At 52.0% G+C, this 56705-nt stretch carries 58 protein-coding genes and 1 other RNA gene (1 of these 59 only partly in view); 41 read left to right on the forward strand and 18 right to left on the reverse strand.

The window, feature by feature from the left end:
- Together rseA and rpoE are read right to left on the reverse strand one after the other, a co-directional pair.
- A protein-coding gene (gene rseA, locus ACVLVH_RS08920) for an anti-sigma-E factor RseA (protein ID WP_101763456.1) crosses the window boundary here: on the reverse strand, nt 1-35 show its beginning. 622 nt of this gene lie to the left of the window's left edge; 35 of the gene's 657 nt are visible here — the first part of the coding sequence; the start codon lies at nt 33-35; its stop codon lies off the left edge, out of view.
- 27 nt (nt 36-62) lie between these two features.
- Nucleotides 63-641: an RNA polymerase sigma factor RpoE gene (gene rpoE, locus ACVLVH_RS08925; RefSeq protein WP_007886161.1), complete on the reverse strand. Its 579-nt coding sequence runs from the start codon at nt 639-641 to the stop codon at nt 63-65.
- Nucleotides 642-1081: 440 nt separating this feature from the next.
- Here rpoE and nadB point away from each other — a divergent pair, with 440 nt between their 5' ends.
- Entirely contained in the window at nt 1082-2719 is a 1638-nt protein-coding gene (nadB, locus tag ACVLVH_RS08930; RefSeq protein ID WP_498949213.1) for an L-aspartate oxidase, read from the forward strand.
- On the opposite strand, the gene trmN is transcribed toward nadB, so the two are convergent.
- On the reverse strand, nt 2685-3434 hold the full coding sequence (trmN, locus tag ACVLVH_RS08935; RefSeq protein ID WP_498949214.1) for a tRNA(1)(Val) (adenine(37)-N(6))-methyltransferase TrmN: 750 nt from the start codon (nt 3432-3434) through the stop codon (nt 2685-2687). The genes nadB and trmN overlap by 35 nt on opposite strands.
- 141 nt (nt 3435-3575) lie before the next feature.
- Here trmN and srmB point away from each other — a divergent pair, with 141 nt between their 5' ends.
- The gene (gene srmB / locus ACVLVH_RS08940; RefSeq protein WP_137386305.1) at nt 3576-4904 is read left to right on the forward strand and encodes an ATP-dependent RNA helicase SrmB; all 1329 of its coding nucleotides are present in this window, start codon (nt 3576-3578) and stop codon (nt 4902-4904) included.
- Nucleotides 4905-5090: 186 nt separating this feature from the next.
- Here srmB and grcA read toward each other — a convergent pair whose 3' ends face one another.
- A complete protein-coding gene (gene grcA / locus ACVLVH_RS08945; RefSeq protein WP_008101535.1) occupies nt 5091-5474 on the reverse strand; it encodes an autonomous glycyl radical cofactor GrcA in 384 nt (127 codons plus the stop codon).
- A gap of 265 nt (nt 5475-5739) precedes the next feature.
- On the opposite strand from grcA, the gene ung reads away from it, so the two are divergent.
- Nucleotides 5740-6417, forward strand: a complete 678-nt coding sequence (gene ung, locus ACVLVH_RS08950; RefSeq protein WP_008101537.1) for a uracil-DNA glycosylase — start codon at nt 5740-5742, stop codon at nt 6415-6417.
- Nucleotides 6418-6463: 46 nt separating this feature from the next.
- Here ung and grpE read toward each other — a convergent pair whose 3' ends face one another.
- On the reverse strand, nt 6464-7042 hold the full coding sequence (gene grpE, locus ACVLVH_RS08955) for a nucleotide exchange factor GrpE (protein ID WP_101763451.1): 579 nt from the start codon (nt 7040-7042) through the stop codon (nt 6464-6466).
- Between the two features lie 122 nt (nt 7043-7164).
- Between grpE and nadK the strand changes: the two genes are divergently transcribed.
- The 3 genes from nadK (at nt 7165) to bamE (ending at nt 10325) form a co-directional block, all read left to right on the forward strand.
- Entirely contained in the window at nt 7165-8043 is an 879-nt protein-coding gene (gene nadK, locus ACVLVH_RS08960; protein WP_061718023.1) for an NAD(+) kinase, read from the forward strand.
- A gap of 85 nt (nt 8044-8128) precedes the next feature.
- Nucleotides 8129-9790: a DNA repair protein RecN gene (gene recN, locus ACVLVH_RS08965; RefSeq protein ID WP_217548991.1), complete on the forward strand. Its 1662-nt coding sequence runs from the start codon at nt 8129-8131 to the stop codon at nt 9788-9790.
- 187 nt (nt 9791-9977) lie between these two features.
- Nucleotides 9978-10325, forward strand: a complete 348-nt coding sequence (bamE, locus tag ACVLVH_RS08970; RefSeq protein ID WP_498949218.1) for an outer membrane protein assembly factor BamE — start codon at nt 9978-9980, stop codon at nt 10323-10325.
- A gap of 54 nt (nt 10326-10379) precedes the next feature.
- Here the strand turns inward: bamE and ACVLVH_RS08975 are convergent, their stop codons facing one another.
- Both ACVLVH_RS08975 and ACVLVH_RS08980 read right to left on the reverse strand, forming a co-directional pair.
- Nucleotides 10380-10670, reverse strand: coding sequence for an RnfH family protein (locus ACVLVH_RS08975; RefSeq protein ID WP_110868282.1), 291 nt, complete (start codon nt 10668-10670; stop codon nt 10380-10382).
- Nucleotides 10663-11097 (reverse strand): type II toxin-antitoxin system RatA family toxin, encoded by a 435-nt coding sequence (locus ACVLVH_RS08980; RefSeq protein WP_008101549.1) that lies wholly within the window; start codon nt 11095-11097, stop codon nt 10663-10665. The genes ACVLVH_RS08975 and ACVLVH_RS08980 overlap by 8 nt, the downstream gene beginning before the upstream one ends.
- 159 nt (nt 11098-11256) lie before the next feature.
- On the opposite strand from ACVLVH_RS08980, the gene smpB reads away from it, so the two are divergent.
- The 4 genes from smpB to ACVLVH_RS09000 all read left to right on the forward strand — a co-directional run bounded on the left by smpB (nt 11257) and on the right by ACVLVH_RS09000 (nt 15740).
- Nucleotides 11257-11739 (forward strand): SsrA-binding protein SmpB, encoded by a 483-nt coding sequence (smpB, locus tag ACVLVH_RS08985; RefSeq protein WP_007886141.1) that lies wholly within the window; start codon nt 11257-11259, stop codon nt 11737-11739.
- A 44-nt stretch (nt 11740-11783) separates the two neighbouring features.
- Nucleotides 11784-12146, forward strand: a transfer-messenger RNA (tmRNA) gene (ssrA, locus tag ACVLVH_RS08990).
- Between the two features lie 204 nt (nt 12147-12350).
- Nucleotides 12351-13592 (forward strand): integrase, encoded by a 1242-nt coding sequence (locus ACVLVH_RS08995; protein ID WP_498949220.1) that lies wholly within the window; start codon nt 12351-12353, stop codon nt 13590-13592.
- Nucleotides 13593-13934: 342 nt separating this feature from the next.
- Nucleotides 13935-15740 (forward strand): DEAD/DEAH box helicase, encoded by a 1806-nt coding sequence (locus tag ACVLVH_RS09000; protein ID WP_498949222.1) that lies wholly within the window; start codon nt 13935-13937, stop codon nt 15738-15740.
- A 544-nt stretch (nt 15741-16284) separates the two neighbouring features.
- On the opposite strand, the gene ACVLVH_RS09005 is transcribed toward ACVLVH_RS09000, so the two are convergent.
- The 5 genes from ACVLVH_RS09005 to ACVLVH_RS09025 all read right to left on the reverse strand — a co-directional run bounded on the left by ACVLVH_RS09005 (nt 16285) and on the right by ACVLVH_RS09025 (nt 24854).
- The gene (locus ACVLVH_RS09005; RefSeq protein WP_498949224.1) at nt 16285-17463 is read right to left on the reverse strand and encodes a GIY-YIG nuclease family protein; all 1179 of its coding nucleotides are present in this window, start codon (nt 17461-17463) and stop codon (nt 16285-16287) included.
- Nucleotides 17456-19501: a DEAD/DEAH box helicase gene (locus ACVLVH_RS09010; protein ID WP_498949225.1), complete on the reverse strand. Its 2046-nt coding sequence runs from the start codon at nt 19499-19501 to the stop codon at nt 17456-17458. Before ACVLVH_RS09010 ends, ACVLVH_RS09005 begins: the two co-directional genes overlap by 8 nt.
- Nucleotides 19498-22284, reverse strand: a complete 2787-nt coding sequence (locus ACVLVH_RS09015) for a class I SAM-dependent DNA methyltransferase (protein WP_498949227.1) — start codon at nt 22282-22284, stop codon at nt 19498-19500. The genes ACVLVH_RS09010 and ACVLVH_RS09015 overlap by 4 nt, the downstream gene beginning before the upstream one ends.
- A 225-nt stretch (nt 22285-22509) precedes the next feature.
- Nucleotides 22510-23550: an IS630 family transposase gene (locus tag ACVLVH_RS09020; protein WP_498949228.1), complete on the reverse strand. Its 1041-nt coding sequence runs from the start codon at nt 23548-23550 to the stop codon at nt 22510-22512.
- A 407-nt stretch (nt 23551-23957) separates the two neighbouring features.
- Nucleotides 23958-24854 (reverse strand): hypothetical protein, encoded by an 897-nt coding sequence (locus ACVLVH_RS09025; protein WP_498949230.1) that lies wholly within the window; start codon nt 24852-24854, stop codon nt 23958-23960.
- A gap of 105 nt (nt 24855-24959) precedes the next feature.
- Here ACVLVH_RS09025 and ACVLVH_RS09030 point away from each other — a divergent pair, with 105 nt between their 5' ends.
- The 16 genes from ACVLVH_RS09030 (at nt 24960) to ACVLVH_RS09105 (ending at nt 35029) form a co-directional block, all read left to right on the forward strand.
- Nucleotides 24960-25205, forward strand: a complete 246-nt coding sequence (locus tag ACVLVH_RS09030; RefSeq protein WP_337026429.1) for a helix-turn-helix transcriptional regulator — start codon at nt 24960-24962, stop codon at nt 25203-25205.
- A gap of 22 nt (nt 25206-25227) precedes the next feature.
- Entirely contained in the window at nt 25228-25989 is a 762-nt protein-coding gene (locus tag ACVLVH_RS09035) for a YagM family protein (protein ID WP_498949232.1), read from the forward strand.
- Nucleotides 25990-26144: 155 nt separating this feature from the next.
- Nucleotides 26145-26693, forward strand: coding sequence for a hypothetical protein (locus tag ACVLVH_RS09040; protein ID WP_498949234.1), 549 nt, complete (start codon nt 26145-26147; stop codon nt 26691-26693).
- A gap of 238 nt (nt 26694-26931) precedes the next feature.
- On the forward strand, nt 26932-27552 hold the full coding sequence (locus ACVLVH_RS09045) for an inovirus Gp2 family protein (protein WP_498949236.1): 621 nt from the start codon (nt 26932-26934) through the stop codon (nt 27550-27552).
- A 161-nt stretch (nt 27553-27713) separates the two neighbouring features.
- Nucleotides 27714-28589, forward strand: coding sequence for a GTPase family protein (locus ACVLVH_RS09050; protein WP_314349653.1), 876 nt, complete (start codon nt 27714-27716; stop codon nt 28587-28589).
- Nucleotides 28590-28674: 85 nt separating this feature from the next.
- Nucleotides 28675-29511: a DUF932 domain-containing protein gene (locus ACVLVH_RS09055; RefSeq protein ID WP_498949237.1), complete on the forward strand. Its 837-nt coding sequence runs from the start codon at nt 28675-28677 to the stop codon at nt 29509-29511.
- A gap of 206 nt (nt 29512-29717) precedes the next feature.
- Nucleotides 29718-30434 (forward strand): WYL domain-containing protein, encoded by a 717-nt coding sequence (locus tag ACVLVH_RS09060; protein ID WP_109717502.1) that lies wholly within the window; start codon nt 29718-29720, stop codon nt 30432-30434.
- Entirely contained in the window at nt 30431-31060 is a 630-nt protein-coding gene (locus ACVLVH_RS09065) for a hypothetical protein (RefSeq protein ID WP_498949238.1), read from the forward strand. Before ACVLVH_RS09060 ends, ACVLVH_RS09065 begins: the two co-directional genes overlap by 4 nt.
- 15 nt (nt 31061-31075) lie before the next feature.
- Nucleotides 31076-31525, forward strand: a complete 450-nt coding sequence (locus ACVLVH_RS09070) for a YfjS/YafY family lipoprotein (protein ID WP_109717500.1) — start codon at nt 31076-31078, stop codon at nt 31523-31525.
- Entirely contained in the window at nt 31525-31962 is a 438-nt protein-coding gene (locus tag ACVLVH_RS09075; RefSeq protein ID WP_498949277.1) for an IrmA family protein, read from the forward strand. The genes ACVLVH_RS09070 and ACVLVH_RS09075 overlap by 1 nt, the downstream gene beginning before the upstream one ends.
- Nucleotides 31963-32088: 126 nt before the next feature.
- Nucleotides 32089-32502 (forward strand): antirestriction protein, encoded by a 414-nt coding sequence (locus ACVLVH_RS09080; protein ID WP_109717498.1) that lies wholly within the window; start codon nt 32089-32091, stop codon nt 32500-32502.
- A gap of 14 nt (nt 32503-32516) precedes the next feature.
- On the forward strand, nt 32517-32984 hold the full coding sequence (gene radC / locus ACVLVH_RS09085) for a RadC family protein (protein ID WP_109717497.1): 468 nt from the start codon (nt 32517-32519) through the stop codon (nt 32982-32984).
- Nucleotides 32985-32994: 10 nt separating this feature from the next.
- Nucleotides 32995-33321, forward strand: a complete 327-nt coding sequence (locus tag ACVLVH_RS09090; protein WP_109717496.1) for a type IV toxin-antitoxin system YeeU family antitoxin — start codon at nt 32995-32997, stop codon at nt 33319-33321.
- A 31-nt stretch (nt 33322-33352) separates the two neighbouring features.
- The gene (locus tag ACVLVH_RS09095; RefSeq protein ID WP_109717495.1) at nt 33353-33733 is read left to right on the forward strand and encodes a TA system toxin CbtA family protein; all 381 of its coding nucleotides are present in this window, start codon (nt 33353-33355) and stop codon (nt 33731-33733) included.
- On the forward strand, nt 33730-33939 hold the full coding sequence (locus ACVLVH_RS09100) for a DUF5983 family protein (protein ID WP_498949240.1): 210 nt from the start codon (nt 33730-33732) through the stop codon (nt 33937-33939). The genes ACVLVH_RS09095 and ACVLVH_RS09100 overlap by 4 nt, the downstream gene beginning before the upstream one ends.
- Nucleotides 33940-34174: 235 nt before the next feature.
- Nucleotides 34175-35029: a PA4780 family RIO1-like protein kinase gene (locus ACVLVH_RS09105; RefSeq protein ID WP_101763447.1), complete on the forward strand. Its 855-nt coding sequence runs from the start codon at nt 34175-34177 to the stop codon at nt 35027-35029.
- Here ACVLVH_RS09105 and ACVLVH_RS09110 read toward each other — a convergent pair.
- Nucleotides 34996-35163 carry a hypothetical protein gene (locus ACVLVH_RS09110; protein WP_312464322.1) on the reverse strand — a complete coding sequence of 56 codons (168 nt, stop codon included), beginning with the start codon at nt 35161-35163 and terminating at the stop codon, nt 34996-34998. The two genes, ACVLVH_RS09105 and ACVLVH_RS09110, sit on opposite strands and share 34 nt — an antisense overlap.
- A 224-nt stretch (nt 35164-35387) precedes the next feature.
- Between ACVLVH_RS09110 and ACVLVH_RS09115 the strand changes: the two genes are divergently transcribed.
- Both ACVLVH_RS09115 and ACVLVH_RS09120 read left to right on the forward strand, forming a co-directional pair.
- A complete protein-coding gene (locus ACVLVH_RS09115; RefSeq protein WP_110868297.1) occupies nt 35388-35744 on the forward strand; it encodes a KPN_00521 family repetitive protein in 357 nt (118 codons plus the stop codon).
- Between the two features lie 122 nt (nt 35745-35866).
- Nucleotides 35867-36526 (forward strand): epoxyqueuosine reductase QueH, encoded by a 660-nt coding sequence (locus tag ACVLVH_RS09120; protein ID WP_008101584.1) that lies wholly within the window; start codon nt 35867-35869, stop codon nt 36524-36526.
- A gap of 134 nt (nt 36527-36660) precedes the next feature.
- On the opposite strand, the gene mgtA is transcribed toward ACVLVH_RS09120, so the two are convergent.
- Nucleotides 36661-39384, reverse strand: a complete 2724-nt coding sequence (gene mgtA, locus ACVLVH_RS09125) for a magnesium-translocating P-type ATPase (protein ID WP_498949244.1) — start codon at nt 39382-39384, stop codon at nt 36661-36663.
- A gap of 806 nt (nt 39385-40190) precedes the next feature.
- On the opposite strand from mgtA, the gene ACVLVH_RS09130 reads away from it, so the two are divergent.
- The 6 genes from ACVLVH_RS09130 to speG are packed head-to-tail and all read left to right on the forward strand — an operon-like array spanning nt 40191 to nt 45715.
- Nucleotides 40191-41759 carry an ABC transporter substrate-binding protein gene (locus ACVLVH_RS09130; RefSeq protein WP_101763445.1) on the forward strand — a complete coding sequence of 523 codons (1569 nt, stop codon included), beginning with the start codon at nt 40191-40193 and terminating at the stop codon, nt 41757-41759.
- A complete protein-coding gene (locus tag ACVLVH_RS09135) occupies nt 41759-42811 on the forward strand; it encodes an ABC transporter permease (protein WP_498949246.1) in 1053 nt (350 codons plus the stop codon). Before ACVLVH_RS09130 ends, ACVLVH_RS09135 begins: the two co-directional genes overlap by 1 nt.
- Nucleotides 42808-43665 (forward strand): ABC transporter permease, encoded by an 858-nt coding sequence (locus ACVLVH_RS09140; protein ID WP_101763443.1) that lies wholly within the window; start codon nt 42808-42810, stop codon nt 43663-43665. Before ACVLVH_RS09135 ends, ACVLVH_RS09140 begins: the two co-directional genes overlap by 4 nt.
- Nucleotides 43655-44488 (forward strand): ABC transporter ATP-binding protein, encoded by an 834-nt coding sequence (locus tag ACVLVH_RS09145; RefSeq protein ID WP_280171996.1) that lies wholly within the window; start codon nt 43655-43657, stop codon nt 44486-44488. Before ACVLVH_RS09140 ends, ACVLVH_RS09145 begins: the two co-directional genes overlap by 11 nt.
- Nucleotides 44481-45173, forward strand: coding sequence for an ABC transporter ATP-binding protein (locus tag ACVLVH_RS09150; protein ID WP_498949249.1), 693 nt, complete (start codon nt 44481-44483; stop codon nt 45171-45173). Before ACVLVH_RS09145 ends, ACVLVH_RS09150 begins: the two co-directional genes overlap by 8 nt.
- Entirely contained in the window at nt 45170-45715 is a 546-nt protein-coding gene (speG, locus tag ACVLVH_RS09155; RefSeq protein WP_008101618.1) for a spermidine N1-acetyltransferase, read from the forward strand. Before ACVLVH_RS09150 ends, speG begins: the two co-directional genes overlap by 4 nt.
- A gap of 102 nt (nt 45716-45817) precedes the next feature.
- On the opposite strand, the gene ACVLVH_RS09160 is transcribed toward speG, so the two are convergent.
- The 4 genes from ACVLVH_RS09160 to ACVLVH_RS09175 all read right to left on the reverse strand — a co-directional run bounded on the left by ACVLVH_RS09160 (nt 45818) and on the right by ACVLVH_RS09175 (nt 49134).
- Complete coding sequence (locus ACVLVH_RS09160) at nt 45818-46237, reverse strand: hypothetical protein (protein WP_008101619.1); 420 nt, start codon at nt 46235-46237, stop codon at nt 45818-45820.
- Nucleotides 46238-46321: 84 nt separating this feature from the next.
- Nucleotides 46322-47257, reverse strand: a complete 936-nt coding sequence (gene mmuM, locus ACVLVH_RS09165; protein ID WP_498949251.1) for a homocysteine S-methyltransferase — start codon at nt 47255-47257, stop codon at nt 46322-46324.
- Nucleotides 47247-48662, reverse strand: coding sequence for an S-methylmethionine permease (gene mmuP, locus ACVLVH_RS09170; RefSeq protein ID WP_498949252.1), 1416 nt, complete (start codon nt 48660-48662; stop codon nt 47247-47249). Before mmuP ends, mmuM begins: the two co-directional genes overlap by 11 nt.
- Nucleotides 48663-48795: 133 nt before the next feature.
- Nucleotides 48796-49134, reverse strand: a complete 339-nt coding sequence (locus ACVLVH_RS09175; RefSeq protein ID WP_008101622.1) for a DUF2002 family protein — start codon at nt 49132-49134, stop codon at nt 48796-48798.
- A gap of 150 nt (nt 49135-49284) precedes the next feature.
- On the opposite strand from ACVLVH_RS09175, the gene ACVLVH_RS09180 reads away from it, so the two are divergent.
- The 7 genes from ACVLVH_RS09180 to proW all read left to right on the forward strand — a co-directional run bounded on the left by ACVLVH_RS09180 (nt 49285) and on the right by proW (nt 56656).
- Nucleotides 49285-49605, forward strand: coding sequence for a DUF883 family protein (locus ACVLVH_RS09180; RefSeq protein ID WP_008101623.1), 321 nt, complete (start codon nt 49285-49287; stop codon nt 49603-49605).
- Nucleotides 49606-50066: 461 nt separating this feature from the next.
- Nucleotides 50067-50309: a glutaredoxin-like protein NrdH gene (nrdH, locus tag ACVLVH_RS09185; RefSeq protein WP_498949255.1), complete on the forward strand. Its 243-nt coding sequence runs from the start codon at nt 50067-50069 to the stop codon at nt 50307-50309.
- Nucleotides 50310-50312: 3 nt separating this feature from the next.
- Nucleotides 50313-50717 (forward strand): class Ib ribonucleoside-diphosphate reductase assembly flavoprotein NrdI, encoded by a 405-nt coding sequence (gene nrdI / locus ACVLVH_RS09190; RefSeq protein WP_061718050.1) that lies wholly within the window; start codon nt 50313-50315, stop codon nt 50715-50717.
- Nucleotides 50696-52834: a class 1b ribonucleoside-diphosphate reductase subunit alpha gene (nrdE, locus tag ACVLVH_RS09195; RefSeq protein ID WP_498949257.1), complete on the forward strand. Its 2139-nt coding sequence runs from the start codon at nt 50696-50698 to the stop codon at nt 52832-52834. The genes nrdI and nrdE overlap by 22 nt, the downstream gene beginning before the upstream one ends.
- 8 nt (nt 52835-52842) lie before the next feature.
- Entirely contained in the window at nt 52843-53802 is a 960-nt protein-coding gene (nrdF, locus tag ACVLVH_RS09200) for a class 1b ribonucleoside-diphosphate reductase subunit beta (protein WP_110868298.1), read from the forward strand.
- 482 nt (nt 53803-54284) lie between these two features.
- Nucleotides 54285-55475 carry a glycine betaine/L-proline ABC transporter ATP-binding protein ProV gene (proV, locus tag ACVLVH_RS09205; protein ID WP_101763437.1) on the forward strand — a complete coding sequence of 397 codons (1191 nt, stop codon included), beginning with the start codon at nt 54285-54287 and terminating at the stop codon, nt 55473-55475.
- Nucleotides 55476-55477: 2 nt separating this feature from the next.
- Nucleotides 55478-56656, forward strand: coding sequence for a glycine betaine/L-proline ABC transporter permease ProW (proW, locus tag ACVLVH_RS09210; protein WP_101763436.1), 1179 nt, complete (start codon nt 55478-55480; stop codon nt 56654-56656).
- Nucleotides 56657-56705 lie beyond the last annotated feature (49 nt).

Below are 56705 nucleotides of genomic sequence, written 5' to 3' on the forward strand. Positions count from 1 at the left end.
CCATCCATTAAAGCGGAAAGTTTTTCTTTCTGCATGCCTTGGTACCCTTCCAGTAGCCGTTATCACTGACGTTGGATAAGCGGTTGAACTTTATTATCAATAGCCTCTCGTGCACGGAAGATACGCGAACGTACGGTACCGACCGGGCAATCCATGATGACGGCAATCTCTTCGTAACTCAGACCATCCAATTCCCTGAGGGTGATGGCCATACGAAGATCTTCGGGAAGCGCCTCAATGGTACGAAAGACGATTTGTTTCAGTTCTTCAGACAACATTAAGTTCTCAGGGTTCGAAATTTCTTTCAGTGCACCCGCACTTTCGAAATTTTCCGCATCGATAGCATCCACATCACTGGATGGCGGACGTCGCCCCTGAGCAACCAGATAATTTTTCGCTGTGTTTACCGCAATGCGGTACAGCCATGTATAAAAGGCGCTGTCGCCACGGAACGATTCCAGTGCGCGATACGCTTTAATAAAAGATTCCTGAACCACATCAGGCACATCGCCTGACGGAACATAGCGTGAAACCAGGCTCGCCACTTTATGCTGGTATCGAATCACCAGTAAATTAAAGGACTTTTGATCTCCCTTCTGAACCCGCTCAACGAGAACCTGATCCGTTAACTGCTCGCTCATCCGAGGTAATATCTCCCCAAAACTTTTTTATGCGTAAGTGAACTGCCAGCACATCTCATTATTCTGAGCAAGCATGCGCTTAGAGTGGCCCTTTGGCCCGAAGTTCACTACGACCAGAATTTTCCGTATCGGAACCACGACATCATTGTTGTTGATTGTCTTTCAGTGTAGCGACTTGCCACGCTGGTGGTGTCTTTTGCGGCACCGATAATCGCTGGCAGAGTACCTTATGACGCCGTCATTTTCACCTTTATTCCCTGAATTTTCAGAGTGTTTGATATAAAAAACACATTGTGCTCAATTTCAGAGTTAACTCACTGAATTCACGCTACTATCTCTACCCGCTGAATAATTTTTCCGCGCAGTTGGTTCAAAATACTTCACAGCCCCCCCATCACAGCTTATGCTCAAGCCACCTTTTGTTTAGTAAATTAAACACCATGACTTCTCTCCCGGAATATCAGTGTGATGTCCTCATCGTCGGCAGCGGTGCGGCAGGTTTATCGTTAGCGCTGCGCTTAGCGCCGCATTATCAGGTTACCGTGCTGAGTAAAGCGCAGGTGAATGAGGGCTCAACGCTGTATGCGCAGGGCGGGATTGCGGCGGTGTTTGATGAAACGGACAGCATCGAATCACACGTTGAAGACACGCTGGTTGCGGGCGCCGGCTTGTGCGACCGCGATACGGTGAGCTTTATCGCTAGCAACGCGCGTCACTGCGTGCAGTGGCTGATTGATAACGGCGTCGCCTTCGATAAAGAGCCACAGGCTGAGGGGGAAGCGCGTTACCACCTCACGCGCGAAGGCGGGCACAGCCATCGCCGCATTCTGCATAGCGCCGATGCCACTGGCCGCGCGGTGGAAACCACGCTGGTAAGCCAGGCGCTGAGCCATCCCAACATCCGCATTATTGAACGCACCAATGCGGTGGATTTGATCCTTTCCGATAAGCTTGGCCTGCCCGGCAAGCGCCGCGTAGTTGGCGCGTGGATCTGGAACCGTAAACGTGAACAGGTGGAAACCTGCCGCGCGCGCGCCGTGGTGTTAGCCACCGGCGGCGCAGCGAAAGTCTATCAGTACACCACCAATCCGGACGTGGCCTCTGGCGATGGCATTGCCATGGCGCGGCGCGCCGGTTGCCGCGTAGCGAACCTCGAATTTAATCAATTCCATCCCACCTGTTTATTCCATCCGCAGGCGCAAAACTTCCTGCTGACTGAAGCGCTGCGCGGTGAAGGTGCCTGGCTGTTGCGTCCTGACGGCACTCGCTTTATGCCTGACTTTGATAAGCGTGCCGAGCTGGCACCGCGCGATATTGTGGCGCGCGCCATTGACCATGAGATGAAACGGCTGGGCGTCGATTGCATGTATCTCGACATTAGCCACCAGCCGGAAAGCTTTGTGCGCGCGCACTTCCCGATGATTTACGAAAAATTGCTGACCTTTGGCCTCGATCTTACTAAACAGCCGATTCCGATTGTGCCAGCCGCGCATTACACCTGCGGCGGCGTGATGGTCGATCAGCAAGGCCGTACAGATGTTGACGGGCTGTATGCGATTGGCGAAGTGAGTTACACCGGCTTACATGGCGCAAACCGCATGGCGTCCAACTCCCTGCTGGAGTGCCTGGTTTACGGTTGGTCTGCGGCTGAAGATATGATCGCCCGCTTGCCGGACATCGCGGCGGTAGAACATCTGCCCGCGTGGGATGAAAGCCGCGTTGATGATGCCGATGAGCGCGTAGTGATCCAGCATAACTGGCATGAACTGCGATTGTTCATGTGGGATTACATGGGAATTGTACGTACTACTAAGCGTCTGGAGCGCGCGCTACGGCGCATTAATTTGCTGCAACAGGAGATTGACGAGTACTACGCGCACTTCCGCCTCTCTAACAATCTTCTTGAGCTGCGCAATCTGGTGCAGGTCGCCGAACTGATGGTGCGCTGTGCTCTGGAGCGCAAGGAGAGCCGAGGGTTACACTTTACCCTCGACAATCCCGATCTGCTGGATGAAGCGTTACCGACCATCCTGCAGCCCGAAGCTAGCGGAACAGGTAAAAGTCTTTCACCAGGCTGAGCCAGTCGGCTGAATAGCTTTTATCTTCATCACGAATGGCGAGACGTTCCAGCAAGGTTTCGCCGGCGGAGGGAGAAAAACCTAACACCACGCGATTCGGCGGGCGCTGCGCATAGGCGGCGACATCGTAGCGATAACGCAAATGCCAGCCATCCGCCAGCGCCAGTGAAATCAATGCTTCGCCAGCTTCAGCCGGCAGCACCACGCAAAATAGCCCTTCTCCTTCAATCAACTGGGCGGCACAACGCAGCAGCGTCAGATGGTCGAGCGTGGCGGTGCTGCGCGCGGTATCGCGCGCGACACTGCCGCTTGCCATACCGGGCGCGAAAAAAGGTGGATTACTGACGATGAGCGAGAAGCGTTTTTCACACTGTTCGCTCCAGCTGACAATATCCTGATGGTGGACGTGGATGCGATCCGCCCACGGCGAAGCCTGCATATTTTCCTGCGCCTGCTGCGCTGCGCTGGCTTCCAGTTCGACGGCATCAATCTCTACCGAATTGGGCGTACGTTGCGCCAGCATCAGCGCAATCAAGCCACTGCCGCAGCCAATATCGAGGATGCGACGCGCGCCGGCTACTGGCGCCCAGGCCCCGATTAACACGCCATCGGTGCCGACTTTCATCGCACAGCGATCGTGCGCCACGAAAAATTGCTTAAAGGTAAAACCGTCTTTTCTTAACGTCGGCCGCGCGTGCGGCTGGTCCTGAGACATACTTCACTACCATTGAATTTTTTACTGCCGGAAGTGTAACGTGGTGGCGATGGGAATTCACCTGCGCCGGTAATACCTACACAAACAGATGAAGATTATATTCGTTCTGTCTATAATCAGCGCCCCAAACTGAGGTAGACCATGACCGTAACCACATTCTCCGAACTCGAACTCGACGAAAGCCTGCTACAAGCTTTGCAGGAAAAAGGCTTCACTCGCCCTACTGTTATTCAGGCCGAGACCATTCCTGCCGCGCTGGAAGGCCGTGACGTTCTGGGTTCGGCTCCAACCGGGACGGGGAAAACTGCAGCGTTTTTGCTGCCCGCTTTACAGCATTTGCTCGATTTCCCGCGCAAGAAATCAGGCCCACCACGCATTCTGATCATCACCCCAACGCGCGAACTGGCGATGCAGGTTGCCGATCACGCGCGCGAGCTGGCTAAACACACGCATCTGGATATCGCCACCATCACCGGGGGCGTGGCGTATATGAACCATGCCGAAGTGTTCAGTGAAAACCAGGACATCGTCGTCGCGACCACCGGCCGTTTGCTGCAGTACATCAAAGAAGAGAACTTTGACTGCCGCGCCGTAGAAACGCTGATTCTCGATGAAGCTGACCGCATGCTCGATATGGGCTTTGCGCAGGACATCGAGACCATCGCCGCAGAAACCCGCTGGCGCAAACAGACGCTGCTGTTCTCGGCGACGCTGGAAGGTGAGCACATCAAAGACTTCGCCGAGCGTTTGCTCAACGAGCCTGTGTTTATTGAGGCCGACCCAAGCAAAAGCGAACGCAAAAAAATCCAGCAATGGTATTACCGCGCCGATAATTTAGAGCATAAGAACAAGCTGCTGATTCACCTGTTGAAACAGCCAGATGCCACGCGCGTCATTGTGTTTGTGCGCAAACGTGAGCGCCTGCATGAGCTGGTTACCTGGCTTCATGAAGCGGGCATCCGCACCAGCTACCTCGAAGGCGAAATGGTGCAGGTCAACCGTAACGAAGCCATCAAGCGTATGAATGATGGCCGCGTGAAGGTGATGATTGCCACCGACGTTGCTGCGCGCGGTATCGACATCGACGATATCTCGCACGTGATTAACTACGATTTGCCGCGCACCGCAGATACCTATCTGCACCGCATCGGCCGCACCGCGCGTGCGGGCCGTAAAGGTACCGCGATCTCGCTGGTTGAAGCGCACGATCACGTGCTGCTGGGCAAAATCACCCGTTACATCAACGAGCCGTTAAAAGCGCGTGTGATTGATGAGCTGCGTCCAGAAAGCCGTGCGCCAAGTGCTAAAGTGACGGGAAAACCGTCGAAAAAAGCACTTGCGAAGCGTCAAGAGCGTAAAGAGAAAGAACAAGAGAAACCGCGCGTCAAACAACGTCATCGCGATACCAAAAATGTGGGTAAACGCCGCAAGCCAAGCGGTAGCGATGCACCAAAGTCTGGTGCGGAATAAAACAGCACTCGCTGTAATTAATCGCCTCTTTTGAGGCGATTTTTTTGTTTTAAGCGTAGCGAAAACGCGCTTTCGCTATCATCCGCCCTGAAGAACCGTTCTTTTAAACTCGCCAGATAAAAAAAGCCGCGCCAATCAACATTGGCGCGGCTTGTATTGCTGTGTGTCTTTTCGTCAGCGCTGCAATTACAGACTTTCGGTGAATGTACGTGTAATCACGTCACGCTGCTGCTCTGGCGTCAGCGCGTTAAAGCGCACGGCATAGCCAGATACGCGAATGGTCAACTGCGGATATTTTTCCGGATGATTGACGGCATCTTCCAGCGTTTCGCGGCGCAGCACGTTAACGTTCAGGTGCTGACCACCTTCGATGCGCACCTGCGGTTTCTGCTCAAGTGGAATTTCACGGTAAGCGATTTCGCCGAGATCGCTGATAGCAACAACCTGATCTTCTGCGAAATCCCCTTTGGCGCACAGGCAGCGCGCTTCGGCTTTATCATCGTCCAGAAGCCAGAATGAGTTCAACAGCTGTGGATTATTTGCCTGAGTAATTTGAATACCGGTAATCATAGTAGGTCTCCAGGGCTTTACGCTGTCGCAACTGGGCAGCGAGGTTCATAAGGTTTTGGAATGCTGTGGTATATCACTGCAGGAAAAGCGCCGTTTTGACCTGTATCAATTTCGTCCAGTCACGATTACACGCTGAAAACCTAACAAATTGATTCATAACAACTTCGCTAATTAAAATTTTACGTAAATATTCAAATTATTTTTACCCTTCTGCTGTTGAGTCCGACACGTTAAGCTAGGCGCACTATTTTGCAGGGAGTCAACGATGGCTGAGAAGCTGACCTGGCACGACGTGCTGGCTGAAGAGAAAGAGAAACCTTACTTCGTGGAAACGCTGAAAGCGGTGGCCAATGAACGCGCTGCCGGCGTAACGGTGTATCCGCCGCAGAAGGATGTGTTTAATGCCTTTCGGCTGACCGAGCTGGGCGATATCAAAGTGGTGATTTTGGGGCAGGATCCCTATCACGGCCCGAATCAGGCGCATGGTCTGGCTTTTTCCGTTCTGCCCGGCGTGGCGATCCCGCCATCATTACTGAATATGTACAAAGAGCTGGAGCAAGATATGCCTGGCTTTGTGCGTCCTACGCACGGTTTTCTCGAAAGCTGGGCAACACAAGGCGTGATGCTGTTAAACACCGTGTTAACGGTGGAAGCCAGTAAGGCGCATTCGCACGCGCGCTTTGGCTGGGAAACCTTTACCGATAACGTCATCAGCGCCATCAATCAGCATCGCGAAGGGGTAATTTTCTTGCTGTGGGGTTCGCATGCGCAGAAGAAAGGCAGCATCATTGATACGCAACGTCATCATGTATTGAAAGCGCCACACCCTTCTCCGCTCTCCGCGCATCGTGGCTTTTTTGGCAGTAAACACTTCTCGCAGGCGAATGCGCTGCTCAGTCAATCGGGCCAGTCACCGATTGACTGGATGCCGGTGTTGCCTTAATAAACAAACGGCCGCATTAAGCGGCCGTTGTTATTACAGCGACAGATTAGCCTTTGGCTTTGGTCACTGCCACCATCGCCGGACGCAGCAGGCGACCATTGAGGGTGTAACCGCGCTGCATCACCATCAGCACGTGATTTGGCGCCATATCTTCTGATTCCATCATCGACATCGCCTGATGGATCTCTGGATTGAATGGCACATTGGTTTCGCCCACCACTTCCACGCCAAACTTACGCACCGCGCCCAGCAGCGACTTCAGCGTCAGCTCGATACCTTCGATCATCGAAGCCAGTTCAGCGTTCTCTTTGTCTGCCACTTCCAGCGCGCGCTCCAGGCTATCGATCACGGGCAGCAGCTCGTTGGCAAATTTCTCCAGCGCAAATTTATGCGCTTTTTCCACGTCCATTTCAGTACGGCGACGAATATTTTCGATCTCCGCCTGCGCACGCAGCTGTGCATCGCGCACGCCGGTTTGCGACACGGCTAACTCGGCTTCCAGTTGCGCGATACGCTCATCACGCGGATCCACCTCAGCGGTTGTCTCTGCGTCCACGTGCTGCTGATCCTGTTGAATTTCGTCTGAGACTTGCTCGTTTGGGGTGTTCTGTTCTTTACTACTCATGAATTTCTCCGCGTTTTGCACATTCATCTCGCTGGTTGGCTTATTATGGGGATCAGTTTGACGGTTTCAAGTAAACCCATCACATTGCCTGGCCGTTTTGGCTTATAAGGAACTCGCGCTAAATGAACAAACACTTTAACTGCATCGGGATTGTCGGCCATCCGCGCCATCCTACTGCGTTAACCACCCATGAAATGCTCTGGCGCTGGCTAACGGCAAAGGGTTATGAGGTGATTGTCGAGCAGCAAATTGCGCGCGAACTGGATTTGAAAAATGCCCAAACCGGCAGTCTTGCGGATATTGGTCAACGCGCTGATTTAGCTGTCGTGGTTGGTGGCGATGGCAACATGCTTGGTGCTGCCCGTGTGCTGGCGCGCTATGACATCAAAGTGATTGGCATCAACCGTGGCAACCTCGGTTTTCTCACCGATCTCGATCCGGACAATGCGCAACAGCAGCTGGACGATGTGCTGCAGGGCGATTACTTCGTCGAGAGCCGCTTCTTGCTGGAGGCGCAGGTGTGCAAAGAAGCGTGCTCGCCGCGCATTGGTAGCGCCATTAATGAAGTGGTGCTGCATCCCGGTAAAGTTGCGCATATGATTGAATTCGAAGTCTATATTGATGAGGTGTTTGCCTTTTCACAGCGTTCCGATGGTTTGATTATCTCCACACCGACCGGCTCCACCGCCTATTCGCTTTCGGCGGGCGGCCCTATTCTGACGCCGTCGCTGGATGCGATTACGCTGGTGCCCATGTTCCCGCATACGCTTTCTGCGCGTCCGCTGGTCATCAACAGCAGCAGCACCATCCGCCTGCGTTTTTCTTCCCTGCGCAGCGATCTCGAGATCAGTTGCGACAGCCAGATTGCCTTGCCAATTCAGGAAGGTGAAGATGTCCTGATCCGCCGTAGCGCCAATCATCTCAATCTTATCCATCCTAAAAATTACAACTATTTTAATACCTTAAGTTCAAAGTTGGGCTGGTCTAAAAAATTGTTCTGAAAATCAGCGCTGACTACTTTACTGTATAAAAAACCAGGATATACTGTACGTAAAACCATATCTGTTTTTACATACAGGTGATTCTATGCTGGCACAACTGACCATCAGTAACTTTGCTATCGTTCGTGAACTGGAGATCGATTTTCATCGTGGTATGACGGCGATCACGGGTGAAACCGGCGCAGGTAAATCTATCGCCATCGATGCGTTGGGCCTGTGTCTGGGCGGCCGCGCTGAAGCAGATATGGTGCGTCAGGGTGCCAGCCGCGCTGATATCTGCGCCCGCTTCCAGCTCAAAGCTTCGCCTTCCGCACAACGCTGGCTGGTGGAGAATCAGCTGGATGAGGGCAATGAGTGTCTGCTGCGGCGTGTGATTAGCGCGGATGGTCGTTCGCGTGGCTTTATCAACGGCACATCGGTGCCGCTGTCGCAGTTGCGTGAACTGGGCCAGTTGCTGATTCAGATTCACGGCCAGCATGCTCACCAATTGCTGCTCAAATCCGATCACCAAAAACATCTGCTGGATGCGTATGCAGCCCACGATGATTTGCTGTCTGAAATGCGCCAGCATTATCAGCGCTGGCATCAGAGTTGCCGCGCGCTGGCACAACATCAGCAGCTTTCGCAAGAGCGTGAATCCCGTCGCGAGCTACTGCAGTATCAGTTGAAAGAACTCAATGAATTTGCCCCGCAGCTGGGCGAATTTGAACAGATTGATGAAGAGTACAAACGCCTGGCGAACAGTGGCCAGTTGCTGTCCACCAGCCAGCAAGCGCTGCAAATTCTCGCCGATGGGGATGACACCAACCTGCAGAGCCTTCTTTATAGCGCTCGTCACATGCTGGGCGAACTGGTGACGCTGGATAATAAAGTCAGCGGCGTGTTCAATCTGCTGGAGGAAGCCGCGATTCAACTCAGTGAAGCCAGCGATGAACTGCGTCACTACTGCGAACGTCTGGATCTCGATCCCAATCGCCTGCATGAGCTGGAGCAACGTCTGTCACGGCAGATTGCATTGGCACGTAAGCACCACGTCGCACCTGAAACCTTGCCGGTGCTTTATCAGCAGTTGCTGGATGAAGCGGAACTGCTTTCGCAGCAAGAGAGCGATCAGGAAACTTTGCAGTCTGAAGTTGTCGCTCACCACAAAGCCGCGTTAGCCAGCGCTGAAAATCTGCATCAACTGCGTGAGCATTCCGCTCAAGAATTGAGCCAGCTGATAACGCAAAGCATGCGCACGCTGGCAATGCCGCACGGCCAGTTTGCCATTGTGCTGGAGTTCAATGCCGATCAACTCACCGCAGATGGCGCAACGCGCATTGATTTCCGCGTTACGACGAACCCAGGCCAGCCGCTTCAGCCGCTGGGCAAAGTGGCTTCCGGCGGTGAGCTGTCGCGTATCGCTCTGGCGATTCAGGTGATTACCGCACAGAAAATGGAAACACCGGCAATGATCTTCGATGAAGTAGATGTTGGCATCAGCGGCCCAACCGCCGCTGTTGTCGGTCAAATGCTGCGTCAGCTGGGCGAGTCAACACAGGTTATGTGTGTCACGCACCTGCCGCAGGTTGCCGGCTGCGGTCATCAGCACTTTTACGTCAGCAAAGAGACCGATGGTGCGATGACAGAAACGCATATGCAGCCGCTGGATAAACGCGCGCGTCTGCAAGAGTTGGCGCGTTTGCTGGGCGGCAGCGAGGTGACGCGCAACACGCTGGCCAATGCTAAAGAACTTTTAGCCGCCTGATACCGCACTTTTTTCCCGGCTGGTGGTCATATGCTTGCTCTGTAGAGGTTTCAAATAGCGAAAAGGTTTATTATCATCGGCAGTTATGTCGTCTGAGTAATAAAGCCTGCCGCAGGCAGAGTTCAGAATTTGATGGCAAAAAAATAGCCTGCTGAAAGGCGTTTGGCCCCAGAAAAGGAATGTATAGATGCGCTGTAAAACGCTGACTGCCGCGGCAGTAGTAATGTTGATGATGACCGCTGGATGTTCCATCCTTGAGCGCGTTGTGTATCGTCCGGATATCAATCAGGGGAATTACCTGGTCGCCAACGATGTGTCGAAGATTCACAACGGCATGACGCAGCAGCAGGTTGCCTATACGCTCGGTACGCCGATGATGCGCGATCCGTTTGGCAGCAACGTTTGGTATTACGTGTTCCGTCAGGAACCTGGCCATGAAGGTGTGAAACAGCAAACGCTGACGCTGACCTTTGACAGCAACGGAACGCTGACTAACATCGACAATAAGCCGAAGCTCTCAGGCAAAGAAGGCTAAGTGAACGGCAATAAAAAAGGCGCTTAAGCGCCTTTTTTCGTTTTTACGTTCCGACTATTTCTTCTCAGCTGACCGCTCTGCGCGTTGACGCCGTAACTCTTTCGGGTCGGCAATCAGCGGACGATAGATCTCAATGCGATCACCATCCTGGACGGCATCACCCAATTTTACCGGGCGGCTATAAATCCCAACCTTATTCGAGTTCAGGTCAATATCTTTACGCAGTGACAGCAACCCCGAAGCCTTGATCGCTTGCTCAACGGTTGCGCCTTCTTCAAGCGTTACGGCACGCATATACTGCTTGTCTGGCAGTGCGTAAACCACTTCCACGCTGATATCAGGCACGATAAACCTCTTTTGCGCGCTGACTGAACGCCTGCACCATGCTATTTGCCAGCTCTTTAAAGATGCGGCCGAACGCCATTTCTACCAGCATATTGGTGAACTCAAAATCGAGGTTCAACTCAACCTTGCAGGCATCATCACCTAATGAAGTGAAATGCCAGCCGCCGGTCAATTTACGAAACGGGCCATCAACCAACTGCATCAATATGCTTTGGTTGCTGATCAGCGTGTTGCGCGTGGTGAAAGTTTTACTGATGCCCGCTTTCGAGACATCAACGGCCGCGGTCATTTGATCTCCGCTGTTATCCAGCACGCGACTGCCGGTGCAGCCCGGCAGAAACTGAGGATAAGCATCCACGTCATTCACAAGACGGTACATCTGTTCAGCGCTATAAGGGACCAGCGCTGAACGGCTAATCTGGGCCATAATGGTTCCTGTTCATCACAAAACCATTGAATAATACCATTTTCAGTCACCAAACAAAAATTCACGGCTTTGCTTGCTGTGCTAAAATGGAGTGTTTTTTACCGCCCTGCAGGACAGGGGATGCGCCCATAAACTGAGTGATGTAGACTACGCCGCACTATGACAAAGAAAAAAGTTAACAAACCCGGTTCAGCCACTATTGCCCTCAATAAACGCGCACGTCATGAATACTTCATTGAAGAAGAGTTCGAGGCGGGTATGTCGTTGCAAGGATGGGAAGTCAAATCACTCCGTGCCGGTAAGGCTAACATCAGCGATAGCTACATTCTGTTGCGCGATGGTGAAGCTTACCTGTTCGGCTCTACTTTCCAGCCGCTGGCGGTTGCTTCAACGCATGTGGTGTGTGATCCCACGCGAAGCCGCAAGCTGCTGCTGAAACAACGCGAACTCGATTCGCTGTACGGTCGCGTCAACCGCGAAGGTTTTACCGTGGTTGCGCTGTCGATGTACTGGAAGAATGCCTGGGCCAAACTGAAGATCGGTGTGGCACGCGGTAAGAAAGAGCACGACAAGCGTGACGACGTGAAAGAGCGCGAATGGAAGATGGACAAAGCGCGCATTATGAAGAATTCAAAGCGTTAAGCGCTGGATTTTAGCGTCACTTGTCTGTAGTATTGAAATTTCTTGGGGCTGATTCTGGACTCGACGGGATTGTGAAGCCTTAGGAGCATGCCGAGGGGCGGTTTGCCTCGTAAAAAGCCGCAAAAAAATAGTCGCAAACGACGAAAACTACGCTTTAGCAGCTTAATAACCTGCTTTGAAGCCCTCTCTCCCTAGCTTCCGCTCTTAAGACGGGGATCAAGAGAGGTCAAACCCAAAAGAGATCGTGTGGATGCCTTGCCTGGGGTTGAAGCACTAAATCTAATCAGGCTAGTTTGTCAGTGGCGTGTCTGTCCGCAGCTGGCCGGCGAATGTAAAGACTGACTAAGCATGTAGTGCCGACGGTGTAGTAATTTCGGACGCGGGTTCAACTCCCGCCAGCTCCACCAAAATTCTCCATCGGTGATTACCAGAGTCATCCGATGAAGTCCTAAGAGCCCGCACGGCGCAAGCCCTGCGGGCTTTTTTGTGCCCTCAATTTGTCCCGCGAAGTCCGAATTCAACTAATTAAATCCGAACCTTTTAGGCACCTTGTTAGGCACCTCATAAAGCTTTATTGTTTTTGAGGTGCCTAAAACTATGGAAACCCGGCAATGGCAAGACAAACCAAACCTCTCTCCGTTAAGGAAATCGAATCTGCCAAACCCAAGGAAGCGGACTATGTGCTCTATGATGGCGATGGCCTTGAGCTACTGATCAAATCCAGCGGAAGTAAAATCTGGCAATTTCGCTACATTCGCCCTGTCACCAAGAAGCGAGCGAAAAAGAGCATTGGCTCCTACCCTTCAGTTACGCTTGCGGATGCTCGAAGCTATCGTGCAGAGTCCCGTTCTCTCTTAGCGAAACAAATCGATCCCCAAGAGCATCAGCAAGAACAACTACGCAGTTCGCTTGAAGCCAAAACCAATACTTTCCGGCTCGTAGCTGAACGTTGGTGGAATGTGAAGAAAGCCAGTGTGACAGCAGACTATGCAGAAGATATCTGGCGCTCGCTGGAGAGAGATGTTTTACCAGCGATTGGCGATATCAGTATTACAGATATTAAAGCTCATACACTGGTTCAGGCCGTTCAACCGGTTCAGGCCAGAGGAGCGCTGGAAACCGTCCGCCGCCTGTGCCAACGAATCAATGAGGTCATGATTTATGCTCAAAATACTGGCCTAATTGATGCGGTTCCTAGCGTCAATATTGGCAAAGCCTTTGAGAAGCCTCAGAAGAAGAACATGCCAAGCATTCGCCCGGATCAGTTACCTCAACTCATGCAGACTATGCGTACTGCTAACATTATCCAGTCAACACGATGTTTGTTCATGTTGCAGCTTCTTACAATCACTCGTCCAGCCGAAGCAGCTGAGGCTCGATGGGATGAAGTGGATCTGGAAGCGCGAGAATGGAAAATCCCCGCATCACGAATGAAAATGAACCGTGACCATACTGTGCCCTTGTCAGATGAAGCATTAGCTGTGCTGGAGATGATGAAGCCGTTAAGCGGGAACCGAGAATTTATCTTTCCTAGCCGTATCAAGCCCAACCAACCAATGAATAGCCAGACCGTTAACGCATCGCTAAAACGTGCAGGTTTCGGCGGAGTGCTGGTTTCGCATGGCCTGCGATCTATCGCCAGTACGGCCCTTAATGAGCAAGGCTTTCCACCAGATGTGATTGAAGCAGCACTTGCTCATGTGGACAAGAATGAGGTGCGTCGTGCTTACAACCGTAGCGATTATCTTGAGCAAAGACGACCAATGATGCAGTGGTGGGCTAATTTTGTGACGCAAGCTGACCGTGGAAGCATCATTGACTCCGGTATAAAAGGATTAAAGCTCGTTGGGTAATATTAATAAGCTGCTACGTTCAGTTGTTGGCCTATAAGTCATAGCTGATTTTTGATGAGAGCTGGGCTTTTGAAACTATGGCTTGCTGGTTAACGCAGACATGGGGGATACCATTGATGCGGAATCCCACCTCGATGCACCCCTAGCTCCAGAGGTATTGGTGGCAGGCTTCAGATACACCATTTCGTCGAAAGCGGTAGCAGCTCGCAAATTTGACGCCCATAGTGCAATAGGGCTATTGTTTGTTCTAATTTCGAGCTAAGATTTTTCCTAAAATTTAAAAATCCACTGCATTCAGCGGATTTCATAACACTGCCCTTTAAATCTTTCGGAAGGATCCATATGACAACCCCATTTCAGAACCGCGAGCCAAACATTGACAGCAATGAACGTATCCGTACACCCCAGAAGGGCGTGTTTCTTGCTTTGAAGGAGGTTTTCGATACGGGCGGAGAAGAGCGTGTATTTGCTGTAATACTGCCGGTAGGGTGTGGCAAGTCCGGTAGCATTACAATATCGCCTTTTGCTCTCCGCTCACGTCGGACGTTGGTGATAGCACCAGGCGTGGCTATCGCTCAGCAGTTGGCTAGTGATTTTGATCCATCCAATCCTAATATGTTTTACCACAAATGCGCGGTACTCGCCGGCGCGCCCTATCCTGAGCCTGTTGAAATCCGAGGTACTACGACCAACCGTGCTGATTTGGACGAAGCGCACGTTGTCATTACTAATATTCAACAGTTACAAGGCGGCGACTCGAACCGCTGGTTAGGTCAATTACCTGCCGACTATTTTGACTTAATTCTCGTTGACGAAGGTCACCACGGCGTAGCCGAGAGCTGGCAGGCCCTTAAAGCGCAGTTTTCCCAAGCGAAGATAGTCAATTTTAGCGCAACACCGATGCGCGCCGATGGCCAGATCATGGAGGGGCGGGTAATCTACACTTATCCTATCTTCGAAGCGATCCGTGAAGGCTATGTCAAACGCCTTAAGGCCGTACAACTAAACCCCCGCACGCTCCGGTACGTACGTCGCGAAGATGGTCAGGAGATCGAGGTCGGGCTTGACGAGGTATGCAGACTAGGTGAAGAGGACGCAGATTTCCGACGCAGCATCGTAACTTCTACCGAAACGCTGAACACCATTGTAGATGCTTCGATCCGCGAGCTGTACCGGCTGCGTGAGCAAACTGGCGAGATTCGACTAAAGATTATTGCCTCAGCACTCAACTATGAGCATTGCCGGCAAGTCGTCGAAGCCTATGTTGCACGGGGTTTGCGCGCGAATTACGTGCATTCGCGAGAAAACGCGCCAGCGAACCAGAGAGTGATGCAGCGGCTGGAAAGCCATGAGCTCGACGTGATTGTCCAAGTACGCAAGCTCGGCGAAGGCTTCGATCATCCGTACCTGTCCGTGGCTGCCGTGTTCAGCATCTTTAGCAATCTGTCACCGTTCGTTCAGTTCGTAGGCCGCATAATGCGCGTCATTCGGCAGAACGCTGCCGGTGACATTCTCAACCAAGGCGTTGTCGTTTTTCATGCTGGCGCAAACATCGCTAGACGCTGGGCTGACTTCCAAGTGTTCAGCGAAGCCGACCGGGACTATTTCGACCAGTTGCTGCCTATGGAGGACGTCGATCCAGACCATGCCCCCGCCGAACAACATATTGAGCCTGTTCCCCATGATCTGAACTATGTGGAGGTTCGCAGCCAGTCCGATGTGCATGTCGAGGAAATTCCGCTCCTGCTAGACCATGAGGCTTTGGCTGCCATTCGCGTGTTACAAGAGCGTGGATATACTGCTAACGACGTAGCGGCGGCTTACCAGACCTTGCAGCCAATTCCTACAACTCGTGTACGTGAACGGCAGGCTATGCGTGACGGGCTTCCGATTCGAGTTCGAACGGCTGCTGGACGGGTTCTCGGCGAGCGGGGTATTAACCCGAATGGTAGTGAGCTCGATACACGACGCCTTGGTAAAACAAACTTGATCGTGATGATTGCAGCTATCAACAATCAGGTGAATACTTTTGTCGGGATGGGAACGGGACAACGGCATGAGTTCTCACGCGAGATGCACGAACGGATTGACCGAGGATTCGACAGTATCCTCGAAGCAGCGGTAACGGAGGTGTTCGGTGGCAATTAAGTCGCTTATTACGCATGTCGAAATAGATACCGCAGGGAAGGCCCATAACTGTCAAGCCAGTGCCAAGCACCGTATAGAGAAAGGCGATGTGCGGCTGAAGGTTAGAAATGGGCGGAGTTGGGACCACTACTGCCTAGACTGTGCGAAAAAAATAATTGGACGGGATATAGAGAAGCTCAAGGCGATCCAAGACATGAGACCTCCTGCGTAGTAATTATCGAAAAAAGACCTGGTGGAATAAGGGAGTACCTATGGTCCATTGCGGCTACTATAATTGGCGCTATCGGCAAAGAGTTGGCCCGGTGAAGGGCCGTGCTGCTATGAAGTGCCATGTTTAGATTGTCACACTGCGTGAGTCCAACTAAAGCAACAGCAAGAATGCTATCACGCCACACTAAGCGCATGACCAGTATGCAGCTAGCATTGCTGTCGGGCAAAATCATATTAGCGCAATATTACCGACGGCCATGGCGTATTCATTCTCAGAATCTGGTAATCGCTTTGACTGGCCCAGAGCCAAGGCTAAATATATATCTTTACTGCGTTATACCTTAATCAGCTTCGCTGACATGGGGTCATAGACATAACTAATAATGCTACCATCCTTGATACGTTCAACTGCCTCGTCAATGACGAATAACGGAACGAGAAACCATTCCTCAGGCTGCACTGGATGGCCGAAACGGTCATTAATAGTGATGTTAAGCCGTGCGGGTGCGAAAAGCCTATGAAACAGGTTTTCCATCCGGGTGCGGTTGATGCCTGCGAGCTTGTATGAGGCTACCACCTCGACCTTTGCCAACAGATAGGTCGAATCGTGTTCAGCATTGGTAATACGTGCTTCAACCTTGCCGCCGGTCACACCAATTTTGTGAATGACATCACGATGTTCTGCTACATAAGGGTTATCTGATAGCGAGCGCAATACATAAATGGTGCCACTTTCTAGCTCGCTCTCTTCTAAAACATCGCTGAATAAAGGCCCTATGTCTGGATCGGTAATTCGGCGTGCTGTTTCATCTTTATACAAAGCACGAACCAAAGACAGTCGAAGTAGGTTGCTTTCCGTTCCATTAGAGAAAATGACACGCAGCCGAGCATCTTTCTTCCCCTGTGGGGAATCGAACTCTTCACCTTCCTCAGCCACATAAGCCGTTTGACCATCTAGGATGAACCAATGACCCACTTCAATCGTTGCATATTGCCCGAAAGGTCGGGTCACTCTTAACCCTGAGCTTAGGTCACCGCGTACCTGTTTAAAAAGCGGTTTGAACGCATCGAAATCCTCACACGGCTTGCGATCCGCGACCCCTTGTAAAGTACGCTTTTCTGCACTAGCACAAACATGACGCAAAACTGTGATATCGTCCTCGCAGTTAACATCCGCCAGTTCGGCAGCTAAATTATCAATATCGATGATTTCGTCCGCCGACTCCGCTACTAGGCATCCTCCGGTTAATAAGCCCTGATGATCAAGCGGCTCAAGCAAGGCACTGCAGTCTGAGAGGCTGCGTAGACGGTCGAGTCGCACAGCATAAAGGCGCTCGAAGATATCACGATCTTCACCGTGTTGCGGCGCACGCCCATGCCGCTCAGTGAAGCGCTGGATTTCCTCAAAACCGGCGACTATACGTTCCTCGCTAGCTGGACGCCCTTTTTTCTTCTCAGGTGGTGCAAACTCAGCAAGTTCTGCCGCCAAATCATCTAAATCAGAATTACTCATAACGTCCCTCCGCCCTGAAACGCATAAACGCGGCTGCGCCTTCGGCAAGGTGCTTTTCCCAGGCATCCGGCGAAGTTAACGATGGAAGTCGCCCACGTTCACGTTTGAATTCAGCGGCACGCTTGGCGATCACTTTAGCATCTTCAGGCGCAATCGAGGTACGCTTGGCCGAGATAGCCGCCGCGACCTGCTTCAAGCTATCTTCGCTCATCGTCTTGGCAAGGATTGCGTAGGCTTCACCGAAGGGGTTGATGCGATCGATCAAGTCAATGTCTAATTCGCGCACGTCCATCGCAAAGCGACGCACGCCGTCGATGAGGGCAGTATTGAGCGTGCCATCGTTATCATCGGTGACAAGCTTTTTAGCCTGCTGAGTAAGGTTGAGAGCGGCAATCGCGTGCTGGCGTACAGACTCCTGATCTTCAGCGTCAAGCTCAGGATACTTTTCTTTGATGATCTTGCCCATACGAACCTGTGTTAACTCTTCAGGAATCAGTTCTTCGTCGAACAAACCTCGTTCGATGGCGGGCTTATCCTGCACGAAGGCTGCGATCACTTCATTTAAGTCTTCCAGACAAATGCGTGTAGCCTCTTTGCTCTTGGGCTCGGCAAGCCCCTTGATCTCGATTTCATACGATCCAGTCTGCTCATTAACACCAAAATTGCAGCTATCAGGGTCATACCCTCCATCGCCATAGTCAAAACCTGGAGTCGGGCCGCTTTCAGGGTTCTTAGGCTTGAACTCGAAACGCGGAGCCAGTACCTGCTCCATCAGCAGGCTTGCTGCGATGGCTTTCAAAGTATCGTTAACTGCCTCAGTGACTGCGCCCTCTAAAGCGTCCGGTTCGGCAATCAAGTTAGTAAATTTCGCACGGGTCTTACCCGGCGCATCTCGAGTTGCGCGACCAATGATCTGCACGATCTCGGTCAAGCTAGCACGGTATCCTACTGTCAGCGCATGTTCGCACCAGATCCAGTCGAAACCTTCCTTCGCCATACCGAGTGCAATAATGATGTCCACATAATCGCGGTCTGACTTCATTTCTGCTGCACGAAGGCTTTCCTGAATCTTGCCCTGACTAGTTGGGTCCACAAGGTCAGCGATACGCAACACTCGCCCATCAAGGCATTTGACTAGCTGGAAACCAGTCACTGGATCTGCACCTTGCCAATCTCCAAGCTCACCAAGAATGTGCTCCACCTCCTTGATCTTATCCTTCGTGCTCTCTCGTGAATTGACGTTGGGAATGTGGATGATGGTCTTCTTGGTAGGATCGAGGACATCGAGGATGTCATCGACGTACGAGCCACTATAAAAGAAATAGCCGATGTCGAGTTGTTTGAGGTATTCGTAGCCGTTGAGTTGTTCGTAGTAGGTGTAGGTAACTGTATCGAACCTCGATTCATCCTGCGGGGCCAACACAGCCTCGGCATCACCCCGAAAGTAGGAGCCGGTCATGGCAACGATGTGCGACTTGTCTCGCGCGATGAACTGCCCCAGATGCTGACCGAGCCTGTTATCCGGGTTGGCTGACACATGGTGGAACTCATCAACGGCGATTAAGCAATCGTCAAACGCGTTTACGCCGTAGGCATCGACCGCAAAGCGAAAGGTTGCATGTGTACAAACCAGCACCTTATCGCCACATCCCAGAAAGGCTCCGAGCGATTTTACCTTGCCACCGTTGTCGTTACCGGGCGCGTTGCATAGGTTCCACTTTGGTTCAACATGCCAATCACCCCAGAAGCCATACTGCGATAGCGGCTCATCGTTGAAGCTCGCGCCTATAGATTTTTCCGGAACGACAATGATGGCCTGCTTGATCCCCTGATTTTCGAGTTTGTCGAGTGCTATGAACATCAGCGCACGACTCTTGCCGGAGGCAGGCGGTGACTTAATGAGAAGGTATTGTTCTCCGCGCTTCTCATAGGCTCGCTCTTGCATAGGCCGCATCCCAAGAACATTAGCCTTGGTCGATGCTCCGTTACGTGCGTAAGTGACGGAAACGGACGGTACTGACTTAATAATGACACTCATGCGTTGGCTCCCGTTTTACGCTTCTTGCCCTTGGCTGGTGCAGCCGAAGCGGACATCTTGGTATATAGGTCGAAGAGCTTCTCAAGCCGCTCTGTATCATTCTTGAAACGACGGCCAATGTAGATGCGCTCTAATACTTCGTCATTGCGATCATGCGCAGCCCGAAGATCTGAAGGCATGTTCGCGGGATCGTACAGATCCGCGATGGTCGCTGGGAAGTGGTGCTCACGCGCCAGAAGAATGTCCTCTGCGCATCGCGTTAGGTCAGTCTTGTTTTTCTCGGTCAGCGTCGGTACTGGGAAGGTGTTCCAGCCAAGGGTATTGGAGTAGCGGTAGCGCGTTTCCAGTTTGCCGCAAACTGTGGCCACCCAGACTAGGTGTAGGCGGCTGGCGATGACTGCGAGATTCCAAAGTGGAGCATCATACAGGGCGAATGCTTGATCTTGGACGATAGAGTTGGATTCAAGCAGCCCGACCGGCAAACAAGGTCGATTCTCTGAGCTAACGCGCGGAACCACAAGTATATGATTTTTGGCCGTCTGCCGGTCGCGAAATCGATAGGGCGTCTCAGCCAGCTTTTGTGCCGCCTTGTCTTGTTTCTTCGCTCGCCTAGCACTCATTACTGCGCTCATACGCTCAGCTATCAGCGGAATCGCCCACGCTTCATCAGCCTCATCATCTTCAATCCAAAGACAGGCACGTGGCGCAGCGGATATGAATTCTTGGGAGCCGTATAGTGGGCGAATAAAGCGTGATGTACGCGGATCGGCCAACCGCATCTGCTGTGCTTCGAAAGTCGAAAATATTAATGGTGAACCGTAGTACGGGTGATTACCGAACTGCATCGTTGCAAGGCAGTTAACTGGGCTGTTCTCTCCCTCAACGATGACGTTTGGTCCGGCGGTCAAGTAGGCGTTAATATGCTCCGCCTCACGACGTGTCGTCGCACCATTTTCCCCGGAGGAAAAGATGGGCCTCAACTTTCCTGCACTGTTGGAAATTCCGACGATAACAACTGTGACCCCGGCGTTGTGAGTTGCAAGATTCGACCACTTAAAGCTCGTGTACGCGAAAGCAATCTCATGACCTGTCTTAAAAATCTCCGGCCACAGAATCGGTACTTGCTGCCCTTGGCAGATAGAGTTTGTAGCGACAAGTGCGGTCACGGAACTAGTTTGGCTACCGTAGTCAGCGGCTTTAAGAAACCAGCCTGCAACATAGTCGAGTGACTTCCAGTTCTTCACGCGACTGGCGAAGATTGTGCCAAGATCAGCTTTGTGTTCATCCGTCTGCCATTTTGAACCGAGATATGGCGGGTTACCACATATGTACGTCTCCCCACCTTCATTTTCAAAATCGATCTCAAATTGATCTAGTGGAGAACCGAACAAGTCATCGGCTTGCAACTTCACGCCGGTGCCGGTCGGCGGACAAATGCTTAACCAGTCTAGCCGCAGCGCGTTGCCGCAGGTGATCCAGTTTTCATGACTTAGAGGTAGAAATTCAGCTAAGGCCAGCTTCTGCCCCCGATACAAAACATCGCACTGATACTCGGCTATGACCAGCGCAAGCCTAGCAATTTCTGCAGGAAAGTCGCGTAGCTCTATCCCGCGAAAGTTGGTAATCGGTATTTCCGACTTTAGGTCTGGCTCATAGCGACGCTTATTGATCTCCGCTTCGATACCACGCATTTCTTTATAAGCGATGACGAGGAAATTGCCTGAACCACAAGCTGGGTCGAAAATCCTAATTCTTGCGATGCGCTTGCGTAGATTGAGCAAGGCACGAGGGTTGTCGCCAGCCTCTTCTAATTTCATTCGCAGATTATCGAGAAACAGCGGATTGAGCACCTTCAAAATATTAGGAACACTGGTGTAATGCATTCCCAACTCGCCACGCTCTTCGTCTTCGGCAATGGCCTGAATCATAGAGCCAAAGATGTCTGGGTTAATTCTAGTCCAATCAAGATTACCAACGTGCAGCAGGTAGGAGCGCGCAATGCGACTAAAACGCGGCACCTCGTCACTACCCGAGAACAAGGCACCGTTTACGTAAGGAAACTCTACAGCCCAGCGAGGAATACCAACGGCCGCGTGCTCATCACTTGGGGTATTCATAGCACGAAAAAGCATGGCGATAACATAGTGCATATTGGAACCATCGCGCTCGCTCATTTGCGCAATCGTTTCGGTAAAACGCCCTTTGCCGATAAAGATATCGGTGTCTTCGGCAAAAAAACAGAAAATTAGCCGCGCCATGAATTTGTTCATGTCGTGACGACGACCGGCAGCGCTCCATTCAGGATTGTCTTTTAGCAGTTCTACGTACAGGCGGTTTAAACGGCTAGTAGCCCGAATGTCGAAGGTATTCTCGCTGATCTGGCGAATGGTGCTGATACCTGCCAAAGGCAGAAAGAAACCGAAGTGGTCAGGAAAATCTCTAAATGCGCAAGCGATGGTATGACCGTTAGTGAGATCTTCGGCCTCTAAATCTTTGCCATCTGTGGCTAGAATGAACTTCGCCTTGCCCTTGATTGTCGCCGGGCTGGCTTTAAGAGCAGCCAGCATCGTTGTGACTTGTCCTGCTTCGCAGGTCACAATGTGAATATTACTAGTCTGGAGAACGCCACCCAAATCGGACTTGTTCGATGCCCCAGCGCGTAGGCGCTTAATGGTCGTAGTCTTGTTACCAAAAGCTTCCAAAAATACATAAGGAAACTCAGCGGGATCAAAGGGTTGTTCAGCAAGATCCGTTATAGCTTGTTCGATTTCTACTGCGTTCATGGGCGCATGTCCATCTTGCTGCTATCGTGCTGCAGTGAACTCATGACTCGTCCTAAATTTTCTTGGAAATATTAACTGTGAGTTTAACAGAATTGAACTCGGCCCTACATTGGATTCAGCCACCGATTCAAACCACAAAACACTGTGATCAGCTTCTGGCGGGAAGTATTGCTCCATGAAGCTTTGAACATGTGTTTAAATCTCCATCACCCTAAATCGCTGCGCCTAATACCGCTCCACTTTTGCCAGACCATATTTTCCTCCGGGGAATAGGCTGGCGGTTTCCATAAAATGCCGTACCTTTTTCAGCAGTTGCCACATTGAACGGCATTGATGGTTGCGCGTTATCGTGTCGTGCAACGCCTGCCATAACCGCTCAACGTGATTCACCCACGGCGAGTAAACCGGCTGATAAATGACCCTGAACTTCGGGTTCTCCTTCAGCCAGCGCTGGGTTTCCCGGCTTTTATGGATAATGTAGTTGACCACGATCAGCGTGATGGTTTTCGCCCGCCGGTACGTCGCTTTAAGCTGCTTCAGCAGGCTAATGAACAGCGCCGAACTTTTGCTGTTGCCGCCCACGTAGCTGACTTTGCCCGTTCCGCAGTGCAGTGCTCCGGGCAGATAGTATTTTTCTTTCTGTCCCGGCGTCACCACGCGTTTTTGCTGCCCGCGTAGCTGCCAGTCCGCACCGATTTTGGGATTAAGATGGATATCCACCTCATCTTCATAAAATACCGGATGCTCTGCGCTGCATTTGTCCAGTGCTTTGTGGATTGCCGCTATCTTTTCATCCTTATGCGGGTCACGAATACTCAGAGTTGGCGCGGCCCTGCGCCATACCATCCCGGCCGATGGCAGCCAGCGGCGAAGGGTCCCGGCATGTAACTTACATCCGGTTACCTCGTTGATTTCTATTGCCAGCAATTCGGTACTCCAGCGTGAACGCTGATAGCCAAAATCACCGGGAGTGTGTTTTATCAACTCACGTAATAACGTGCAGATATGCTCAAAAGGCCAGCGACGGAAACGTCCTGCGGGGAGTGATTTGAGGCCTTCAACACCTGACTGCGTGAACCAGTTAATCCAGCGTCCGACGGAGGAACGGGCACAGCAGAGCGTTCTGGCAACGTCGCTGACGCGGTCACCCCGATGTAGCATCAGCATGGCAGTCAGCCTGCGGGCATAATTTTTATCGTGCGTTTTATGGATTGCTTGCTGCATCAGGCGTCGTTCGTCACGGGGAATGGGTGCTATGATCGGCATCGCTCAGTCCGGTTAGTGATTTGGGATATTTAGCGATTGATCAGATCGCACAATCCGGACTGAGTTCCCTCAAAGTGATGCACTATTCGCGGGTAGAATCACTGAGGGATTACTAGGTTTGGCGGCGGAGGTATGAGGGCCACATCCATACGTGTCGATTGTAATGCCTGTGTTTCTTAGAAATTTCTCGTGGCGCTAAGGGCTGCACATGACGTGACACAACCATTTTCCTCCCATACAGCTTTTTAGGCCAAGACTTGAATATGCAAACCGGCTTTCATTCCGGCTAAAGCTGTATAATAGCCGTCATGTAGACAAAAGCAGCAATGACAGCACCATTGCTGATAGGGCCCAAAGTCTCTGCCAGCAAAACTTTACCTGATGCAATTTCTGCTAAGGGAAAACACTTATTTTGGTGTGATTTTTTTTCGATGGATCGCTTTGTCAAAAGCAGACTTTAGCGCTGTGTTATTCAGCGACCAGTCTTTGTAAATTCTTTCCCACAAAGCCGATGGATTGTTGACAAATGGCATATATTTTTTAGCTCCATCTAAATCATCACTCATCACGGAAAAACTTAGTGATTCAACAAATTTAATTAGTTGCGGCAGTAGCTCATTAAGAGCATCTTTTTTACTTTTCCAACCTCCATGCCGTTTTTTAGCCTTTATAAGAGCTATTAATTTTTTCTGAATCAAATGGGATGCTTCAGCTTTAGAGTCTCCCCCAGCTCGACCTGCTTTTACTCTTATTTCAGAAAGTGCATTATTTCGAACTTGAGATTGTTTACATAAAACCATTCCATAGCAGGTATCAAAATACTCTGAGGATAGTCTCAGGGCTCTAATAGCTGAACTTTCATCCATACTCTGCACAATCTCACTCCAGTGGAATAATATTGATGCATATAGCAAATGAATGCAGAAAACATATTCAATAGATTTTTCTTGTATGAGTGAACAAAATACCTCGGTAGAGAATGAATTAAAATATTTATCCCAATAGCTTTTGGGGTTTAGTGGTGATTTTAAAATTTTAATTAAATCTGACTCCTGAATTTTTATAAATGAGTGCTCAAGCCTGAATCTAGGTGCTGGAAGCCAGCAACGATTTGTTCTCAATACTTGAGAGTGGCTTAACCACTTATCTACTCCAGGATGATTTTTATCCATAATGGCGCGGTATTGCGACCACTCCGTAATTACGCCTAACTCGCTCATCAACACGCTAATGTTTTTGATGATTTTTTGAGATAAAAAATCCAACTCGAAAGAAAAATTCCCAACTTTATCATTGTGTTGCATCAGTTATAAGCCTGTAATTTTTGTATTTTTGCTAGGAGGATTCTCTTAGAAATATCATCCAGATAATCTTATCGCAACTGATACAAACCGATGAGAGACAACAAAATGCAACCACAAGTAGCTCGGATGATACGGCTCAGGGCTGTAGTTACAAAAACAGGCGTAGCCCGCTCAACCATCTATGACTGGCTTAACCCCAAATCCCCACGTTATGACGATTCATTTCCTAAGCAGCGTCGCCTAGGACAGCAATCAGTTGGCTGGCTGGAATCAGAAATTGATGAATGGCTGCTGCAAAGAAAGGAAGTAATAAACCCTACATTGTCAGGCCGGTTTGACGATGACGAATAAATTTAATTAATAATGAGAATATATGAGTAAGAAGATAACTTTCACCCAAAAAAATGAACTGACAAAACAATCATTAAAAAACTGGAGCTTAATAAAGAGGTGTTCACTTTCAGAATCGATTAATTTTTGGCTAGATCTCGTTAGCCCTTTGATAAGCGAGGCTAACCATCATCATCAGACAGCTGCTGAAATAGAAAGGAATGCAGTACTGGCCTTGAAGAGAATTATGCAAACCGATCCTCTGGAAACAGAAAGTACCAGAGCAGAAGTAATATTGATGACTATATGGGATGAAAATATTCGACAGCAAGAAGAAATTGTAGGTAATGATGTTTACATTCATAAGCTAAGAACCCAATTAATGGGGAAGAACGAGCTAGAGGGAATACAATGTAGTGCAGAAGAAATTATTGAGCGGTATGGTGCGGAGAGGCTGATATGGATTTATACCGACAGACGAGTTAATCACAAGCACCTACAGGCTGGCGGAATCTCCAACTTAATAATGATTAAAAAGTCACATTATGCGAATTACTATTTTGATATAAATCATGCAATCATTCTATCACTATGTGAAATTGCAATGTATGGGGCAGACAAGGCGATAAAGAAAAAGGGAGTGATTTTACCACACTCTTACACCTGTTGGATTCCAATCTATCACACCAATAACATGGTAGTGATGATTCCAGTCATAGAGGAAAGGATGAAACATAAATCCTGCAAGGAAAACTGTGTTTTAACAGTTATCAATCCATTTAATGAAGAAGTGAGAAATATATAGTCACATAATTATTTATAGTAACAATTTCCATATAAGCAAATCAACCAAACTCATAAGTTATTTGTGGATACGTCTATTGGGGGAGGTGAAATTTTCTTCCTCATACGAGTAGAGAATGGTGCCAAAAATAGTTAATGAACCACGAGGGATGCATTTTGACCGTTTATGCTTACGCTTCGAGAGAAGATCAGGAACTAAATAACACTCAATTAGAAAATGGAGGTTCAGAGTTTTTTAAAGTCATTACTGGATTGCCATCAAACAGAATTATACGTGAACACGTTAATCTGATAAGTGCTTCATTAGTTCATGAGGGGGTCAGTAATTTAATTTCAGCAAGAATTGAATATGGAGACACTCTTTTGCTCTCTGGATTGAGAAGCCTTGGAGAGAGAATTGATGATGTTGAAAAAGCTTTAATTTTTTTTGCTGAGAGAAGTATCACTGTTCGTTGTTTCCAAGAAGCTCGAGGGGTAGATGATAATAACATATTTTATATATCCTATTCGGTATCACCGAAAGCATTTAAATATAGTTGTGAAATGAAATACCTTGTCAATAAAAGTGAAAATCGTGTTGGTAGACCTTTCGGCAGCAAGCATTTGAAGGACATTCAAAGTTACAGATATGCAGGATATACACAGACATTAACAGCAATGATACTGCAAGTCAGTCTGTCCACAGTGAAGAGAAACTGGAGGTAACCATCTGAAATATATTAGTTAAGTGCAGAGTGACTTAAGGATTGCAAGCCCTTCTGGCGTGGATATCAGAATCGCCTATTGATGTTGGAAAGATAATATCTATTTAACTGGATCTAGTTCTGAACCAACTGACCTTTGATAGATTGATTATACCTTAATAGATCATCCTTAAAAAATCATAGCTACTAGTAAATGTAATGCGATGTCATGAGTGACTTTGACCTTCATGGAAACCTATATGAGCTTATACAAAGGCAGGCATGGATACCATGTATTGGAATATCGAATAATGATTGATTTGTTACTGAATGCTGTATCAAGAAAGTATAACAGGCTAATTGCTGTACGAGTTGATCTTCATCTCCCTCCTATTATTGACAATGGAGATTCCATAGTCTGCTTTCACAATACATCGCCGGGTGAAATATCGAGATTTAGAAACTCATTAAATGCAAAGGTGGGAAATGACCAGAATCGCAAGCGCAGGGAAGGCATTCGAATTTATGATTATCGTAATTATATAGTCTGGGCAAGAGAGTATACAAAAAGTGGCAAGCGGCACTATCATATATGCCTGTTATTTAACAAGGATGCTTACTATCACCTAGGGAATTTTGATAAAGATAATACCTTAAGAAGCATGATAACTGGAGCTTGGTACAGTGCTCTTGGGCTTGATGAAAGCGACTATGTTGGATTGGTACATTATCCAGCCAACTGCCGTTATGTTTTAAATATCAATCATCCTAATTATGAAAAACAGTATGATGCGTTACTACAAAGACTAGATTACCTAACAAAAACCAACTCTAAAATATTTGGAGAAGGCGAACGCAACTTCGGGTGTAGTCAGGTCTGAGATTGGCTGAAAGCTCTGGGCTAAAAGAGGCAATTCATACTGAGTTGACTGCTGACCTGACATTACCCAATACTGTAAATTATTTCAGATAGATATCATCTATGTGAGTACCCCGAATACGTTCTGGTTTCGAGGGTACGCTATTAACAAGAGATATCTCAATGAACCAATCAGATAATTCAAAGGCCTTTGAAGACTCACTGGCCTTTCTTCCTAATGAACTTAGCCGTCTCATTTTAAATAAAATTTCATACCTAGCTACTTATGAACCAATCATTGGGATCATGGGAAAAACTGGCGTTGGTAAAAGTAGCCTCTGCAATGCTCTGTTTCAAGGCAAGGTCTCTCCAGTAAGCGATGTTAGTGCATGTACCCGAGATGCTTTGCGTTTTCGTTTCCAGTCTGGAAGTCGCTATTTAACGCTAATCGATCTACCTGGTGTTGGTGAGAGCCAACAACGTGACAGAGAATATGAATCGCTTTATCGACACGTGCTACCTGATATTGATTTGATCATGTGGGTGATTAAAGCCGATGACCGGGCGCTAGCAGTAGATGAACATTTTTACAGATATGTACTAGGAGATGTGTTTCAAAGCAAAGTTTTATTTGTCGTTAATCAAGCTGACAAAATCGAACCGTGCCATGAATGGAACTCCACCAGCAACCAACCTTCACCACTTCAAATAGCTAATCTCGATCTCAAAGTTCAGGACATCACACGGTTATTTAAGCCAATCAATCGGGTCTGCAAAATTTCTGTTAAAACCAACTGGAATCTAACTGAGATGGTCGAAGCCATGGTTGAAAGCTTGCCGGAGAAAACCAGTAGCCCCGTTTCAGCACAACTACATAGCCATCTTAAAACTGAGCGCGTGAAAGAGACGGCAAGAAACGATTTTGGTAGCGCCGTCGGAGGAGTTCTGGATGTTGTAGCTTCGCTTCCAGTGGTTCCCAGGCCAGTAAAATCGCTGATACATCAAGTTCGTGATGCAATTGTTTCTATCGCCCGTTCTGTATGGGATTTTTTCTTCTAAACAGTAATATCCACGCATACACACTGAAAGGCCCCGACGCAGAAGCGTTGGGGCCTTTTATTTATTATGCAATCAGGAGTTAATCATGAGTCGTCTCGCTTCACGTTTTGGCGCTGCCAACGTTATTCGCAAAGACCGCCCTCTGACGCACGATGAGCTGTTTCGCACTGTACCCAGTATTTTCAGTGAAATTAAACACAATTCCCGTAGCGAGCGCTATACCTACATCCCAACAATCACTTTGCTGGACAACCTAAAGCGAGAAGGTTTCCAGCCTTTCTTTGCCTGCCAGACACGAGTCAGAGATCTCAGTAAGCGGGATCATACCAAGCACATGCTGCGACTGCGCCGGGAAGGACAGATAACGGGCAATCAGGTTCCTGAGATCATTCTGCTTAATTCGCATGATGGATCCAGTTCCTATCAAATGTTGCCGGGCCTTTTCCGCGCAGTGTGCCAGAACGGACTCATTTGCGGTGAAACATTTGGAGAAGTTCGCGTACCTCACAAAGGTGATGTGGTCGAGCGGGTGATTGAAGGCGCTTATGAAGTGCTTGGTATCTTCGAGAGTGTCGACGAAAAGCGGGAGGAGATGCAACAAATGATACTTCCTCCGCCCGCTCAGCAGGCGCTGGCAAAAGCAGCGCTTACCTATCGCTTTGGTGATGAGCATCATCCTGTCACTGAGTCGCAAATATTATCGCCACGACGCTGGCAGGACAATAACCCGGATCTCTGGACGACATACCAGCGCATCCAGGAAAACCTGATTAAAGGCGGACTCAGAGGCAGAAATGCACAGGGCAGAAACCAGCAGACGCGCTCGGTTCGGGGCATTGACGGTGACGTGAAGCTTAATCGCGCACTCTGGGTGATGGCTGAAACCATGCTGGAACATGCTCAGGGACGCACGCCTATATAACCTGGCAGAAAAATTAACAAATTAGGGACACACCCTGTCCGCATTGTGTATGACCTGGTTTGGTCAATTCCAGCAAGTTTCACTGAATCCCGCCTGCAACCCCGCTTCAGCAAATCTCAAAATATTTTCTCATGCGGTCATAACCTGTCCGACCCAACCTTTAAAATAACCCCAATATTTCAGCATGTTAATTACGGAGATGACCTATGTGTCAAGCCAAACGTCGCTATGACAAACTTGCCATAAGGTTGTCTTTGATCATCAGCCGTCTGGTGGCCGGAGAGACGCTTAACTTGAGCAAACTGGCAGTTGAGTTCGGCGTTTCAGTACGTACTCTGCGGCGCGATTTCCGGGAAAGGCTTATATACCTAGATCTGGAATATCACAACGGGAACTGCCGGTTGCTTACCGGGGGCAACGTGGTCCGCCGCGAGCACATCGCGCTGGCTTTTGCCCGCCAGAGTGGTGTGGCTGGATTATTTCCGGGACTCGATCACCGCCTGGTCAATACCCTGCTTGAAAGTGGTATCGAAGCGCCGTGCATTGTCTGGCAGCCCGCATCAACAATGGGTGAATCACATCAAGGAATTTTCCAGCGGATTACTTCCGCTATCACCGGGCGGCGTCGCATCACGCTTCTGGCTGAAGGGCACCGTTGTGAGCAACTTGCGCCATATCGCCTTATCTCGCTTGAAGGTCGCTGGTATCTCACGGGCGAACTCGAAGGCCAGATATCGGTAATTAGCCTGACTGATATTCAGACCATCGCCATCAGTAGTGAAAACTTCACCATGAATGAGCCTTTACTGACGCTGATTTCAGACTCTGAATTTATCAGGGCACTTCCCCATTTTCGATTCTTCAAGTCTTTGCTTACCGGTGCCGATAACCGGTTAACATTTCATAAGGATAACCAGCAATGAAATACTCTCCTATTAAGGCATTGATTGCCTCGTTAATGCTAGCCGCGACATTTCAGAGTAGCGCGACCATAACCGGAACGGTTAAGGCGTGGCCTTATATGCAATCCGCTGGCTGGAAGTCAGCAGATGGATATGATTTTGAAAAGATGCACAATGCACTCTATCAGGCCGAAATAATCGACAACTATCCGTGGACGAAACAATTTCTGCTGCGCGTTCGCGGCGGTGGTTCATTCTATCTGGCGGATAAAGCCTCCAAAACTGTTCGCCATCTGAAGATCAAGCCGGAGAGTGGTTACAGCTCAGATTTGACATCAGTCTATCAGGGTGAGGATAACGGTAAAGGATGCTTCCTTGCTGTTATCGATGCAAAAGCGCTGGCGCTGAACAAAGCTGAGGATGACATCACCGCCAGTTTTCCTCCCCGGCCAAATGCGGCTCAAGAACTGGCGCAGGTCAGAGAGCAGTTTAAGCCAGAAGTTGTCGCCGTATTTCCGGACAACTGTGTTAACAAGCAGCAGGAAGCGGCTATGAATGCCAAACGTTCTTCGGATGAACGAACCCTGCAGCAGTGGGTCGCTAAAGAAAGCCTAAAAGAATTGTGCCGTAGGACGGGCAATTGTTGATCAGGGAGAGAGCCGATGATTCATTTTCCAAAACTGCTGGTTGCAGCTGCCTTAACGACTTCAGTGCTGCTGACGGGATGTGACAACAGTGATGATGGTGGTATTAACACGATTTCTAAATACCACGACCTGACACCGCCACCCTTCAGCGATATCGTGTCGTCGAAAAGTGATATCGCCTACCAGTGGATCAAAAAAGATGCATTTGGTCAGGAACAGTATCGGGTGATTAAAACGGTTAAATCACCTGATGGTTGTAAATCAGGTAATTATTACTACATCGCCGATATGCGGGAGAAGACAGTCCAGCCACTCATGTCTGCGCTATGCCTATCCGATAATATTGCGCTGAGCTTTAAAGAAGAAACCGATAACTATACCGGTGAAAAATCCGTCATTTATTCCCATGACGGAAAAGAGATGGGTAAAATCTACATGCCTAAAAATCAGGAGGATAATCAATGATAAAAGGAAGTCGAACAATTCTGGCTGTAATAGCACTCTCCATCTCAGGCATTTCATCAGCTTATGCCGAAGAACAGCGCTACATCAGCATACGCAATACTGACAGTGTCTGGGTACCAGGTGGGATATGTTCTCTTCAGTTCCGGCTGGACAATGGCGGCAGCGGTCAGGGCTTTAACAAGCTTGCTGTGACTATGCGGGTTAAAGATAACAAGGGAGACATTCTTGAGGAGGGGATAATGGATGTCGAACCCTTTGGCGACAGTGATGCCACGCGCTCGCAAAACGCTTATCTTGAAACCACTTGCAATGATGACGGCAGCTCGGTTGAGGTTGTTAAGGCAACTGAAATGATAAATGGTAAAGAGTTCAGTTTGCCATTGTCAGTATTCGATACGCAGTATTATAAGCCACTGACAGTCACTGTTAATAAGTAACCCGCCTTAATATAAAACATAAAGCTTAAAGCCCCCACTGCTTCCGCAGTGGGGGCTTTTTATTTATCAACTGCTCGTTAGCAAATCAATTTTATTTAAATTGAAATTTAATAAGGTATTATTTAAATGAAAGAATCTTTAATTACCAATGATTCGGTTTCAGAAGAAATGCGACTGCAATTCTGGCCGAAACACTTCGGCAAAATCCCGCAGTGGATGCTGCTGGAACCTCGCGCCTTCGCCTGGATGGATCGCCTGTGCGAAGCCTACAACGGTGGGTACTGGAATTATTACACGCTCAGCAACGGCGGTGCCTTCATCGCACCTGATAGCGAGGACAGCTGGGCGATGTTCAATAAGCTGAATGGCAACAGCGCGGAAATGAGCAGCGAAGCCGCTGGCATCGCAGTCTGCCTGCTGAACTGGAGCCACCATGCCTGCAGAACTGGCAGCCACGCTATGAGTGAACACTACTATCACCTGCGCGAATTTGCGCTGAGACATCCTGAAAGCAACGCCATCATGCACATCATCGACTGAAGGTGGAGAACATTATGGAAAGTACTGCATTACCTCATCCACTCACTTCACACCGCACCATAAAACGCGCCCTAACGCTTATCGAAAATCACCTGCGCGAACCCGGAGTGGCGTTTACTTCGGCAGCACTCACCCGCGACTGGCTGCGGCTGAACCTCGCTGGACTGGAGCGGGAAGTGTTTATGGTGGTGTTTCTGGATAATCAGAATCGGCTGCTGGCGCACGAAACCCTGTTCCACGGCTCCATCACCAGCACGGAAGTTCATCCTCGCGAGGTGGTTAAAGCCGCACTGCGGCATAACGCCGCCGCGGCCATTTTTGCCCACAATCATCCATCCGGATATGCCGAGCCCAGCGATGCTGACCGGCGTATCACAGAACGCCTGAAAAAAGCGCTGGCGCTGGTTGAGGTGCGCGTACTGGACCATCTGATTGTCGGCAGCAAAGAGATTGTCTCGTTCGCCGAACGCGGCTGGTCATAAAGGAGGATATATGCATTTTGAACAATGGGGGCTGACGTGCGGTAAAACACCGTGTTTCGGTGCCAGGCTGGTGCAGGAAGGCAACCGGTTGCACTTTCTGGCTGACCGGGCAGGATTTACCGGCGATTTCAGCGACGATGAAGCACTGCGCCTTGACCAGGCTTTTCCACTGATAATGAAACAGCTGGAACAGATGCTTCCAGCTGGTGAGCTGAATCCTCGCCATCAGCAACGCGTTACCCTGAATCACATTGGGCTGACCTGCGAAGCTGATACGCTTGGCTCACAAGGTTATGTCTACATCACGATTTATCCCTCTTCGACTGTAACCGGCTGACCGGCCACCTCCCAAAAACAGGACACACCGAATGCAAACTTTACCGTTACCCGAGCCACGGGCGGCTGAGCCCTGCCCGTCGCCCGTGCAGGTCTGGCAGTTGCTGCTCACACATCTGCTGGATAAACACTATGGCCTCACGCTCAACGACACACCGTTTGGCGACGACAGCGTGATTCAGGCGCACATCAACGCCGGTATCTCCCTGTGCGATGCTGTCAATTTCATTGTGGAAAGGTATGAACTGGTGCGCACTGACCTTAGCCGTTTCAGCCTCCCCGAACGCTCTTCACTGATTGGTGCCATCGACATACTGCGTGCCCGTCGTGCAACCGGACTGATAGTAAGCAGCGGCTACAGCACCATAACCCGCATCACAACGGGCCGGTATCGGGAGGACAAAACACAGTGAAAATCGGTCTGAACCTTAACGCTGACAGCATCAATGTGCTGGCGCTGAACATGGGGAAAATCGCGGTCGAAGTTGACGGTATCGAGCTCGCTGAGCTGATAGCTGAAGTTAATGCTCAAGGGCTTACGCTGCGTATCGCGGAGGAACCCGGCGAGGTGATTGTCGAAACCAGCTCTCGCCTTCTCCTAAGTAGCCTTGTAAGATAAGGCCAAGCGGACCGATAAAATGAAAATTAGTTTTAGGCACCTTCTTAGGCACTAAAGAATAATTGAATTGAAGAATTAGCATTTTAATTCAGGTGGTTAGCGGACCAATTCAGACTCCGCCAGCACCAAAATTCTCCATCGATGATTACCAGAGTCATTCGATGAAGTCCTAAGAGCCCGTATGGCGCAAGCCTTACGGGCTTTTTTGTATCTGGACTCTTTCAAGGCGACTCGCATGAAAATCCCAAACCGACTCCAGCCTCTCGTCGATGATGGCCTGGTAGATGAAGTACTACAAAGACTAAGAAGCGGCAAAGAAGCTGACGTTTATACCGTGTTAACGGGCGGCAAAATCCAGTGTGCGAAAGTGTACAAGGACGCCACACAACGAAGTTTCAAGCAGGCCGTGCATTATCAGGAAGGGCGCAAAGTCCGCAACAGCCGTAATTCACGTGCGATGCAAAAAGGGTCGAAATTCGGGCGCAAGCAGCAAGAAGAGACCTGGCAAAGCGCGGAAGTTGATGCATTATTCCGCCTGGCGAATGCTGGCGTACGCGTCCCGCAGCCCTACATTTGCATCGACGGCGTTTTGTTGATGGAGCTGGTCACAGACGCAGAAGGTCTGGTTGCGCCACGCCTGAGCGATGTGTTCCTGACTGAAGAGAACGCCTTGAAGGATTTCGATACCATGATCCGCAATATCGTGCGCATGCTGTGCGCCGGCATTGTTCATGGCGACCTGTCAGAATTCAACGTGCTGCAGGATGCCAACGGACCGGTGATTATCGACTTGCCACAAGCGGTTGATGCCGCGGCAAACAACCACGCTGAATCGATGTTTGAGCGCGATGTGAACAACATCACCGCCTATTACGGGCAATATGCTCCGCAGATTTTGCAAACGCGCTATGCGAAAGAGATCTGGCAGTTATATGAAGATGGAAAGCTGACGCCAGAAACGCCGCTCACCGGTCTCTTCGTAGAAGAGGTGCATGAAGTGGATATGAACTCATTGATGGATGAGATCATCGCCGCCGAAGATGAGTTCTATGATCGTCAGCGCGCCGCTAAAGAGCGCGACGAAGAGTAGAGGCAGCTCCACAGCTCAGGCAGGCTGGCGATAAACGCCTCGGCTATCGCGTGTTTATTGCCACCCGGATTCCACAGCGTTACCAGCGTAACGTTCAATCCCTGATTGCCAACCTCGGTACGCAACCGTTGCACGTGGCGCCACTGCTATGCTGCGCCAGACAGATAGCAGATTAATATTGCAGAGCCACCGCTCAGGTGGCTCTTATCCCTTCCTGCAACAACCTAAAATGCTATCTACTGGTGATTTTGCCAGCGAAACTAGACCTTTTTCATTCCTGGTTTATTCTTAAATCTTTCCATCCCGGCCTATGCCAGGATGATTACCTGAGACGACATATTTCATGAAAGAGGGAATTATGAAAAAGACCATTATTGCACTGTCAGCCATTCTGATGGCATCTTCGGCTTTTGCCGCGACCACACATGCAACTGATGAAACTGTCGCTAACGCGCAGGCCGGTGCGAACACCGCTAAAGAAAAACTGCATCAGGCGCAGAACGAAGGTAAAGAGCAGCAGCTGAAAGCGAAGCATGCGGCAGAAGGTAAAAGCGATAACCTGACCAGCAAAGCCAGCGAAGGTACGCAGAAAGCCTGGAACAAAACCAAAGAAGGTTCTGAGAAAGGTTGGGATGCCACCAAAGAAGGCACGCAGAAAGGCTGGAATAAAACCAAAGAAGGTGCCAGCGATCTGAAAAAGAAAGTGACTGAATAACGTTCGTCGCTCAATCCAGAGGCCGCGTTTGCGGCCTTTTTTATTGCCTGTTTTCCTCAACTTTGCATCTTTAACGCTATCCCCTTAGACTTTACCCAACACTCCATTAACCAATAATGCTCATGTCTGACACCTTTACCCGGCAGCCGCTGCCCTTACCCAACGGTCATAATAAAGTCCTGTTGCACTCCTGCTGTGCGCCCTGCTCGGGCGAAGTGATGGAAGCGATGCTGGCTTCCGGCATCGATTACACCATCTTCTTCTACAACCCAAACATTCATCCGCTGAAAGAGTATGAGCTGCGTAAAGAGGAGAATATCCGCTTTGCCGAGCAGTTTGGCGTGCCCTTTGTTGATGCCGATTATGATAAAGACAATTGGTTTGAGCGGGCGCGTGGCATGGAGTGGGAACCGGAACGTGGCGTGCGCTGCACCATGTGTTTCGACATGCGCTTTGAACGCACCGCGCTGTATGCACATGAAAACGGTTTCCCGGTGATCACCAGTTCACTCGGTATTTCGCGCTGGAAGAATATGCAGCAGATCAACGACTGCGGCGTGCGCGCGGCGGCGCACTATCCCGATATGCTTTATTGGGAGTTCAACTGGCGGAAAGGTGGCGGCTCGTCACGCATGATTGAGATCAGCAAGCGCGAACGTTTCTATCAGCAGGAGTATTGCGGCTGCATCTATTCGCTGCGCGACAGCAATCGCCATCGCGTAGCTAGCGGCCGCGAGCGCATTGAGATCGGCGTGCAGTATTACCAGCCCGACGAAGAGTAAAGAAAAGGGCAGGAAATCCTGCCCTTTTTTCATTAACGAAACACCAGCGTTAACACCACCATGACAACCATCATCATTATCAGGTGAAACACCACCTTATTGAGATTGCGGTTACGCATTTCACCTCCATGTGTTTAAAACCACTGACCAAAGCGCTTGATGTAGAGCATTTTCATGCCCTGCGCGACCACGCAATACCCGAGCAGCGTTGCCACCAGCCATGGGAAGTAAGACCATGGCAGCGGCACCAATCCCACCATCGCACCCAGCGGTGAGAACGGCAGCAGAATGCCGGCGATCATCACACACGCAGTGGTCAGCAGCACCGGCAGCGCCGCACGGCTCTGGATAAACGGAATCTTTTGCGTGCGCAGCATGTGCACCACCAGCGTTTGCGACAGCAAGCCTTCAATAAACCAGCCGGACTGGAACAGCGACTGCATTTCTGGCGTGTTCGCCGCGAACACGTACCACATCAGCGCAAAGGTGGTGATATCGAAAATCGACGACGTTGGCCCAATCCACAACATGAAGCGTTTGATATTACGCGCGTCCCATTTACGCGGTTTGCGCAGGAACTCGCGGTCCATTTTGTCCCACGGCAGTGCCAGCTGAGACAGATCGTACATCAGGTTCTGAATCAGCAGATGAATCGCCAGCATCGGCAGGAACGGAATAAAGGCGCTCGCCACCAACACCGAGAACACGTTGCCGAAGTTCGAGCTGGCGGTCATGTTCAGATACTTAATGATGTTGCCGAAGGTTTCGCGTCCCTTCATTACGCCCTCTTCCAGCACCATCAAATCTTTTTCCAGCAGGATGATATCGGAGGACTCTTTAGCGATGTCCGCCGCGCTATCGACGGAAATCCCGACATCAGCATCACGCAGCGCCGGCGCATCATTAATCCCGTCGCCGAGGAAGCCAACGGTGTGGCCCTGTTGCTGTAGCGCGCGCAGGATGCGTGATTTCTGCAGCGGCGTGAGTTTAGCGAATACCGCACTCTGTGCGGCGGCGTCTGCCAACTGCTCGTCGCTCATCAGGGCAATTTGGTCGCCGGTGACGATCGCGCCGCTGTCGATGCCAACCTGCTGGCAAATGCGCGCGGTCACCACTGGATTATCGCCGGTCAGCACTTTGACGCTAACGCCATTGTCGCGCAGCGCGCCGATGGCTTTGGCGGCGCTCTCTTTCGGTGGATCGAGGAAGGTCAGCAGCCCTTCTACCGTTAAGCCTTGCTCATCCGCCACGCTCAGCGGCTGCTGTAAACCCGGCTCCGCCAGCACGCGGCTCGCCACCAGCAGCACGCGGAAACCCTGCTCATTGTATTGATGTGCCAGCGCCAGCAGTTCTGCACGACGCGTTTCGTTCAGCGGCTGCACCAGTTTGCCTTCACGCTCGGCAGTCGCGATGCTCAGCATCTCTTCCACCGCGCCTTTGCAGATCAGCATCTGTTGATTGAGACGACGATCGCGCACCACCACCGAGACGCGACGGCGAATGAAATCGAACGGCAGCTCATCCACTTTGATATAGGTATCGCTTACCGCTTCGCTGACGCGGTTTTTGCCGTACTGCAAAATGGCGCGATCCATCAGATTCAGCGTGCCGCTTTGATAGTGGCTGTTAAGCCAGCTCAGCATCAGCACGCGTGAGTTCTCCACGCCAGCACAATCCAGATGATGCTCCAGAATGATGTTGTCCTGCGTCAGCGTGCCGGTTTTGTCGGTGCAGAGAATATCCATCGCGCCGAGGTTTTGAATCGCATTCAGACGTTTGACGATCACTTTACGCCGCGACATGGCGATGGCACCTTTCGCCAGATTGGAGCTGACGATCATCGGCAACATTTCCGGCGTTAAACCTACCGCTACCGCCAGCGCAAACAGTGAAGCATCCAGCCAGTCGCCTTTGGTTAGGCCATTAATCAGCAACACCACCGGTACCATCACCAACATGAAGCGGATCAGCAGCCAGCTCACGCTGTTGACGCCGCGGTCAAAGGCGGTTTGTGCGCGATTACCCACAATCGATTTCGCCAGGCTACCGAAGTAAGTTTCGCTGCCGGTTGCCACTACCACCGCTTTGGCGCTGCCGCTGGACACGTTGGTGCCCATCAGGCAGACGCTGCCCAGTTCCAGCAGCGATGTGCCCTGTTCGCTGGCACCGCTGCTTTTGCTGGTGACGTGGCCGGTGACGTCATACTTCTCAACCGGTAACGATTCGCCGGTCAAAATCGCCTGGCTGATAAACAGATCGCGTGAATCCAGCAGCCGCACATCGGCTGGCACCAAATCCCCCGCCGACAGATAGATGATGTCACCCGGCACCAGCGTGGCGATATCGACTTCCTGTTTGAGCGGCGCTTGCTGCGCTGACTCACGACGCAGCACCGTGGCGGTGGTGCGCACCATCGATTTCAGCGCCTGCGCCGCTTTATTGGTACGGAACTCCTGCCAGAAGCGCAGCAAACCGCTGAGCGTTACCATCGTCACAATGATGATGACACCGGTCAGATCGGTCTCCTCGCCGTTGCGCAGCGGCAGCCAGAAATCAGTGAAAAAGCTCACCAGCGCCAGCGCCATCAGGACATAGATAAACGGATTGTTGAATGCCTGCAGCAACTGCAACAACGCCGGTGGCGCTTTGTCGTGTTCGACCTGATTGCGGCCATATACATTCAGGCGCGCCTCGGCTTCACGTTCACTCAGGCCAAGCGCATCGCTGCGCAGACGCACCAGCGTTTCGTCGGCAGTAAAACCGGCTTCATCTTCAATCAGGTAACGCGGTGTTTTTTGACGCGGCTGGCGCGTGGTGTTCCAGGCTTTTTTGTCCTGGTTGAGTTTCATGTCAGTCATAGTGACATTCCTCTTTATTACGGCAATAAAAATCCCTGCGTGCGAGGCACACAAATTAAATTAACGGCAATGCGTTTGTTAAATTAAAAATAACCTGTCGGGAATTTCCATATCACCTCCCGGAAATTAAAGACGAAAAGAGTCGCTCGCAAAATAACGAGTAATAAATAAAGACGAAGGTAAACACCACGCAATCGAACAGCGAAAAGCCGTCTAATGTGCAGCGCTAATCAGCACGCTGAGGTTCAGCGCGCGTATCGAGGCGGAGGGAAAAGTGTGTTAAAAATCATGTGCATGATGATATCCCCACGGGCTTTGGCCCGTTACAATGTCGTTTAAAGGGAACAATCATCAGAAAAGAGAGGATTGCTGCCCGCCGTGTTGGCAAGCAGCGACAAAAAAGTTCGCGCGTCAGCTTGCCTTGTGATGCCAACTAAAAGGGTGACTGTCCAACTGAACTCTCCTGCTTTGAAATTGCGGCCATTATATTCTGGCAAGTAACGAAGTAAAGTTAATTATCGGTTAGTCACCCATCATTTATATTCCGTTGCAGTTGAGTTGATATTACCTCACATGCACATTCCGTAGCGGCGTGATTAATCGCGCGATTTTGCGTTAACGATCCTGCACCCAAAGCCCTTCCACACATTGCGCAATGAATTGCGCCGCTACGGATTGTGCGGTTTTCCCTTATAACTGAACCATGCGTCTTAGATCATTAATGCATATGCATAGCCTGAAATTGACTATTCTTCACTGCTGCGCTCTCGTAAACTCGCGTTACTTTTTTTAGGCAAGGAAACAACATGAAAAAAATTATTCCATCACTGCTGGCGTTATCGCTGGTAGCCGCCTTCTCTGTTCAGGCAGCGACGCCGAAAGATACGCTGGTGATTGCCCAGTCTACCGATGATGCCGACAGCTTCGATCCCGCGCAGGGCTTCGAGCTCACCACGGTGCAAGCGTTCACTAACATTTATCAGCGCCTGGTTCAGTCCGATCCCACCAATCCAACCGATTTGCAGCCAACGCTGGCCACGTCCTGGCAAGCGGGCAGCGATAATCGCAGCCTGACGTTTGAACTACGCAAAGGTGCTCAGTTCGCCAGCGGCAATCCGCTGCGTCCGGAGGATGTGATCTTCTCACTGGGTCGCGTGGTGAAACTCAACCTCGATCCCTCCTTTATTCTTACCCAACTTGGCTGGAATAAAGACAACGTCGATACCTTCCTGAAAAAGGTTGATGACAACCACGTACAGATCAGCTGGAGCGCCAACGTCAGCCCGGCGTATGTGCTCAGCCTGCTCTCCGCGCCGGTCTCTTCGATTGTTGATGAGAAAACCGCGCAGGCCAACGCGAAGAACGGTGACTTCGGCCATGCGTGGCTCGGTACTCACTCTGCCGGTAGCGGCCCGTATCAGATTCGTAAAGTGGTGCTGCACGAAGCGATTCTGCTGAGCGCGAATCCAACTTCGCCAGCGGGCGCTCCGAAGCTGAAAAATATCCTGATTAAAAACGTTCCGGAACCGGCTGCGCGTCGTCTGCTGCTGGAACAGGGCGATGTGGATATCGCGCGTAACCTCGGTGCGGATCAGATCGCCTCGCTGAAAGGCAAAGCGGGCGTGAAGACCGAAGCGATTCCGATGGCGTCGCTCTATTACATCCAGTTCAACATCGGTGAAAACCCGGTGCTGAAGAACCCGGCGCTGTGGGAAGCAGCTCGATACCTATTCGACTATAAAGGTATCGCTAACGACCTGCTGAAAGGCCAGTTCGACGTGCATCAAACCTTCCTGCCGAAAGGCTTCCTCGGCGCAATCAACGACACGCCGTACACTTACGATCCTGAGAAAGCCAAAGCGATTCTGAAGAAAGCCGGTCTGACCAACGTCAGCTTCACGCTTTCCACCAGCAACCAGCCGCCTTACCTCGATATCGCGCAGGCGCTGCAGGGCAGCTTTGCCAAAGGCGGCGTGAAAGTGGAAGTGCAACCTGGCCTGAGCTCTGAAGTCTCGACCCGCGTGAAGGCGCACAAATATGAAGCCACCCTGAACGCCTGGGGCGCAGACTATTTCGATCCCAACACCAACGCCGCGTCCTTCGCTTACAACCCGGAAGATGGCAGCAAAACCGTGGCTTACCGTTCTGACTGGCACATCCCGGAGCTGAACAAGCAAACGCTGGCCGCCACCGCCGAGAGCGATAACAACAAGCGCGTCGAACTCTATCAGGCGATGCAGCGTGAAGTGCTGAAGAACTCGCCGTACGTGATTGGCTTGCAGGCGAAAAACCTGATTGCGCTGCGCGACAATCTGCAAGGCTATGTGCAGGGCATCAACCCGGACATGGTGTATTACTCGCAGGTTTCTAAGTAATGGCAGTGTCAGCTTCACAGGCCGGGTTCGCCCGGCCACTTTGGCAACGCGTTAGCCACATCGTCACCAGCCTGCTCTCGCTGCTGGTGACGTTGGTCGGTTTGTTAGCGTTCACTTTTATGCTGTCGCACCTGTCACCTGTCGATCCGGTGCAACAGATCGCAGGCGATCACGCCAGCGAAGCCACCTACGCGCAGGTGCGACACTATCTCGGTCTTGATCAGCCGGTGCTGGTGCAGTTCTGGCGCTATATCAGCCAGTTGGCGCGCGGCGATCTCGGCTTATCGCATCTGACCAATCAACCGGTCAGCGCCGACCTGATGCGCACCTTCCCGGCCACCATTGAGCTGGCCACCTGCGCGATGATTTTTGCCGCGGTGTTCGGCATTGCCTTAGCGCTGATGGCGGCGTGGAAGCCGGGCAGCATCATCGATAACGTGGCGCGTTTTGTTTCGCTGCTCGGCTACTCGGTGCCGGTGTTCTGGCTCGGCTTGCTGGGTTTGCTGCTGTTTTATGCCGTGCTGCACTGGTCCGCCGGACCGGGCCAGCTTGATGACATCTGGATCTACACGCTGGAGCCAAAAACCGGCTTTGTACTGATTGATAGCTGGATGTCCGGCGATCCCGAGATGTTCCACAATGCGATTGCCCACTTGTGGCTGCCGGTGGTGATTCTCGGCCTGCTGGCGATGGCGGGTATCACGCGCCTGCTGCGCGCGGCGCTGCTGGAAGAGAGCAGCAAAGAGTATGTGGTGCTGGCGCGTGCGAAAGGTGCCAGCCGTGGCCGCATTTTGCTGCGTCATATTTTCCCCAACGTGCTGGGCACGCTGATTACCGTTATCGCCCTCTCCTACGCCACGCTGCTGGAAGGTTCGGTACTCACCGAAACGGTATTTGCCTGGCCGGGCGTTGGTCGCTACATGACTAACGCGCTGTTTTCCTCCGATGTACCGGCGATTCTCGGCTCGACCTTGCTGATTGGCAGCTGCTTTATTCTGCTCAACGCGCTGGCCGATGCCCTGACCTGGTTAACCGATCCGAGAACCCGATGACTCAACAACTCTCTGAACTGGAAACGCTGCGTCCGCGCCGCCGCCGCGCGCGCGTGACCTCGCTTTCCATCGGCCTGACGCTGGTGCTGATTGTGGTGGCGATGGCGTTGTTCGCGCCATTGCTGGCGCCTTTCGATCCCAATGCGCAGATCATCTCCCAGCGTTTGCAGGCGCCATCGGCGCTGCACTGGTTTGGCACCGATGGCTTTGGCCGCGATCTGCTGTCACGCGTGATTTATGGCGCGCGCCCCACGCTGCTGTTGGTGTCACTGATTCTGGTGCTGACCATTCCGGTTGGCCTGCTGGTCGGCATCACCGCCGGTTACGTGGGCGGCTGGACCGAGCGCGTGTTGATGCGCATAACCGATATCTTCCTGTCGCTGCCGAATCTGGTGATCGCGCTGGCGCTGGTCGCCATGCTCGGCCCCGGCTTGATGAATGGCGCACTGGCGCTGGCGCTCACCAGCTGGCCGCCGTTTGCCCGTCAGGCGCGCGCGGAAACGCTGGCGCTGCGCCGCAGTGATTACCTCGCCGCCGCGCGCATGCAGGGCATCACCGGTTTACGCCTGATGTTTGGCCACATTCTGCCGCTGTGTATGCCAACGGCGGTGGTACGTGCCGCGCTGAGCCTCGGCGGAATCATTCTTTCAGCGGCGGGCCTCGGCTTCCTTGGCATGGGCGTGCAACCGCCTACCGCCGAATGGGGTTCGATGGTGGCAGAAGGCAGTAAAGTGATCTTCGACCAATGGTGGGTTGCCGCCGCACCCGGCGGCGCGATTCTGTTCGCCAGCCTGGCGTTTAACCTGACAGGCGATGGCCTGCGTGACCGACTGGATACTCGTCATGCCAAATGATCTGTTAATTGATGTACAAGGCCTGACGATTCGCAGCGATGATGCGCTGCTGGTCGATAACATTGGCTTCCAAATTGGCCGCGAGCGCGTGGCGCTGGTGGGTGAATCCGGTTCCGGTAAATCACTCACCGCACGTACGCTGATGGGCTTGCTGTCACCTTCGCTGCACTTGCAGGCCGATCGCTTGCAGATTGTCGACACCGATGCGCTGAGCCTGCGCGAGCGTGACTGGATCCAGCTACGCGGCAGTAAAGTGGCAATGGTGATGCAGGATCCGAAATATGCGCTCAATCCCACGCGCACCATTGGCTGGCAGGTGGAAGAACCGCTGGTGCTGCACCACAAATTGAGCGGCGCTGAACGTAAAGAGAAAGTGTGCGAGATGCTGGATGCGGTGGGCTTGCCCGACCCGCGTCAGCTGATGAAACGCTATCCGCATCAACTTTCTGGCGGCATGGGGCAACGCGTGATGCTGGCGATCGCCCTGATCACCGATCCTGAACTGCTGATCGCCGATGAACCTACGTCGGCGCTCGATCACGCGATGCGCGATCAGGTACTGGCGCTGATTCGTCGTCTGGTTGAACAGCGCAACATGGGTTTGCTGCTGATCAGCCACGATCTGCAACAGGTTTCCGAGCACTGCGAACGTGTGATGGTGATGTATCAGGGCCGCGTGCTGGATACCTTGCCGGCGTCCGAACTCTCCAACGCCAGCCATCCTTACACCAGCACCTTGTGGGCCTGTCGTCCGAGTAAAGCCACGCACGGCGAGCGTTTGCCGGTGCTGGATCGTGCCGCGCTGGAGAAGAATTATGATTGAGTTAGCGAACCTCAGCGTTTCGCACAAGCAAGGTTACGAGCTGCGCACCGTGGTGCACGATGTGTCGCTGCAGGTCGCGGCCGGTGAGTGTTTTGGTCTGGTTGGCCCGTCCGGCTGCGGCAAGTCGTCGCTGCTGTGGGTGCTGGCGGGATTGAATCCGCACTGGAGAGGCAGCATGTCGCTGGCGGGCACCGCCGTGCAGCCCGGTAAAGCGTTTACCGGCCAGCTGCGCCGCGATGTGCAGATGGTGTTTCAGGATCCCTACGCTTCGCTGCATCCGCGCCATCGCCTGCGTCGCACGCTGGCGGAACCGCTGAAAATGCTCAAACGTGATAACATCGACGACCGCATTAATGCCGGGTTCCGTCATGTCGGGCTCGATCCGGCGCTGGCGGATCGCTATCCGCATCAGCTTTCAGGCGGTCAGCGTCAGCGCGTAGCGATTGTGCGCGCCCTGCTGCTGGAACCCAAGATCCTGCTGCTGGATGAGCCGACCTCGGCGCTGGACATGTCGGTGCAGGCTGAGATCCTCAACCTGCTCAACGATCTAAAGCAAAAAGATGGTTTAACCATGGTGCTGGTCAGCCACGATCCGGATGTGATCGATCACATGTGCGATCGCGCGGCGCGTATGGCGCAGGGCCGCATCGTGGAGCAACATTCAACAACAAGGAACACCGTATGACGGTTAAGTTACGTCCGCTGGAGCGGGAAGATTTACGCTTTGTGCACCAATTAGATAACAACGCCAGCGTGATGCGTTACTGGTTTGAAGAACCGTACGAAGCGTTTGTCGAGCTTTCGGATCTGTATGACAAACATATCCATGACCAGACCGAGCGCCGCTTTGTGGTGGAGCATGATGGACACAAAGCCGGGTTGGTGGAGTTGGTCGAGATTAATCACGTGCATCGCCGCGCTGAGTTTCAGATCATTATCGATCCTTCCCATCAGGGCAAAGGCTTAGCCACCAAAGCGGCAAAGCTGGCGATGGATTACGGCTTTTCGGTGCTGAATCTCTACAAACTCTATCTAATTGTCGATGAAGAGAATAAGAAGGCGGTGCATATCTACACCAAGCTGGGTTTTGAGGTGGAAGGCGTACTGAAGCACGAATTTTTCATCAACGGCGAATACCGCAACACCATCCGCATGTGCATTTTCCAGCAGCAACATCTGGCGCAGCATAAAAGCGCCAATGCGATGGTGAAGCCTACCGCGCAGTAACTCAAACTTTTGAATGATTTGTAGCGGCGCAATTAATTGCGCTGTTTTTTTTCGCGGTAAGATTGCGCAATAAATTGCGCCGCTACGATCGGTGCGGGCTTATTAACCCCGCGCGCCGACGACGTTCAGCTTCGGCTGTGGATGCTCTGGTTTGAGATCGTACATGCCGCCGTAGAAGGGATCGACCAGCAGCCAGCCGGGGAAGCCCAACAGCGGAATATTGCCGAGCAAATACCACAGATTGGCATTGGCCTCGATCGGCAAGGTTAGCGGCACGTAGCCCGGACTCTCCAGCATCACCTGATAGTGCTTCTTACCAAAGTAATTCCCGGTCGATTTCGCCAGCTCGACGGTTTGCGGCGTATAGCCCTGCGCCACCGCGCGGCCGGTCTCATCCTGCACGGTGAAACGCGCGCCTTGCGGCAGGGAGTCGATTTTTACCGGTTGCGTTTCAGTGCCGACAATGGTGGCGCAGCCGCTCAGCAGCAGCGCACAGGCAGGAAAAAGAGGTCGCAGGTTCATAGCAGGTCCGCTTCAGCATCAGATAGGACAGTGTAAACTGCCCTTCTGTGCTTAATCGCGCTATCACTGATGATTTTCTGCGCTTTATTGCGGTTGACAACAGGCAGCAATCGCCGCGATATCCTGCGGCGTGGTACGGCAGCAGCCGCCAATCAGGCGTGCGCCCGTCTGCTGCCATTCAGCGAATTTGTCATGCAGCGTGCAGCCCGACGGCGCGGAGTGCCAGGTTTTGCTGCTGGCATCGTACTGCTCGCCGGAGTTCGGATAGACCAGCAGCGGCTTATCACACAGCGCCTGGAAGCGGCGCAGAGCGGGCGTTACGCTCTCCAGCGCCACGCAGTTGATGCCAACCGCCACCACCTGCGATGCCGCATGCACCAGCTCAGCCACTTTACTCAACGGCGTGCCGTCGCTGATGTGTTCGGCATCGCGCAGGGTAAAGGAGAACCACGCGCTGCTGGCAGGGAATTCAGCCAGTAAACTCACCAGCGCCTGCGCTTCGGCGAAGGACGGCAACGTTTCACAGGCCAGCAGATCGACACCCGCTTCCAGCAACGCCTTCACGCGCGGACGGTGGAACGCTTTCATCTCCTCTTCCGGCAGCGCGTAATCACCGCGATACTCCGCACCATTGGCCAGAAAAGCGCCATACGGCCCGACCGAACCGGCCACCAGCAGCGGCGCGGTGCTGGCGAAGGATGCGCGATAGTCATCACGCGCGCGCTGCGCCAGCTGTACGCTCTGAGTGATCAGTGCCAGCGCCTGCGCTTCATCTAAGCCGCGCGCGGCAAAACCCTGCGGCGTGGCCTGATAGCTGGCGGTGATCGCCACATGCGCGCCGGCAGCAAAGTAGTCGTGATGCACCTGATAAATCAGCTCAGGATTTTCCATCAGCACTTTGGCCGACCACAGCGCATCGGCCAGATTGCAGCCGCGCGCCTCCAGCTCGGTCGCCAGCGCGCCATCCAGAATCAGCGTGTCAGTTTGGGTTAGAGCCTGCGCGATAGGATTACGCGACATCGTTGGCCTCCTCAGCCTTAAGGGATGACTTGCGTCGTTGCGTGACATGGTATGCGGCATAGCAGAACAGCACAAACGGAATGCCGCACCACAGCGCAATACGCTGCGACGGATCGAATGCCAGTCCGACGCACGCCAGCAGGCATAACAGGAAGCCCAGAATCGGCGTCAGCGGATAGAGCGGCGCGCGATACGCCAGCTGTTGTAAGCTGCCGCCCGCCTGCAGATGGCGACGGCGGAACACATAGTGCGAGGCGCAGATGCTGAGCCACACCGCCACCACGGCAAAACCGGAAATCGCCGACAGCGCCACAAACACCGTGTCCGGCGCAATTACACTGGAGAACAGCGCCAGCAAGCCGCCAATCATGCTCACGGTCAGCGCCAGCACCGGAATGCCACGACGGTTGACGCGCGCAAAACAGCGCGGCAGCGTCTTCTCATTAGCCAGCGACCACAACATACGGCCAGAAGCATACAGGCCGGAGTTGGCGGCGGAGAGAATGGCGGTGAGGATCACGAAGTTGAAAATATCCGCCGCGTACGGGATGCCGATCTTTTCAAACACCAGCACAAACGGGCTTTTGACGATCCCGGCCTGATCTATCGGGATCAGCGCCGCCAGCACAAATACCGTGCCGATAAAGAAGATGATCAACCGTGCGACGGTGGTGCGGATCGCCAGCGGCAGCGCTTTTTGTGGCTGCTCGGTTTCACCGGCAGCGATACCGATCAATTCCGTGCCCGAGAAAGCGAAGTTGACCGCCACCATGGTCATCAGAATCGGCAGCGTGCCGTGCGGCAGCCAGCCGGAAGCGGTGAGATTGTGTAATCCCGGCGCAGCGCTGCCGTCTTTCATCGGGATAAAACCAAAGATCGCGCCCGCACCGAGAATGATAAAGGCGATGATGGTGATCACTTTAATGATGGAGAACCAGAATTCACCTTCGGCAAAGAAGCGCGTTGAGACGATATTCAGCAGATAAATAGCGATGCAGAACACCAGACACCACGTCCACACCGGCACGCTTGGGAACCAATACTGCATACAGAACCCGGCGGCGGTCAGGCTGGAACCCAGCGCCACCGTCCAGGTGAGCCAGTAAAGCCAGGCGACGGTATAACCGGTGGCCGGACTGAGATAGCGCGCGGCATAGACGTGGAACGCGCCGGTTTCCGGCATCGCTACGGCCAGTTCGCCGAGACAGACCATCACCAACCACACCACCAGCGCACCAATCAGATAGGCCAGCAAGGTGCCGGCTGCACCGGTGGTTGAGATGATGTAGCCGGTATTGAAGAACAGCCCGGTTCCGATCACACCGCCCAGCGACAGCATCACCAGATGCCGTACTTTCATGGTGCGCTTAAAGTTTTCCTGAGGAGGCGTATCCTGAGTTTGCATGATATTTATCCGTATGGACGTCTGAACATCTATATGGACACAAGTTTATACGCGTCAGCGTGCGGATTTGCAACGGGGCAGAAGGAGAGGATTGAGTCAGGGTTTGCGGCCCCGCGTGAAACGGGGCGCAAGTTCAGGCGCCAAATACGCCTTGCAGATAACGCTCAAGCGCAACGCGCGAGCTGAAGCCGTGCGGAATGCCGTAATGCTCCTGCGAATCGCCCATTAAGTAGAGTGGGAATTGCGTGTAGTGATCGCAGGTTTTCATCTCTGAAGCCGGTTCAGCAAAGCTCTGGCTTTTCTCTTTCAGCGTCGGGTGAATGATTAAGGCGGTCCGTCCCATACGCGCTTCGCGATTGACGTACACATAGTTTTCGCCGCGACGATAACCGTAAATTTTTGGCGTTTGGGTATCCATTTCGAAGCCCACTTTCTCAAGTACGCGCGCTACCTCATCTGGTCGTAAATACATGCTTGCTCCTCTCTTCTCACAGCCCCGCAACCTTACAGCAGCAAGATGGCATGGGCATTCGGAATTTTCCCTAAAGCCTGGCACATCCCTGCGTTTAATCACGCTTCGTCTACACTAAGTATTACGTTTTAAATCAAAGGGAGCTAAAAAATGTTTAATCGAAGCGCAAAAAACGATGACATTGATATCAATCAGGATGTAAACGAACTGGCCGATTCGCTAGAGGCGTTACTTAAATCTTATGGCAGTGAAGCTAAAGACGAAGTTGATAATGCCCGTAGCCAGGCGCAGGCGCTGTTGAAGCAGACGCGTGCCAAACTGAGCGGCGGACAGAGTCGCGTATCGCAAGCGGCACGTGATGCGGGTACGCAGGTTGACGCCTATGTCCACGACAAGCCGTGGCACGGCGTGGGCGTCGGTGCGGCGATAGGTTTAGTGCTTGGCGCGCTGCTGGTATCTTCACGCCGATAAGCCTATGTTCGTTGATGCAATGAGCCTCGCTGATGCGGGGCTTTTTTGTGGGCGCGAGATAGTGCGCGCTTTCCCTCACCTTAACCCTCTCCCGCAGGCGGGAGAGGGAATGATTAGGTGGCGTTCAACTGTAACACCTATGCTGGATCGGCTCCTTCTCCCGCTTGCGGGAGAAGGCTGGGATGAGGGCCAAATCGCACAAAATTCAACCAACCTTCCCATCTCATTCCCTTTACAAAAAATTTTTCCGGCCTGGAAGGCGCATGATCTCTGGTCTTAGCGAATATCCGAAGATCAAAATCACAAAACCCTATATCTGGTGGGCTTGACCCTTTTACCCACTACATCTAGTATTCAACCCATCAACTAACTACCAAATGTCGTCAAGGACGAAGTTCGATGCAAACAGGAATTTGCTTCGTATCTCGCAATCTGACCGCAATCAAAGGGAAATACGAATCATGCGCATTATTATTTACACCAAAGACAACTGTGTCCAGTGCAATGCGACTAAAAATGCCATGGACCGCAAAGGTATCGACTATCAGCTGATCAACCTTGATACCCAACCTGAAGCCATCGACAACCTCAAATCTCTCGGCTATCGCCAGGTGCCAGTGGTGATGACGCAAGACGATCACTGGGGTGGCTTCCGTCCCGACAAAATTGCCAGCCTGCGCCAGCTCGCGGCCGTAGGGGGATAAGCCATGTTTCCACTGGTCTATTTCTCTAGCCAGTCGGAAAACACGCACCGATTCATCACACGTCTTGGGCTGCCTGCCCGCCGCATTCCGGTTGACGGCAAGCAGCGCCTGCATATCGAACAGCCCTACATTTTAGTGGTGCCGAGCTACGGCGGCGGCAGTTCGCGCGGTGCGGTGCCGAGACAAGTGATTCAATTCCTCAATGATGATGCCAACCGACGCGGGATTCGCGGGGTGATCGCTGCCGGTAACCGCAACTTCGGTGAAGGCTATTGCCTGGCGGGCGACATCATTGCGCAGAAATGTCAGGTTCCCTATCTCTACCGCTTTGAGCTGATGGGAACCCCCGACGATATCGCTAATGTAAAAGCGGGAGTGACCCAATTTTGGCAACGACAGACACCCTAAATAGCTCGCTAACTGATTACCACGCGCTCAACGCGATGCTGAACCTGTATGACGCCGATGGCCGCATCCAGTTCAGTAAAGATCACGAAGCTGCGCGCCAGTTCTTCCTGCAGCATGTACAACCCAATACCGTGCAGTTTGCCTCGGCAGGCGAGCGCCTGCGCTATCTGGTGGCCGAAGGCTACTACGAAGCCGAGGTGCTGAATCAGTACGCTTTCGATTTCCTGTGTCAGCTGCACGATGAAGCTGATGCGGCAGGTTTCGCCTTTCACACCTTCCTCGGGGCGTGGAAGTTTTACACCAGCTACACGTTGAAAACCTTCGACGGTAAACGCTATCTGGAAACCTTCGAACAGCGCGCCTGCATGGTGGCGCTGACGCTGGCACGCGGCAATGAAACCTTAGCGCGCGAGCTGCTGGCGGAAATGCTGAGCGGTCGCTTCCAGCCCGCTACGCCAACCTTCCTTAACTGCGGTAAGCAGCAGCGCGGCGAGCTGGTTTCCTGTTTCCTGTTGCGCATCGAAGACAATATGGAATCGATTGGTCGCGCGGTGAATTCGGCGCTGCAACTGTCGAAACGCGGCGGCGGCGTGGCGTTCCTGCTCTCCAACCTGCGAGAATCGGGTGCGCCGATTAAGCGCATTGAGAACCAGTCATCGGGCGTGATTCCGGTGATGAAGATGCTGGAAGATGCGTTCTCCTACGCTAACCAGCTGGGTGCGCGTCAGGGCGCAGGCGCGGTATGGCTAAATGCCCATCACCCGGATATTTTCCGCTTCCTTGATACCAAACGCGAAAACGCCGACGAGAAGATCCGCATCAAAACGCTGTCGCTCGGCGTGGTGATCCCGGATATCACCTTCCAACTGGCGAAAGAGAATCGCGATATGGCGCTGTTCTCGCCCTACGATGTCGAGCGCATCTACGGCAAAGCCTTTGGTGACATCAGCATCAGCGAGCATTACGACGAGATGCTGGCGGACGATCGCATCACCAAAACCTACATCAAGCCGCGCGATTTCTTCCAGACGCTGGCGGAGATTCAGTTTGAATCCGGCTACCCGTACATCATGTTTGAAGACAGCGTGAACCGCAGCAACCCGATTGCCGGGCGCATCAACATGAGTAATCTCTGTTCCGAGATTTTGCAGGTTAACAGCGCCAGCGAGTTCAATGACGATCTCAGCTATCGTCGCGTCGGCAAAGATATCTCCTGCAACCTCGGCTCGCTCAACATTGCGCATGCCATGGATTCGCGCAATCTGGCGCAAACCGTGGAAACCGCCGTGCGTGCACTGACCGCCGTTTCCGAGATGAGTGAGATCAATTCGGTGCCTTCGGTGGCGGAAGGCAATCGCCGCTCGCACGCGATTGGCCTCGGTCAGATGAACCTGCATGGTTATCTGGCGCGCGAAGGCATGGCGTACGGTTCAGAAGAGGCGCTGGATTTCACCAATCTCTACTTCTATTGCGTCACCTATCACGCCGTGCGCACCTCGAATCTGCTGGCGCAGGAGCATCAGAAGAGTTTCGACGGTTTCGCCGAGTCGAAATACGCCAGCGGCAGTTACTTCGATAAATATGTCGAACAGCGCTGGCTGCCGCGCACCGCGCGCGTGGCAAAACTGTTCGCCGATGCCGGACTGACTCTGCCAACGCAGGCCGACTGGCAAGCGCTGCGCGCAGCAGTGATGCAACATGGGCTGTACAACCAGAACCTGCAGGCGATTCCGCCCACCGGTTCGATCTCGTACATCAACCATGCGACCTCCAGCATTCACCCGATTGTGTCGCGCATTGAGATCCGTAAAGAGGGCAAAACCGGCCGCGTTTACTATCCGGCGCCGTTTATGACCAACGACAATCTCGACCTCTATCAGGATGCGTACTCCATTGGGCCGGAAGCGATTATTGATACCTACGCCGAAGCCACGCAGCACGTCGATCAAGGCCTGTCGCTGACGCTGTTCTTCCGCGACGACGTCACCACGCGCGATATCAACAAAGCGCAGATCTACGCGTGGAAAAAAGGCATCAAAACGCTCTATTACATTCGTCTGCGCCAGATGGCGCTTCAAGGCACCGAGGTGCAGGGCTGCGTCTCCTGCTCACTGTGATGAAAACTATGCAACTAAAACAAATTCAAGCCATTAACTGGAACCGCATCCAGGACGAAAAAGACCTCGAAGTGTGGAACCGACTGACCAGTAATTTCTGGCTGCCGGAAAAAGTGCCGCTCTCCAACGATTTGCCAGCGTGGCAGTCGCTGGACCACCAGCAACAGCAGCTGACTATTCGGGTGTTTACCGGATTGACGCTGCTCGACACCATCCAGAACGTGATTGGTGCGCCGGGCCTGATGGAAGATGCTATTACGCCACACGAAGAAGCTGTGCTGTCGAACGTCTCCTTTATGGAAGCGGTGCATGCGCGTTCGTACAGTTCGATATTCTCCACGCTGTGTAATACCGCAGATGTCGATGCGGCGTATCGCTGGAGTGAAGAGAATGAAGCGTTGCAGAACAAGGCGAAGATTGTGCTGGAGCACTATCGCGCCGAGGATCCGCTCAAGAAGAAAATCGCCAGCGTGTTCCTTGAATCGTTCCTGTTCTACTCCGGTTTCTGGCTGCCGATGTATTGGTCAAGCCGTGGCAAGCTGACCAACACCGCAGATCTGATTCGCCTGATCATTCGCGACGAAGCGGTACACGGCTACTACATCGGCTATAAGTACCAAAAGTCGCTGGAAAACGTCGATGCTGGCCGCCGCGAGGAGTTGCAGCAGTTTGCGATTGATTTGCTGCTGGCGCTGTACGAAAACGAAGTGGTGTATACCGAAGCGTTGTACGGTGAAGTCGGTTGGGCGGAAGAGGTGAAAACCTTCCTGCACTACAACGCCAATAAAGCGCTAATGAACCTCGGCTACGAAGCGCTGTTCCCGGCCGAACTGACCGCCGTGAACCCGGCGATTTTGTCCGCGCTGTCGCCCAACGCCGATGAAAACCACGACTTCTTCTCAGGTTCTGGATCCTCTTACGTAATGGGGAAAGCCGTAGAAACCGAAGACGAAGACTGGAATTTCTAATACGCGTCATACTTCGCGCTGCCTGGAGGCACCTACTTTTGGCACAGCAGCGTTGACTGCGCCCACTCTTCCCAGTCACATAGTTCACTATGCTGCTGGGTCGAGCGGGCTTGTCGCCTTGCTGTGACGCGAATTATTTAGCGTATTAATTCAGTGATCATTATTTTTTAAACCAATCTTATTTCCGCTCTTCTCACCCATTTATTTCACTTATATTTCTTCTTTTTGGATTGATTTTCGGCCACTCTGCACCAGAAACGGACTGAAACGCACATAAATTCACATCTCAAATGCAAAAAATTAATCCACGCGCATCCCTTGTGAGCACTGGCGATTTTAGCGATTGACTGCTGCGCGCGCCGCCGAATATCGCCATTCAGGGTTGTCAGATAATTTCACTATGTTAGGGTATAGGGCGCTTAATTTTAATCAGGACCACAACAAGAAATAGTTAAACATTTAACCGGGAAATTAATTACTGCATGGCAATTAAACTCGAAGTAAAGAATTTATATAAAGTATTTGGGGATAATCCCGAAAAGGCATTTAAGCTGATCGATAAAGGCGAAAGCAAAGAGAGTATTCTGGCAAAAACCGGCCTCTCTGTTGGCGTCAAAAATGCCAGTCTGGCCATTGAAGAAGGCGAGATCTTCGTCATCATGGGGCTTTCAGGTTCAGGTAAGTCCACCATGGTTCGCCTTCTCAATCGTCTGATCGAGCCCACTCGCGGCCAGGTAATCATAGACGGTGTCGATATTGCCAAAATATCGGAATCAGAACTGCGTGAAGTCCGCAGAAATAAGATCAGTATGGTATTTCAATCCTTCGCGCTGATGCCACACATGACGGTGCTAAATAATGCCGCCTTTGGCATGGAATTAGCCGGCATTCCTTTAGCCGAACGTCAGGAAAAAGCGCTGGAAGCATTGCGTCAGGTTGGCCTGGATAATTACGCCCACTCTTATCCCGATGAACTTTCTGGCGGTATGCGTCAACGCGTTGGATTAGCCCGCGCATTGGCGATTAATCCTGATATTTTATTAATGGATGAAGCTTTCTCAGCACTTGATCCGTTGATTCGTACCGAAATGCAGGATGAACTGGTAAAACTGCAGGCCAAACATCAGCGTACCATTGTATTTATTTCTCACGACCTCGATGAAGCGATGCGTATTGGCGACCGCATTGCCATTATGCAGGGCGGCGAAGTGGTGCAGGTCGGGACGCCGGATGAAATCCTCAATAATCCTGCCAATGATTATGTGCGCACCTTCTTCCGCGGCGTCGATATTAGTCACGTGTTTAGCGCCAAAGATATTGCGCGTCGCAGTGCGGGTTCTCTGATCCGCAAAGCCGCCGGTTTTGGTCCGCGATCCGCCATCAAGCTGCTGCAGGATGAAGATCGCGAATATGGCTACGTGCTGGAGAAACAGAAGTTTGTTGGCGTGGTGTCCACCGATTCATTGAAAGCCGCGCTGGCGGCCGGTGAAGGGCTGGATAGCGCGCTACTCGACACGCCCTTAGCGGTTCCTGCCGATACCTCCCTGAACGATCTGCTGTCGCATGTGGCACAAGCGCCCTGCGCCGTGCCGGTAGTCAGCGAAGAGAATCAGTACGTCGGTATCATTTCGAAAAGCATGCTGTTGCGTGCTTTAGACCGTGAAGGAGCCTAATCATGAGCGAACAAACAGCGAATCCGTGGGAAAGCGCCAGCCAAACCACCCAGCAACCTGCCACCACTGATACCAGCCCCGCCGCCAGCAGCAGCGATCCCTGGGCGAGCGGCGGTGCCGCGCCTGCAGATAGCAGCTCCGGCAGCGCCGATGCATGGGGCGATCCCTCCGCCGCCAGCAGCGGTGGCCACGATGCCGCCAGCAATGCTGCCAGCAGCAGCGACTGGCTGAGCAGCGCACCCGCTCCCGCGCCGGAACATTTCAACCTCATGGACCCGTTCCATAAAACCTGGATTCCGCTTGATAGCTGGGTGACTGAAGGCATCGATTGGGTGGTCAGCCATTTCCGTCCGGTGTTTCAGGGCATTCGCGTGCCGGTGGATTACATCCTCAGCGCGTTCCAGCAGTTACTGCTCGGCATGCCCGCGCCGGTAGCGATTGTGGTGTTCGCACTGATCGCCTGGCAGATTGCCAGCCCGGCGATGGGCATTGCTACGCTGGTCTCGTTGATTGCCATTGGCGCGATTGGTGCCTGGTCGCAGGCGATGGTGACGCTGGCGCTGGTGCTAACCGCCCTGCTGTTCTGCATAATCATCGGCTTGCCGCTCGGCATCTGGCTGGCGCGCAGTGAACGTGCCGCGCGCATTATTCGTCCGCTGCTGGATGCGATGCAGACCACGCCAGCCTTCGTCTATCTGGTGCCCATCGTCATGCTGTTTGGTATCGGCAACGTGCCGGGCGTAGTGGTGACCATTATCTTTGCGCTGCCGCCGATTGTGCGCCTCACCATTCTTGGGATTAAGCAGGTACCAGCCGACCTGATTGAAGCGAGTGAATCCTTCGGTGCCAGCCCGCGTCAGATGCTGTTCAAAGTGCAGCTGCCGCTGGCGATGCCGACCATCATGGCTGGCGTAAACCAGACGCTGATGCTGGCGCTGTCGATGGTGGTGATCGCCTCGATGATCGCGGTTGGCGGTCTCGGTCAGATGGTGCTGCGCGGCATTGGTCGCCTGGATATGGGCCTCGCCACCGTCGGCGGCGTGGGCATCGTGATCCTCGCCATTATCCTCGATCGCTTGACGCAGTCGATGGGCCGCGACAGCCGCAGCCGTGGCAGCCGTCACTGGTACAGCACTGGCCCGCTCGGTCTGCTGATGCGCCCTTTCAGTAAAAAAGCCTGATTTCAATGGGCGGTCCGCTGCGGCCGCCCGTCTTCGACGTAACACGTAA

It is taken from the genome of Kluyvera sp. 1366 (genome assembly GCF_054823405.1).

Excerpts from the sequence above, each read along its gene's own strand:
- ACVLVH_RS09095 (WP_109717495.1), top strand. The coding sequence starts at position 33,353 with ATGCAAACTTTACCGTTACCCGAGCCACGGGCGGCTGAGCCCTGCCCG.
- ACVLVH_RS09000 (WP_498949222.1), top strand. The coding sequence starts at position 13,935 with ATGACAACCCCATTTCAGAACCGCGAGCCAAACATTGACAGCAATGAA.
- ACVLVH_RS09115 (WP_110868297.1), top strand. The coding sequence starts at position 35,388 with ATGAAAAAGACCATTATTGCACTGTCAGCCATTCTGATGGCATCTTCG.
- trmN (WP_498949214.1), bottom strand. The coding sequence starts at position 3,434 with ATGTCTCAGGACCAGCCGCACGCGCGGCCGACGTTAAGAAAAGACGGT.
- nrdF (WP_110868298.1), top strand. The coding sequence starts at position 52,843 with ATGCAACTAAAACAAATTCAAGCCATTAACTGGAACCGCATCCAGGAC.
- recN (WP_217548991.1), top strand. The coding sequence starts at position 8,129 with ATGCTGGCACAACTGACCATCAGTAACTTTGCTATCGTTCGTGAACTG.
- rpoE (WP_007886161.1), bottom strand. The coding sequence starts at position 641 with ATGAGCGAGCAGTTAACGGATCAGGTTCTCGTTGAGCGGGTTCAGAAG.
- smpB (WP_007886141.1), top strand. The coding sequence starts at position 11,257 with ATGACAAAGAAAAAAGTTAACAAACCCGGTTCAGCCACTATTGCCCTC.
- ACVLVH_RS09010 (WP_498949225.1), bottom strand. The coding sequence starts at position 19,501 with ATGAGTGTCATTATTAAGTCAGTACCGTCCGTTTCCGTCACTTACGCA.
- ACVLVH_RS09175 (WP_008101622.1), bottom strand. The coding sequence starts at position 49,134 with ATGTATTTACGACCAGATGAGGTAGCGCGCGTACTTGAGAAAGTGGGC.
- ACVLVH_RS09150 (WP_498949249.1), top strand. The coding sequence starts at position 44,481 with ATGATTGAGTTAGCGAACCTCAGCGTTTCGCACAAGCAAGGTTACGAG.
- proW (WP_101763436.1), top strand. The coding sequence starts at position 55,478 with ATGAGCGAACAAACAGCGAATCCGTGGGAAAGCGCCAGCCAAACCACC.
- speG (WP_008101618.1), top strand. The coding sequence starts at position 45,170 with ATGACGGTTAAGTTACGTCCGCTGGAGCGGGAAGATTTACGCTTTGTG.
- ACVLVH_RS09135 (WP_498949246.1), top strand. The coding sequence starts at position 41,759 with ATGGCAGTGTCAGCTTCACAGGCCGGGTTCGCCCGGCCACTTTGGCAA.
- ACVLVH_RS08980 (WP_008101549.1), bottom strand. The coding sequence starts at position 11,097 with ATGGCCCAGATTAGCCGTTCAGCGCTGGTCCCTTATAGCGCTGAACAG.
- grpE (WP_101763451.1), bottom strand. The coding sequence starts at position 7,042 with ATGAGTAGTAAAGAACAGAACACCCCAAACGAGCAAGTCTCAGACGAA.
- mmuP (WP_498949252.1), bottom strand. The coding sequence starts at position 48,662 with ATGCAAACTCAGGATACGCCTCCTCAGGAAAACTTTAAGCGCACCATG.
- ACVLVH_RS09140 (WP_101763443.1), top strand. The coding sequence starts at position 42,808 with ATGACTCAACAACTCTCTGAACTGGAAACGCTGCGTCCGCGCCGCCGC.
- ung (WP_008101537.1), top strand. The coding sequence starts at position 5,740 with ATGGCTGAGAAGCTGACCTGGCACGACGTGCTGGCTGAAGAGAAAGAG.
- ACVLVH_RS09030 (WP_337026429.1), top strand. The coding sequence starts at position 24,960 with ATGCAACCACAAGTAGCTCGGATGATACGGCTCAGGGCTGTAGTTACA.
- grcA (WP_008101535.1), bottom strand. The coding sequence starts at position 5,474 with ATGATTACCGGTATTCAAATTACTCAGGCAAATAATCCACAGCTGTTG.
- ACVLVH_RS08995 (WP_498949220.1), top strand. The coding sequence starts at position 12,351 with ATGGCAAGACAAACCAAACCTCTCTCCGTTAAGGAAATCGAATCTGCC.
- mgtA (WP_498949244.1), bottom strand. The coding sequence starts at position 39,384 with ATGACTGACATGAAACTCAACCAGGACAAAAAAGCCTGGAACACCACG.
- ACVLVH_RS09045 (WP_498949236.1), top strand. The coding sequence starts at position 26,932 with ATGAGCTTATACAAAGGCAGGCATGGATACCATGTATTGGAATATCGA.
- nrdI (WP_061718050.1), top strand. The coding sequence starts at position 50,313 with ATGTTTCCACTGGTCTATTTCTCTAGCCAGTCGGAAAACACGCACCGA.
- nadB (WP_498949213.1), top strand. The coding sequence starts at position 1,082 with ATGACTTCTCTCCCGGAATATCAGTGTGATGTCCTCATCGTCGGCAGC.
- ACVLVH_RS09060 (WP_109717502.1), top strand. The coding sequence starts at position 29,718 with ATGTGTCAAGCCAAACGTCGCTATGACAAACTTGCCATAAGGTTGTCT.
- nadK (WP_061718023.1), top strand. The coding sequence starts at position 7,165 with ATGAACAAACACTTTAACTGCATCGGGATTGTCGGCCATCCGCGCCAT.
- ACVLVH_RS09180 (WP_008101623.1), top strand. The coding sequence starts at position 49,285 with ATGTTTAATCGAAGCGCAAAAAACGATGACATTGATATCAATCAGGAT.
- ACVLVH_RS09035 (WP_498949232.1), top strand. The coding sequence starts at position 25,228 with ATGAGTAAGAAGATAACTTTCACCCAAAAAAATGAACTGACAAAACAA.
- ACVLVH_RS09090 (WP_109717496.1), top strand. The coding sequence starts at position 32,995 with ATGCATTTTGAACAATGGGGGCTGACGTGCGGTAAAACACCGTGTTTC.
- radC (WP_109717497.1), top strand. The coding sequence starts at position 32,517 with ATGGAAAGTACTGCATTACCTCATCCACTCACTTCACACCGCACCATA.
- ACVLVH_RS09020 (WP_498949228.1), bottom strand. The coding sequence starts at position 23,550 with ATGCCGATCATAGCACCCATTCCCCGTGACGAACGACGCCTGATGCAG.
- ACVLVH_RS09070 (WP_109717500.1), top strand. The coding sequence starts at position 31,076 with ATGATTCATTTTCCAAAACTGCTGGTTGCAGCTGCCTTAACGACTTCA.
- nrdH (WP_498949255.1), top strand. The coding sequence starts at position 50,067 with ATGCGCATTATTATTTACACCAAAGACAACTGTGTCCAGTGCAATGCG.
- ACVLVH_RS09160 (WP_008101619.1), bottom strand. The coding sequence starts at position 46,237 with ATGAACCTGCGACCTCTTTTTCCTGCCTGTGCGCTGCTGCTGAGCGGC.
- mmuM (WP_498949251.1), bottom strand. The coding sequence starts at position 47,257 with ATGTCGCGTAATCCTATCGCGCAGGCTCTAACCCAAACTGACACGCTG.
- ACVLVH_RS09105 (WP_101763447.1), top strand. The coding sequence starts at position 34,175 with ATGAAAATCCCAAACCGACTCCAGCCTCTCGTCGATGATGGCCTGGTA.
- ACVLVH_RS09055 (WP_498949237.1), top strand. The coding sequence starts at position 28,675 with ATGAGTCGTCTCGCTTCACGTTTTGGCGCTGCCAACGTTATTCGCAAA.
- ACVLVH_RS09080 (WP_109717498.1), top strand. The coding sequence starts at position 32,089 with ATGAAAGAATCTTTAATTACCAATGATTCGGTTTCAGAAGAAATGCGA.
- proV (WP_101763437.1), top strand. The coding sequence starts at position 54,285 with ATGGCAATTAAACTCGAAGTAAAGAATTTATATAAAGTATTTGGGGAT.
- bamE (WP_498949218.1), top strand. The coding sequence starts at position 9,978 with ATGCGCTGTAAAACGCTGACTGCCGCGGCAGTAGTAATGTTGATGATG.
- srmB (WP_137386305.1), top strand. The coding sequence starts at position 3,576 with ATGACCGTAACCACATTCTCCGAACTCGAACTCGACGAAAGCCTGCTA.
- ACVLVH_RS09145 (WP_280171996.1), top strand. The coding sequence starts at position 43,655 with ATGCCAAATGATCTGTTAATTGATGTACAAGGCCTGACGATTCGCAGC.
- ACVLVH_RS09005 (WP_498949224.1), bottom strand. The coding sequence starts at position 17,463 with ATGAGTAATTCTGATTTAGATGATTTGGCGGCAGAACTTGCTGAGTTT.
- ACVLVH_RS09015 (WP_498949227.1), bottom strand. The coding sequence starts at position 22,284 with ATGAACGCAGTAGAAATCGAACAAGCTATAACGGATCTTGCTGAACAA.
- ACVLVH_RS09025 (WP_498949230.1), bottom strand. The coding sequence starts at position 24,854 with ATGCAACACAATGATAAAGTTGGGAATTTTTCTTTCGAGTTGGATTTT.
- ACVLVH_RS09120 (WP_008101584.1), top strand. The coding sequence starts at position 35,867 with ATGTCTGACACCTTTACCCGGCAGCCGCTGCCCTTACCCAACGGTCAT.
- ACVLVH_RS09050 (WP_314349653.1), top strand. The coding sequence starts at position 27,714 with ATGAACCAATCAGATAATTCAAAGGCCTTTGAAGACTCACTGGCCTTT.
- ACVLVH_RS09130 (WP_101763445.1), top strand. The coding sequence starts at position 40,191 with ATGAAAAAAATTATTCCATCACTGCTGGCGTTATCGCTGGTAGCCGCC.
- ACVLVH_RS09065 (WP_498949238.1), top strand. The coding sequence starts at position 30,431 with ATGAAATACTCTCCTATTAAGGCATTGATTGCCTCGTTAATGCTAGCC.